Genomic DNA, 57,671 nt, shown 5'->3' on the forward strand with positions numbered 1-57,671 from the left:
CTTTTCTTTGCGGCGGCAAAGAAAAGTAGGTGCCCCCCCGCACAGGGGGAACGCTAATAAACCACTAACAATGCAAGGAAAGGCCAAAGCCCCAAGAACACGAACAACAAGCGCCGCAGGCAAAAAAACCCCAAGAGATGCTCACTTCATTCAAAACCCTAGTAAAAAAATGGCGCGCCTCCCGCGACAGCGGCCACCAGCTAGACGCGCTGCTAGCGATCGCCGACAAGACGGCACGATATCCAGACCGTAGCGAATGGCTAATCGAACTCGCCCACTGGATCCACCGCGGCCGCGCAGTCCACCCCGAACAACCAGGCACCGCCAGCCCTTCCCCAGCACACACAAGAATCCGCTACATGCTCAACGTGCTGGACCGCAATCCAGCCTGGAAGAGCAACGTCGCCGGGATCCTCCGCGCACTCCTACGCGAAAGCGACGGCCTCTCGCTCCTCTGCGATGCAGGCATGCCCGTGCACTCAGGCTTCTTCGGCGCCCTCTTCGAGCGCCTCGAAGCCTCCCTGATCCCGCCCGCACCAAACCGCCGCGATCTGCGAGCAATCGTCACCCTGATGTTCAGCCAGGAACGCGACGCCGAATGGATCGCCAATCTGCCCACCGATCTGCTCACCCGCATCCGCGCGCTCTTCGATTACGAACAGGACGACAGCGAACTACGCGACACCACCCCGTTCTCGCTCGACCTGCTGGCCGCCCTGCACAACCTCACCTGTCAGATCAGCTCGACCGGTCTGTCGCAAACCGTCCGCAGCCGTCTCGGTGAAGTCGACGCCGGCGATGCCGGCGGCGTGCGCGTCGCCATGGAAAAGCAGCCGTTCTACCGGCTCACGCGCGTCATGCTCGCCGTCGAAGCGGCCCATCAGGCCGTCAGCGATGGCGCGCCGCAGGAGAAGCTGCTGCATGAGGTCAACTATCTGCGCCTGCTGCTCGACGAATGCCGCAGCGCCACCGACAACGTCTTCGCCCATCTCTATCGCAACGGCGTCAGCGTTGATATCGTGTTCCAGGTCGAACGGATGCGCATGCGCATCGTGCGCGCGGAGCACCTCCTGAACGCCTGGATGGCGCAGGACGATCCGCATGCCGGCGCGCGTCTCACCGCCGAACTGGTGGACGCGAATCACGCGAGCCAGAGCGTGGCGCACCTCGTACGCAGCAATTTCTCGTTGCTGGCGCGCAAGGTCGTCGAATACAGCGCCGATACCGGCGAACACTACATCGCCCGCGATCGCGCGGAATACCTGAAGATGCTGCGCATGGCAGCCGGCGGTGGGCTCGTGACTGTGGTCACGGTCTGCGTGAAATTCGCCATCACCGGCGCGCATCTGCAAGCGATGTTCGAAGGCTTGCTCGCCGGCATCAACTACGCGGCCAGCTTCCTGCTGATGCACTTCCTGCACTTCTCGCTCGCCACCAAACAACCGGCGATGACCGCGCCCACCCTCGCCCGCGAATTGGACGGCGTCGGTACGCCGGCTGGCGTCGACAGTTTCGTGAGTTCAGTGACCGCGTTGATGCGCACTCAGGCAGCCGCGGTGCTCGGCAACGTGATGCTGGTGTTTCCGGTGTGCTTCGGCGTGCAATGGGTGTGGCATGCGCTCTTCAACGCCAACATCATTTCGCCTGAGAAGGCTCACGCCACACTGCACTCGTTCTCGCTCTTGGGACCGACGCCGTTCTACGCCGCGCTGACCGGCGTGCTGCTGTGGTCGTCGAGTTTGCTGTCAGGTTGGGCGGACAACTGGTTCGTCCTGCATCGCGTGGCAGATGCGCTCGCCTACAACCGGCGTCTGCGCATGACGCTCGGCGCGGCCGGCACCGCCCGGCTCGCCGCGTTCTGCCGCTCGAATGTGGCGGGCGTCGTAGGCAATATCACGCTCGGCCTGATGCTCGGACTCGTGCCGGCGATTCTCACCGCCTTCGCCTTCACTTTCGAGGTGCGCCACGTGACACTGAGCGCCGGCTCGATCGGCATCGCGCTCGGCGTGCTCGGCAAGGACGCGTTGAAGTTGCCGGAGCTGTGGTGGGCGGTCGCGGGCGTCGGCAGCATGGCGATCCTCAACGTGGCCGTGAGTTTCGCGCTCGCCTTCTACATGGCGGTGAAATCGCGCGACTTGCGGCGCAATGCGGTGCGCTCGCTGCGCGGCGCGATCTGGCAGCGGGTGTTCAGGCATCCGCTGGAGCTGGTATGGCCGGCCAAAGCGGCGCCTCAGAGCAAATAGAGGTCCGCGCAGGGTGGCCGGGAACAGCCCCGCCTGGCCCGCCACCCCGACCGCGTACAATAGCGCCTTATCTAACGCCTTCCGGCAACCTCAATGTCCTTCGATTTCTTCCTTCCCTGTCCGCGCGGCCTCGAAGCCTCGCTCGCCGCCGAGCTCGCCGAAATTGCCGCGAAGCACCTGAACGGCGCGCCGTTCACGGCCGGCGCGCAAGTGCCCGGCGGCGTGCATTTCCGCGGCGGCTGGGCAGCCGGCATGGCCGCCAACCTGCACTCGCGCCTCGCGAGCCGCGTGCTGCTGAAAATCGCGCATCGGCCGTATCGCAGCGAACAGGATATTTACGCGCTCGCGCTCGAACAACGCTGGGAACAATGGTTCTCGGCAAACGAAACGCTGCGCGTGGATGTCACCGCCATCAAGTCGCCGCTGCGCAGCCTCGAATTCACGACGCTGCGTGTCAAGGACGCGATCTGCGACCGTCTGCGTGAAGTCAGCGGCGCGCGGCCGAACATCGACACCGCCGCGCCCGACGTGCGCGTGTTCGCGTTCCTCACCGCCACCGAATGCACGCTCTACCTCGACACCTCCGGCGATCCGCTCTTCAAGCGCGGCTGGCGGCTGGACAAGGGCGCGGCGCCGCTGCGCGAGAACCTCGCGGCGGGCATCCTGCGTCTGACCGGCTGGACCGCCGGCACGCCGCTATACGACCCGATGTGCGGCAGCGGCACCTTCCTCGCGGAAGCCGCGCAAGTGGCGCTCAATATCGCGCCGGGTGCGGAACGTCGCTTCGGCTTCGAGAGGCTCAAGCAATTCGACGCCAAGACCTGGCAACCGCTGAAGGCCGCCGCGCTCGACGCCAAGCACGCCGCGCGTACCTCGCGCGCCGATCTGCAGATCTTCGGCAGCGATATTTCCGGCGACATGCTCGACAAGGCGCGTGCGAACTTCCAGCGCGCCGGTCTGCCGTCGATTCCGCTCAAACAGGTCGATGCGCGCGGTATGACGGCGCCGTCGGCTGAGCCTGGCATCCTCGTTGCGAATCCGCCGTATGGCGAGCGGATCGAAGTGCGTGGCCGCAACGCACGCGGTGAAATCCGCGAAGGCCGCGCCACGCGCGAAGGCCGTGACGACGACAGTTTCCACCGCGCCCAGGAAGAAGCACCGGACAGCGAGTTTTTCCAGTCGCTCGGCGATGCACTGAAGCAGCGCTTCACCGGCTGGCATGCGTTCATCCTGACGTCGGATCGCAAGCTGCCGGGCCAAATGCGTCTGCGTGAATCGACCAAGACGCCGCTCTTCAACGGCGCGCTCGAATGCCGGTTGTTCCGCTTCGATCTGATCGCGGGCAGCGTTCGCCAGCGGCCGCAGAACAACGACACGCCGGCAGCGTAAGCCGGAGCAGAGCAGCATTGAAAGAACCGCGGATTCTGGTCCGCGGTTTTTTTTCGCCGGTAGTTCGGCGATCGGCTGGTGTTGGGCCGCGCCTGCTGCCACCCCGACTTATACGCCCCTCTGTTCGCGCCCGTCACAGCATCCCGCCATTGACGCCGAGGCCCCCTGCGCGCTCGTCTTCCGCCACGTCCTTTTGCTACGCTCGCCACTCCCTACTGACACTACGCTGTCAGTAGCCCCCAAGCACACTCCTTCTCACGCCATCCGGCGATCTGCACGGCTTACCGCCATCCCAAGGAGAGTGTCATGTCCGCATCATCCAAAGTTGTTGCATGGTTTGAGATTCCGTCCGTCGATTTCGAGCGCGCTGTTCGCTTTTACGAAGCCGGGCTCGACGTCAAACTGAATCGTCAGGAAATCGGCGGCCAGCCGATCGCCATCTTCGGCTACGAGGAACCGGCTACCGGCGGCGCGATCATCCATAGCCCGTCGATGACACCCTCCGACGACGGCGTGCTCGTCTATCTGAACGCCCAGCCGACCGTCGACGCCACCCTCGCGCGTATCGAAAAGGCCGGCGGCAAGACCGATGGTCCGGTGATCAAGCTGCCGCAGGACATCGGCTACATCGCGTTCTTCACCGACACAGAGGGCAACCGCCTCGGCCTGCATTCGCTGACCAACGGCTAACACCCGACCCGGCGCACAAGCGCGGCGGCCAGCAGGCACCGCGCAGAACGCCGACCGGAGCGCGGCATGCGGCGCTATCATCGCGGGACTGTTCCTGTCCTTTTCTACAAGACGCCCACGATGACGCGCCGCGCCGACCGTCTGTTCCAGATCGCCGAACTGTTGCGCGGACGGCGTCTGACCACCGCACAACAACTCGCCGACTGGCTGCATATCTCGCTGCGCACGGTCTATCGCGACGTGCGCGATCTGCAACTGTCAGGCGTGCCAATCGAAGGCGAAGCGGGCATCGGCTACCGGTTGAGCCGCGCGGCGAGCCTGCCGCCACTCACCTTCACCGTCGATGAACTGGCCGCGCTAGCAGCAGGCGCACGGATGCTCGAATCGTGGGGCGGCGCCGGCTTCGCGAACGGCGCACGCGGGGCGTTGGCGAAGATTGCCTCGGCCATGCCCGCCGACAAGCGCGCAACGATCGAACGTCTGGCGATCTTCGCGCCGTCGTTTCATATCAAGGCGGAGTTTTCAGCGAAGGTGGACGTGCTGCATCGGGCGATCGATGGACGTCAGGTGGTGAGTTTTGCCTATACCGACGCGAATAGCGCAGAGACCGAGCGGCGCGTTTGGCCGCTGTCGCTAGCCTATTGGGGTGCGCGCTGGACGCTTGGCGCCTGGTGCGAATTGCGCGGTGACTTCCGCAATTTCGGGTTGGAGAGGATCCGGGATCTTGCGGTACTCGAATCGTATCCGGATCAGGAAGGACGACGCCTGGCGGATTGGCTGCGGCATGTGAATGCGAAGCCGCGGTGAAGATGTAGATGCGGTTTGCGGCCCGCCGCGAGGCAGGCCGCCTGGCACAGTAGCGTGTTATTCCACCGCCTTCACCATATCCTCAATCACCTTCTTCGCATCGCCGAACACCATCATCGTCTTGTCCATGTAGAACAGGTCGTTGTCGAGGCCGGCGTAACCCGCTGCCATCGAACGCTTGTTCACGATGACCGTGCGCGCCTTGTACGCCTCGATGATCGGCATGCCCGCGATCGGCGACTTCGGATCGTTCTTCGCGGCCGGATTCACCACGTCGTTCGCACCGAGCACCAGCACCACGTCGACCTGACCGAACTCGCCGTTGATATCGTCCATTTCGTAGACCATGTCGTACGGCACTTCGGCTTCGGCGAGCAGCACGTTCATGTGGCCCGGCATGCGCCCGGCCACCGGGTGAATCGCGTACTTCACCTCGATGCCCTTCTCGACCAGCTTGTCGGTCAGCTCCTTTAACGCATGCTGCGCACGCGCCACCGCCAGCCCATAACCCGGCACGATCACCACGGTTTCAGCGTTGCCGAGCATGAACGAAGCGTCGTCAGCCGAACCGGATTTCACCGGACGCTGCTCCGCCGACCCACCTGCCACCGCCGCTCCCGCCTCGTTACCGAAGCCGCCGAGAATCACGTTGAAGAACGAACGGTTCATCGCCCGGCACATGATGTACGACAGGATCGCACCCGACGAACCCACCAGCGAACCCGCGATGATCAGCATCGGATTGTTCAGCGAGAAGCCGATGCCCGCCGCCGCCCAGCCCGAGTACGAGTTCAGCATCGACACGACCACCGGCATATCCGCGCCGCCAATCGGAATGATGATCAGCACGCCGAGCACGAAGGCGATGATCGTCATGATGATGAACGGCAGCCAGGATTGCGTGAGGAAGAAGATCACGCCGAAGCCGAGCATTGCGATCGCGAGCAGCAGGTTGATCAGATGCTGCCCTGCATAGACGACCGGTGCGCCCTGGAACAGTCGGAACTTGTACTTGCCCGACAGCTTGCCGAACGCGATCACCGAACCGGAGAACGTAATCGCGCCGACGAACGTGCCGATGAACAGCTCGACGCGATTGCCGTACGGCAGGAAGCCAGGAATCGGATTGTCCGGATCGACCAGACCGAAGGCCGACGGCTCCGACACCACCGCATACGCAATACACACGGCCGCAAGACCGATCAGCGAGTGCATCGCCGCGACCAGTTCCGGCATCTTGGTCATCTCGACGCGCGCCGCGACGAACGCGCCGATCGCACCGCCGATCACGAGCGCGACCAGCAACAGGCCGAGCCCTAACCCGAGATTCGAGCCGAGCGCATTCGCCTGTTTGACGATCAGTGCGATGGTGGTGAGGATCGCAATCGCCATCCCGACCATGCCGAAGGTATTGCCGGTGCGCGCCGTCTTCGGATTCGACAGCCCCTTGAGCGCCTGAATGAAACAGACCGACGCAACCAGATAAAGCAGCGTGACGACGTTCAGACTCATTACGCGTTCTCCTTGGCCGTCTTGTCAGCGATCAGCTTCTTCGGCTCTTTCTTCCTGAACATCTCCAGCATTCGCCTTGTCACCAGAAATCCGCCGAACACGTTTACCGCCGCAAGCGCGACTGCGAGCGTGCCGAAGAACTTGCCGGTGTCGCCCACGGTGAGGCCTGCCGCGAGCATCGCGCCGACGATCACGATCGCCGAAATCGCGTTGGTCACGGCCATCAGCGGCGTGTGCAGCGCGGGCGTGACGTTCCAGACGACGTGGTAGCCGACGTAGATCGCCAGCACGAAGATGATCAGGTTGATGACGGTGTGGTTGATGACTTCCATCGCCGTTCTCCTATGCCTTGCGCGTGACTTCGCCGCCACGGGCCAGCAGCGTGGCCGCGACGATGTCGTCTGCGAGATCGATGTTCAGGGCGCCTTCCTTGGTGATGATCAGCTTCAGGAAGTCGAGCAGGTTGCGTGCGTATAAGGACGACGCGTCGGCGGGGACCATCGAGGCCAGATTCGTATAGCCGACGATCTGCACGCCGTTGCGGGTGACGACCTGGTCCGCTTCGGTGAGCGGGCAGTTGCCGCCACGACGGCCTTCGTACTCGGCGCCGCGTCCTGCCGCGAGGTCCACCAGCACGGAGCCGGGTTTCATCGCCTGCACGGTTTCCACCGAAATCAGCGTCGGCGCAGCGCGGCCCGGAATCAGGGCGGTTGAGATCACCACGTCCGCCTGTTTCGCGCGCTCGTGGACCAGTGCCGACTGGCGCGTGAGCCACGAAGGCGGCATCGGCCGCGCGTAGCCACCGACGCCCTGCGCGGCTTCACGCTCCTCATCGGTTTCGTACGGGACATCCAGGAATTTGGCGCCGAGCGATTCGATCTGCTCTTTCACCGCCGGACGTACGTCCGAGGCTTCGATCACGGCGCCCAGGCGCTTGGCGGTCGCAATCGCCTGCAAACCCGCCACACCCGCGCCGAGAATCAGCACGCGGGCCGCCTTCACGGTGCCGGCTGCCGTCATCAACATCGGCATAAAACGCGGATAAAGCGTGGCGGCCAGCAACACCGCCTTGTACCCCGCGATGTTCGCCTGCGACGACAGCACGTCAAGACTCTGCGCCCGCGTGGTACGCGGGGCGGCTTCGAGCGCGAACGCGGTGACGCCCGCGGCCGCCAGCTTTGATGAGTTTTCGGTATTAAACGGATCGAGCATGCCGACCAGCGTCGCGCCGCGCTTCAGAAGCGGCAACTCGGCATCGGTCGGCGACTGGACCTTGAGGACCAGATCAGCCCCAAAAGCAGTAGCCGCGTCGACGATTTCCGCGCCGGCGGCTGTAAAAGCTTCGTCAGGAAAGCTTGCGCCGGCGCCGGCGCCGCTCTGGATCGTGACCCGGTGGCCCTGGGTCACATACTTCTTGACCGTTTCGGGCGTCGCGGCGACGCGGGTTTCGTGCGCGCGCGTCTCGGCTGGCACTCCGATGTGCATCTTTTCTCCTCCTCGACTTCCTGTTTTACGACAGAGCTGCCGACGAGGCACGCCGGCTTGCAAGTGCAACGGCTAACGGCGTCACTTTAACCGAAACCTGGGGGTGCGCAGAAATCGGGGACAATCCGGGGGTGCCCGGCGACCGAGGTGGCTCACCGGCTGCGGCTGGGCGGCCCTCGCAGCCGTCCGCTCGCTTCCGGGCAGCCCAGGCCCATAAACGGTAAAATGCGCACCCATGAAACCGGAAACCTGGCTGCCGCACGTCACCGTTGCGGCCATCGTCGAGCGTGACGGGCGTTTTCTCGTGGTCGAGGAACATACCGCCGACGGCCTGCGCCTGAATCAGCCCGCCGGCCATCTGGAAGCGGGCGAAACGCTTCTGGAAGCGGTCATCCGCGAAACGCTCGAGGAAACCGCGCATCCGTTCACGCCCGAGGCGCTGGTCGGCATGTATATGACGCATTTCGAGCGGCCCGGCGGTGAGGGCGTGACGTATCTGCGCTTCACCTATTGCGGCACGAGCGGAACAGCGGATACCGGGCGCGCGCTCGATCCCGACATCGTCCGCACGCTGTGGATGAGCGCCGACGAATTGCGTGCCTGCCCCGAACGGCATCGCACGCCGCTTGTCATGCAATGTCTCGACGATTACCTCGCGGGACGGCGTTTCCCGCTCGACTTCGTGCACACGCATTCGGTCGGGCGCAAACAGGCGTAAATAGCCGTACATAACCCGTCGCAAACGGGCCTGGTCCGTCACAAGCGGCGAGGCAGACGACAGGGCAACACGGTCAACCCACGATCAACGAAGTCACGCAGTACCCAGTGAGCACCTTATGAGCAAGCAGAAAGTCGTAGTAGGCATGTCGGGCGGCGTCGATTCGTCGGTTACCGCATGGCTGCTGAAGGAACAGGGCTACGACGTAGTCGGCCTGTTCATGAAAAACTGGGAAGACGATGACGACAGCGAGTACTGCTCGACGCGGCAGGACTGGATCGACGTCGTCTCGGTGGCGGACCTGATCGGCATCGACGTCGAAGCGGTCAACTTCGCCGCCGAATACAAAGACCGCGTGTTCGCCGAATTCCTGCGCGAATATTCGGCCGGCCGCACGCCGAATCCGGACGTGCTGTGCAACGCCGAAATCAAGTTCAAGGCCTTCCTCGATCACGCCATGTCGCTCGGCGCGGAAACCATCGCGACCGGCCACTATGCTCGCGTGCGCGAGAACAACGGGCGCTTCGAACTGCTGAAGGCCTTCGATCATACGAAAGACCAGTCTTACTTCCTGCATCGGCTGAATCAGGCGCAATTGTCGAAAACACTGTTTCCGTTGGGCGAGATTCCGAAAACCAAAGTCCGCGAGATCGCCGAACAGATCGCGCTGCCGAATGCGAAGAAGAAAGATTCGACTGGCATCTGCTTCATCGGCGAACGGCCGTTCCGCGACTTCCTGAACCGCTATCTGCCGACCAAACCCGGTCCGATGAAAACTACCGACGGCAAAGTGGTCGGCGAACACATCGGCCTCGCGTTCTACACCTTCGGGCAGCGCAAGGGCATCGGCCTCGGCGGCAGCAAGGAAGGCAGCGGCGAACCGTGGTTCGTAGCCGGGAAGGATATTGCGTCGAACACGCTGTATGTCGCGCAAGGCCACGACCATCCGTGGCTGCTGAGCCATACGCTCTCCGCGGGCAATACGAGCTGGGTCGCGGGCGAGCCGCCGGCCGACGGTTTCGCTTGCGGCGCGAAAACCCGTTACCGGCAAGCGGACGCACCGTGCTCCTTCAGCGCGGCAGGTGCCGGCGAAGGCCTCTTCGAGCTGAATTTCGACGCCGCGCAATGGGCTGTCACACCGGGGCAATCTGCGGTGCTCTACGATGGCGACGTATGTCTCGGCGGCGGCATCATCGAACACGCGGTAACCGGGCAGCCAACGGCGCGCCAGCCACAACAGGCAGCATTGCTCACCGCCCGTTGAACCATGAGTTCGATCGTGCGGCAACGCTTTGGCGACGCCGCACGTGCTTTACCTGCATGCCTCATCTTCAAGCTTCAGACTTCACGCTTCACCAATACGTTTCACCTTCAAGCCGCAGCTAGCTTCACCATAACAAACAGGTGTTCGTTCCCCTCGCGGCAGACTCCGTTTGCGCCGACAGCGTTGACGATCCCTCCGCGACGATCCTCACTGCACTGGAGTCCCCATGTTTTCTCGACGTTATCTGGCGATGTGGTGCGCAGTCGTGCTGTTCGCCATCTGCGCCCTGTTTGCCGTGACGAATCACATTTCGTGGTTCTGGATCATCGTGCCGGTGGCGCTCGTCGCGCTCGGCCTGTTCGATCTGACGCAGCAGCATCACGCAATTCTGCGTAACTATCCGCTGTGGGGCCACTTCCGTTTCCTGTTTGAATTCATCCGCCCGGAAATCCGCCAGTATTTCGTCGAGGACGATACCGACGAGAAACCGTTCTCGCGCGCGCAACGCAGCATCGTCTATCAGCGCGCGAAGAACGACGTGGACAGCCGCCCGTACGGCACCGAGCTCGACGTCAAAGCCGTCGCGCACGAATGGATCAGCCACTCGCTCGCGCCGACCACGCTCGATAACCACGACTTCCGCATCGTCGTCGGACCCGACCGTGCACAGCCCTACTCGATGTCGATCTTCAACGTCTCCGCGATGAGCTTCGGCTCGCTGTCGGCGAACGCGATCATGGCGCTGAACCTCGGCGCGAAGAAAGGCAACTTCGCGCACGACACCGGCGAAGGCTCAATGTCGAAATACCACCGCGAGCATGGCGGCGACATCATCTGGGAAATCGCCTCGGGCTACTTCGGCTGCCGTAACGACGACGGTACCTTCAGCGCGGAGAAGTTCGCGAAGCAGGCCGCCGAGCCGCAAGTGAAAATGATCGAGGTGAAGCTCTCGCAAGGCGCGAAGCCCGGTCACGGCGGCGTGCTGCCGGCCGCGAAGATCACGCCCGAAATTGCCGAGACGCGCGGCGTGCCGATGGGCCGCGATTGCATCTCGCCCGCCACCCATTCCGAATTTTCGTCGCCGCGCGGCCTGCTCGAATTCGTCGACCGCTTGCGCACGCTGTCCGGTGGCAAGCCGACCGGGTTCAAGCTGTGCATCGGGCATCCGTGGGAATTTTTCGGCATTGCGAAGGCGATGCTGGAGACGGGGATTCTGCCGGACTTCATCGTGGTCGACGGTGCGGAAGGCGGCACGGGCGCAGCGCCGCTGGAGTTCACCGATCACGTCGGCGTGCCGCTGCAGGAAGGCCTGCTGCTGGTGCACAACACGCTGGTCGGCATCGGCTTGCGTCAGCGCATCCGCATCGGTGCGAGCGGCAAGATGATTACCGCATTCGATATCACGAAGACGCTGGCGATCGGCGCGGATTGGGTCAACGCGGCGCGTGGCTTCATGTTCGCGGTCGGCTGCATTCAGGCGCAGACCTGCCACACCGGCCGCTGCCCGACGGGCGTCGCGACGCAGGATCCGGTGCGTCAGCGTGCACTGGTGGTGCCGGACAAGGCTGATCGCGTGTTCAACTTCCATCACAACACGCTGCATGCGCTGAAGGAAATCATTCAGGCGGCGGGGCTCAAGCACCCGGCGGAACTGCGCGCGCATCACATCGTGCGGCGCGTGTCGTCGCATGAGGTGCGGTTGATGTCCGATCTGTTGAAGTATCTCGATCCGAACGATCTGCTGAACGGCAACTATCGCTACACGTTGTACGAGAAATATTGGCCGATGGCGCAAAGCGATTCGTTTGCGCCGAAAGTTGAACTGGCCGCGACGTAAGGCAGTTATGGCGGCGATTGGTTTGTGAACCGGTCGCCGCCTAAGTCTTAGATTTAGACGGCGAGTTTTTGCAGAAAAATAAGAATCCTTAGGAACCCGTCTTATATACAACTGCGGCGGCGGGTCGTACATTGGCAGGGTCTTCTGCACCCGCTTAATGTTCATGCTTACATCCCCATCTGCTCCGCTGCCGCTCGGCGAACACACGCAACTCGTCCAGACCCGCCACGGCTGGATGCTCGCCAATCCGAACGACTTCTATCTAGGCCGCGCGCTCATTGAATACGGTGAATGCAGCGAACTCGAATCTGCCGTGTTGCGGCAGTTGCTGGTGCAGCCGGGGATCGTCGTGGAAGTCGGCGCGAATATCGGCGTGCACACGATCATGCTGGCGCGTGAGGCGCAGGCGCGTCACCAGGTGCTCGTCGCGTTCGAGCCTCAGCCGGTGATCTTTCAGAACCTCTGTGCGAATCTCGCGGCCAATGGTGTGCGCAACGTGCTCGCGTGGCCGTATGCGTGCGGGGCGACTGCGGGGACGCTGTATTTCGCGCAGCCGGACTACGATGCGCTGGGCAACTTCGGAGGCGTGTCGATGCAGACCGAGGCTGCGGCGAATACGCTCCCGGTTCCGTGCGTGCGGCTGGACGATGCACTGCGCTCACATACCGTGGGATTGCTGAAGCTCGACGTGGAAGGGTTCGAGTTGAACGCGCTGCTAGGGGCTGAGGAAACGATTGCCCGCTCGCGACCGGTGATTTATGTGGAAAACGACCGGCTCGATCAGTCACAGGCTTTGATCGAGTGGTTGTGGTCGAAGGAATACCGGTTGTGGTGGCACTTGCCGCTTTTGTTTAATCCGGGCAATTTCTTTGGACGCTCGGAGAATATCTACGGTCGCGTGGTGTCCTGCAATATGCTGGCGCTTCCGCGGGAACTGGAGATGGAGATCGACGGGTTCGTCGAAGTGACGGATTCCGCCACCCATGCGTTGATGAGTTTGGGCAGTTAGCGGACGGCACAGGTCCCGACAAAACGAACGACCATCGGCCGCCCGAAGCGGCCTTTTTCCGTTTGGCGAACACTTCGGTCCCCGTCCGACCCCGCAAAACGGACACCCCCCTCCCTTTCCGTTAAAATCTACGGTTTAGCACTTCGCTCCACGGCCAGCTCGCGCGCTCCGGCGTTTGCGGCGCGGCCCTATGCCCGAAAGGCACTTCATGCTCACGTTTCAGCAAATCATCCTGACACTGCAGTCCTACTGGGATAAGCAGGGTTGCGCGTTGCTCCAGCCGATCGACATGGAAGTCGGCGCGGGCACGTCCCACGTCCATACTTTCCTGCGCGCAATCGGTCCGGAGCCGTGGCGAGCCGCCTATGTGCAGCCGTCGCGCCGCCCGAAAGACGGCCGCTACGGCGAGAACCCGAACCGCCTGCAGCATTACTACCAGTATCAGGTCGTGCTGAAGCCGGCGCCGGAAAACATCCTCGACCTGTACCTCGGCTCGCTCGAAGCCCTCGGTTTCGACCTGAAGCAGAACGACGTGCGCTTCGTCGAAGACGACTGGGAAAATCCCACGCTCGGCGCCTGGGGTCTCGGCTGGGAAGTGTGGCTGAACGGCATGGAAGTCACCCAGTTCACTTACTTCCAGCAGGTCGGCGGTCTGGATTGCAAGCCGGTGCTGGGCGAAATCACTTACGGTCTCGAACGTCTCGCGATGTATCTGCAGAAGGTCGAGAACGTCTACGACCTGGTCTGGACCGAGTGGGAAGAGCAAGGCCCGAACGGCCCGGAACTGCGTCGCCTGACTTACGGCGACGTGTACCACCAGAACGAAGTCGAACAGTCCACTTACAACTTCGAGCATGCGAACGTCGATCTGCTGTTCACGTTCTTCAACAGCTACGAAGCGGAAGCCAAGCGCATGATCGACGCGCAGATCGCACTGCCCGCTTATGAACTGGTGCTGAAGGCCGGCCACACGTTCAACCTGCTGGATGCTCGCGGGGCGATCTCCGTCACGGAACGTGCGGCCTACATCGGCCGGATTCGCGCGCTGTCGCGTCTGGTCGCACAGGCTTACTACGACTCGCGCGAGAAGCTCGGTTTCCCGATGCTCGGCAATCCGGTGCACGGCGTGCCCGGCCTGACCACCGACGAACAGGATGCCGCCATGCCCGCATGGGCACCGCCGCTGAAAATCGAACGCAAGATCGATCCGGACTGACGAGACGAGAACACCAAGAAATGACTCAACCCCATCAAGCTACCCTGCTCGTCGAACTGCTGACCGAAGAACTGCCGCCGAAAGCGCTCGCGCGTCTCGGCGACGCCTTCGCCGAAGGCATTGCGCAGCGCCTCGCGGCCCGCGATCTGGTCGAAGGCGAACTGTCGTTCGAACGTTACGCCACGCCGCGCCGCCTTGCCGTCACGATCAAGAACGTGCGTTCGGTCGCGCCGGAAAAACACGTGCGCGAAAAAGTGCTGCCGGTTTCCGTCGCGCTCGATAAAGACGGCCAGCCCACCGCGCCGCTCGCGAAGAAACTGGCCGCGCTCGGCTTCCCCGATTTTTCGGTGAACGACCTTGAGCGCGCGCAGGACGGTAAGGCCGAAGCCTTCTTCCTGCGCTACGCCGCGCCGGGCGCCACGCTCGCCGAAGGCCTGCAAGCCGCGCTCGACGAAACGCTCGCCAAGCTGCCGATCCCGAAGGTGATGACGTATCAGCGCCCGGACGGCACTAATGTGCAGTTCGTTCGTCCTGTCCATCGTCTGACCACGTTGCACGGCGAACAGGTCGTGCCGGTCACGGCACTGGGCGTCGATGCCGACGACACCACGCTCGGCCACCGTTTCCTGTCCGAAGGCCTCGTGCAGATCCAGCACGCGGATGCGTACGCCGACACGCTGATGCACAAGGGCCGCGTGGTCGCGAATTTCGCCGACCGCAAGGAAACCATCCGCACGCACCTGCTCGCACAAGCCGACGGCGATCAGGTCGTGATGCCGGAATCGCTGCTGGATGAAGTGAATTCGCTGGTCGAATGGCCGGTGGTCTACGCCTGCCGTTTCGAGGACGAATTCCTGCAAGTGCCGCAGGAATGCCTGATCCTGACGATGCAGACGAACCAGAAATACTTTGCGTTGACGGATGCGAACGGCAAGCTGCGCTCGCGCTTCCTGATCGTGTCGAACATCGAAACGAAGACGCCGGGCGATATCGTCGAAGGCAACGAACGTGTGGTGCGTCCGCGTCTGGCCGATGCCAAGTTCTTCTTCGAGCAGGACAAGAAGAAGCCGCTCGCCGAGCGCGTGCCGCTGCTCGCGAACGTCGTGTATCACAACAAGCTGGGTTCGGCGCTGCAACGCGTCGAGCGCGTCGAAGCGCTGGCGGGTGCAATTGCCTCGCTGATCGGCGCTGATGTCGCGCTCGCCAAGCGCGCTGCACGTCTGGCCAAGGCCGACCTGATCACCGACATGGTCGGCGAATTCCCCGAGCTGCAAGGCACGATGGGCACGTACTACGCGCGCCATGACGGCGAGCCGGAAGAAGTCGCGCTGGCCTGCTCAGAACATTATCAGCCGCGTTTCTCCGGCGATGCGTTGCCGGCCACGGCAACCGGCACCGTTGTCGCGCTCGCCGACAAGCTCGAAACGCTGGTCGGCATCTGGGGCATCGGCCTGCAACCCACCGGCGAGAAAGACCCGTTCGCGCTGCGCCGTCATGCGCTCGGCGTGCTGCGGATTCTGGTCGAGAAGCAATTGCCGGTCGATCTGATCGAACTGCTGCGCACCGCTTACGCGCAATTCGCCGCCGTGCCGGGCGTCGCCGATTCGACGCAGGCGATCTACGAATTCAGCATGGACCGACTGCGCGGTCTGCTGCGCGAACGCGGCTACGCGCCGGGTGAAATCGACGCGGTGCTGGCGCTGAACCCGACGCGCCTCGACGACATCGTCGCGCGCCTGGATGCAGTGCGCGAATTCGCAGCGCTGCCGGAAGCCGCATCGCTCGCGGCGGCCAACAAGCGCATTTCGAACATCCTGAAGAAATCGGAAGGTTCGGTGACCGGCGGCGTGCAGGTTGCACTGCTGACCGAAGCGGCCGAAAAAGCCTTGTACGCGCAACTCGAACAGGTTGCACCGCGCGTGCAGACGCAACTCGCCGCACGCGACTATACGGGCGCACTCACCGCGCTCGCCGCGTTGCGCGAACCGGTCGACACGTTCTTCAACGACGTGATGGTCAACGCCGAAGATCCGGCGTTGCGCGCCAACCGTTTGGCATTGCTCGGCGCGCTGCATCAGCAGATGAATTGCGTCGCCGACATTTCCCGACTCGCCGCCTGAGCCCCGCGCCATGCCGACCAAAAAAGTGGTGATCCTCGACCGCGACGGCGTGATCAACGTCGATTCCGACGCGTTCATCAAGTCGCCGGACGAATGGGTTGCCCTGCCCGGTTCGCTCGAAGCGATCGCGCGGCTGAACCAGGCGGGTTATCGCGTGGCGATCGCGACCAACCAGTCGGGCATCGGCCGCGGTCTCTTCGACATGAACGCGCTCAACGCCATGCATCTGAAAATGCATCGCATGGCGGCGGCGGTCGGCGGGCGCATCGACGCCGTGTTCTTCTGCCCGCACACGGCGCAAGATCACTGCGAATGCCGCAAACCGAAGCCCGGCATGCTGAAGATGATCGCCGAACGTTTCGAAGTCGATCCGCACCATACGCCGGTGGTCGGCGACGCGATGCGCGACCTGCAAGCGGGCGCCTCGCTCGGCCATCCGACGCATCTGGTGCTGACCGGCAAAGGCCGCAAGACACTCGCAGCGGGCGGCTTGCCCGAGGGCTCGCGCGTGCACGACGACCTGCGCGCGTTCGCACTCGACTTCCTTTCCGACGCTCACGAGTGACGCGCGCCACGCGCGTCCCCAACTCTCACTGACCACGCCGATGCGCTTCATCCGTTCTTTGCTGCTGCTGATCTACTTCGTGCTCTTCACGGTGCCGTACGCAACCGCGTGCTTCATCGCGTTCCCGTTCATGCGCGCCGACAATCGCTACTGGATGGCGGCCGGCTGGTGCCGCGCCACGCTTCACACGGTGCGTTGGCTGAACGGCATCCGCTACAACATCAAAGGCTTTGAGAACCTGCCCGATGGTCCGGCCGTGCTGCTGTCCAAGCATCAATCGGCATGGGAAACGCTGGCGTTTCCGGCGCTGATGCCGCGGCCGCTGTGCTACGTGTTCAAGCGCGAGCTGCTGTACGTGCCATTCTTCGGCTGGGCATTGGGCATGCTGAAGATGGTCCACATCGACCGCAAGGAAGGCAAGTACGCGTTCGAATCTGTCATCAAGCAAGGCAAGCAGCGCATGGCGGAAGGCGCCTGGGTGATTATGTTTCCGGAAGGCACGCGCACGCCGACCGGCAAGCAAGGCAAGTACAAAACCGGCGGCGCGCGTTTTGCGATTGCTACCGGCGCGCCGGTCGTGCCGATCGCGCACAACGCCGGACGTGTGTGGCCGCGCAACTCGTTTCTCAAATATGCGGGTATAGTCACAGTGTCGATCGGCAAGCCAATCGACACGACGGGGCTCACGCCCGATGAAGTGAACACGCGCGTCGAACAGTGGATCGAAGCTGAAATGCGCCGCATCGATCCTACTGCGTACCGCGCGGCGGAAAGCAGCTCCGCCGCCGCACCAATCTGACGCGCCCGCGCCCTCGAAGGCGCATTTGCGCGAAGCCGAATCCGATGCAGAAGTCTCCTACGTCGCAGCCCGCTGCGGCGCTCGATAACCGGCAGCTCGATCTCCCGCTCTTCGCCGAGCCGGGGTCGACGTCGTCGTCCCCAACACCCTCCGCACCATCAACGGGCTCGCAGAGCGGACAGCAGCCGGCCGTGCCGCTCGCACCGGACGGCACCAAGCTGCGCAGCCTCACCATTGGTTCGCGCACGCTGCACTATGCGCTCAAGCGCTCGGCACGCCGCTCGATCGGCTTTGCGATCGACAGCACCGGCCTGATGATTACCGCACCACGTTGGGTCACGCTCGCGGATATCGAAACCGCGATCACCGAAAAGCAGCGCTGGATTTTCGCGAAACTGATCGAATGGCAAACGCGTGTCGAACAGCGCGCGTTGCCCAAGGTCGACTGGAAAGATGGTGCGGAAGTGCCGTATCTCGGCCAGCCGGTGCGCGTGAAGCTCGGTTCGCCGCAAGGCACGCTCGCGTTCAACGCGGATGAAGGCGCACTGCAAGTGCCGCTGCCGTTGCAAGCGGACCCGCAGCAGATCAAGGATCGTGTGCAGGGCTGGCTGCAAGGCGAAGCGAAGCGCCTGTTCGGCGAGCGCCTTGCGATCTATGCGGAGAAGCTGGGCGTCAACTATCGCGCATATGCGCTCTCTTCGGCGGCCACGCGTTGGGGCAGCTGTTCGAGCGATGGGAAAATCCGCCTGAACTGGCGGCTGATTCACTTCCCGCTGTCGATCATCGATTACGTCGTGGCGCACGAGCTCGCGCATCTGCGCGAGATGAATCACAGTCCGCGCTTCTGGCAGACTGTCGAATCGATTTTTCCGGAATTCCGCGAAGCGCGGCAGACGTTGAAGTCGCATCCGCCGGAATTGCTGCCGACGCTTTGAGGCCTTCAGGTCCTCTTCGGCCATGAAGCCTTAAAGCCGGCGCCTCAACCCGAAGCGCCAGCCTTCTAAAACCCGCAGCTCACTCCGTGCAGAAAGTTTCCTGCAGGTGACGCCACGTCACCTTGCCGTGCGCGTCGAGATCCATCACCGCCGTCGAGCGCCGCACGTTCGCATTGCCCGCGTTGTCGCGCTGATATTCCCGATACTTCACCACCGCGCCCGACGGATACTCGGACACGATCTCCATATCGCGAATCGTGATCTGCGAGCCGGGGCGCGCGCCGTTCAGCTTCGCGAAAATCTCGCGCAGGCCGGCGTGGTCCAGTGCGAGACCGGACGGCATCACCAGCGTGAATTGCGGAGCGAAGCGCGCCATGATGCGATCCAGCGCGCCGTGATCCGCGGAGCCGTCGAACAAAGTCTGAATTTCGACGTGGATGTCGTCGAGTTCTTTGAAGTAGGGATTGCGGTTATTCATTGCATGTCCTCACCCGTCCGCTCACGTCACTTTTTCTTCTGGATGAACTCGATCTTGTAGCCGTCCGGATCTTCGACAAAAGCAATCACGGTGGTGCCGTGTTTCATCGGGCCGGCTTCGCGCACAACCTTACCGCCCTGAGCCTTGATCTTGTCGCACGCGGCGTACGCGTCTGCGACTTCGACGGCGAGGTGCCCAAAGCCGGTGCCTAGGTCGTACTTCGGCGTGTCCCAGTTGTGCGTGAGTTCGAGAACGGTGCCGTCACGTTCGTCTTCGTAGCCGACGAAAGCCAGCGTGAATTTACCGTCCGGATAGTCATCGCGGCGCAGCAATTTCATCCCGAGCAACTCGGTGTAAAAGGCAATCGAACGGTCCAGGTCGCCGACCCGGAGCATGGTGTGAAGCAGGCGCATCGTGTACTCCCTAGTGCGTGATGTCGAGAACGACAATGTACCCGGAATCACGCTGCGTTGCAGGGCGCGCCACACCTGCCGACATGCGGCAACACGCGCGGCGTGCCCGTTTCAGCCCGCGCTTTTCGCCTCGTCGCGCAATGCGCGCCGCAGAATCTTGCCGACATTGGTCTTCGGCAGTTCGCTGCGGAACTCGATGATCTTGGGCCGCTTGTAACCCGTCAGTTGCTCCTTGCAGAATGCAAGAATGTCCGCGTCGGTGAGCGCTGGGTCTTTCTTCACGACGTAAAGCTTCACCACCTCGCCCGCCTCCGCGTCCCGCACGCCCACCGCCACCACTTCGAACACGCCCGGATGCTTCGCCACCACGTCCTCGATTTCGTTTGGATAGACGTTGAAGCCCGACACCAGAATCATGTCCTTCTTACGATCGACGATCTTCACGAAACCTTCTTCCGTCATCACGCCGATGTCACCGGATTTGAAGAAGCCGTCCGGCGTCATCGCCTTCGCGGTTTCGTCGGGACGGTTCCAGTAGCCAGCCATCACCTGCGGCCCGCGAATGCAGATTTCGCCGCGCTCGCCGAGCGGCACGTCGTTGCCGGCGTCGTCGCGAATCGAAATTTCCGTGGACGGCAACGGCAAACCGACCGTCCCCGTAAACGCAGTGGACGTCGGCAGATTGGTCGTGGCGCACGGCGAGGTTTCCGATAGCCCATAACCTTCGACGATCGGCACACCGGTCAACGCTTGCCAACGTTGCGCGACGGCTTGTTGCACCGCCATGCCGCCGCCGTTCGATTGCACCAGCTTCGAGAAGTCGAGCGAATTGAAGTCCGGCTCGTTCAGCAGCGCGTTGTACATCGTGTTCACGCCGGGGAAAGAGTTGATCGCGTAGCCTCGCAAGGCTTTGATAAGCCCCGGCAAATCGCGCGGATTCGGAATCAGGATGCCCATGCCGCCGCAACGCATCGTCAGCAAACCGCAAACCGTCAGCCCGAAGATGTGATACAGCGGCAGCGCGACGACCGTGATGTACTGCTTGATGTCGGTGCGCCCGCGATACACCGGTTCGCGCCACAACTCCGATTGCAGGACGTTGGCGATCAGGTTGCCGTGCAGCAAGGTGGCGCCCTTCGAAACGCCGGTGGTGCCACCGGTGTATTGCAGCACCGCCACATCGCTTTGCGTGAGCGTGACGGGTGTGAAGCCCGAGTCCGAACCACGCGCGATCGCATCGTTCAGCGCAATACACGAAGCGGGCGGCACATTTTCCTCCACCTCAGGACTACCAGCGCCGAGCATCTCACCGATCGACGTCAGCACGACATGCTTGATCGACGTATGCGCTTGCACCGTCTCGAGCGTCTTCGCGAACGGTTCGAGCAGCACGATTGCTTCAGCACCGCTGTCGTTCAACTGATGCTCGAGTTCTCGCGGCGTGTACAACGGATTAACGTTCACCACCACGTAACCGGCACGCAGGATGGCCGCCATGACCACCGGATACTGCAACACGTTCGGCAGCATTACGGCGATGCGTGCGCCGCGTGCAAGACCTAACCATTGAAACCACGCCGCAAGATGGCGTGACTTCGCATCGAGCTCGCCGTAGGTCAACTCGTGTCCCATGCAAACGAACGCACGCTCCGCGGCATGCGCCAAGAAACTCTGCTCCAGCAAGTCACCGACAGAACTGAACTGCGTAGTGTCGATCTCCGCCGGCACGCCTGGCGGATAGGACTTCAACCAGATTTTTTCCATGTCTCCTCCTTGGGTTTCGCATCGCGATGCGCCGATGCACGATGTGCCGTTGCGCCGTCGCCCTGACTCGCCGATGCGAGCCGCTTCTATCGCGTGGTAAGTGCAGGCATACGCTGCGAGGGCCGGTCGAAGCAATCGAAGAATCTGCGCAACTGCTCGGCCGTGCCGCGCTCCAGCACTACTGTGCCGTTCTCGATGTACTTGGGCAACTGCGACGGCATGTCGCGCAACATGCCGTACAGGGTGCTGGTTTCCAGCGCGAGTTGAACATCGATCGCCGACGGGGTGCGCTCGTGAATCTGCAACACGCCACGCCGCAATTCGAGCGTATGCGTTTCATTGCGATCCGTCACGCGGAATGCGAGTGTCATCTGCACATCGGCGCTACGTTCCGGATCGACGTTCACGCTAAAGCGCTGGAACACATTGCGCAACGGTTGAGCGCGCAACACGTCCGTCGAGGCGAGGCTCGAACTGCCCGCGAACGGCAGTTCGTCGTAGGCGTGTTCGAGTTCGCGCGCCGCGCTCAGATACCAGTTGCGCCAATTGGTGTTCACCGTGCGGTAGCCCAGTTCGCGCAACGCGCTCGCCTTGATGTTGCGGGCATCGGCGTCGCTTGTATCGAGGCGCACCAGCAGCGTGGCCAGTTCCGCGGCCCAACGCCAGTCGCCGTCACCCAGGGCGATACGCGCAGCGGCACGAACCGCCTCCACGCCGCCCATCATCTTCACCATGCGCTGCGAACGTTCAGCACGCGGCAGCGGATCGAGCGACGCCGGATCGCCATCGAACCAGCCGAGCTGACCGCTATACACCTGCCGCACCGAATGCTTGACCGTGCCGTAGTACTCGCCAAGCCACGCATGCTCCGCGAGATGCGGCGGCAGCGCGGGAATGGCCTCTGCGAGTTCATCCGGGCTTAGACCGAAGTTCATGTGGCGAATGGTCTGATCATGGATGAACTGGATGGCGTCGCGATACACGCACAGCACCTCGGCGACATACTGCGCGCCCGATACCGGACGACCATGCGCCGGCACCATATGCGCCGCGTTGAAGCCACGCATCATGTCGATGGTCTGATACCAGCGCACCGGGTCGCGATAACGCGTGCCGCGCAGTGTATGCACGTTCGCGAGACACTCGCCCTGGATCACTTCCGCCGACAGCAGCACGCCAAGCTCGGGCAGCCACATGACGATTTCGTCGTCGGCTTCGGAAGGCGCATAGCGGAACTCGAAACGCACGCCCGCCAGCACGATATCGAGCGTGTCGTCGAACACGCGGGTCGGCGCGAAAAAGCTCGCCGGCTCGGCGATCAGTACGGGTCCGATGCCCGCGTTGACCTTGCCGGTCGCGCCGGCCGGCAGCAGCGTGCCGAAGCTGTAGGCCGACCGCGTGGCGAGAATCGGCGCCACGAGGTTTGCGTTGTTGATCACCGTGTCCATCAACGAGCGGTGCGCGATGATCTCGACGCTGCCCGCCTCGAGCGCGGCTTCATCGACGAAACCGCGCACGCCGCCGGTGTGGTCCGTGTGGTTGTGCGTATAGACGACGGCCTTGACCGGCAGTTCGGCATGACGCGGATCGATCGCGCAGAAATCCTCATAGATGCGTTTCGCAGCGGACACCGCCTCAGTCGCATCGATGACCACGATGCCGTCGTCGCCGACCACGAAGATGATGTTCGCGATCGCGTAGCCGACTGCGCAATACACGCGCTCGGCGACACGGTAGATACGCTGCGCCATGCGCCGCGAGTGTTCGGTCAGGCGCGGCGGCACGGTCGGCGCGGCGACGGCGTAGGCAAGGTTCACACCGGCGTCGAACGCGACATCGAGTGGTTCGCCGATATGCGGCGCGTCGAAGGCGGGATTGCGGACGCGTTCGGGGCAACATGAGTTCATGCGGTGTCTCCTTGACTATGTGTCTGCGCGTTATGGAAATCGCGCGGCATCTGTCTGTGTTTTCGATTAATGGAACCGGAATTCGGATTCCGATTTTTAGGCAAAAAAAATCAGCCGTCCGGCAAACCAAGGCAGCGCCGCACCCGGATTTGCAGCCACGACCGCAATTGCCGGCTGGAGAGCGACAACGGACCCGGGTCGTTCAGCACGCTGTTGACCAGCATGCCGAGGATCATCTGCAGGGTGGCGCGCACTTCGAATTCGAGCGCCTGGGTAGCCTCGCCGTCAGCCTTGATGCCACGCGACTGCGCCAACGCGCTAACGAGACGCGGCACGATCATCGCCAGCACTTCGTGATTGGTCGATTTCACGGCGTCCCAACTGGCTTTGCGTTGCGACGCCCGCAGCAACGACGCGTGATACAGCCCGCGATTGCGCCGGAACGTCAGCACGTAAAACGTAATGACAGCATCGGCAAGCGTGCCCGCATCGTTCGAACGCCACGCCGGGTCACGCTCGACGGTCTCGCGGATGTGCGCGAGCCCCTCCTGCATCGCCGCGTCCTGAACGACTTCGAAGAAACTGTCCTTGTTGTCGAAGCGCCGATAGAACGCGCCGATCGACGTATCCGCGCGCTCGACGATGTCGTTGATCGACAGATCGTCGAGATTACCGCTCGCCTCGATCAACTCCCGTCCGGCTTGCAGCATGCGAACGAGCCCCTGCTGACTGCGCGTCTGACGCGGCGCGGCGATAGCGCTGGGCTGCGCTTCGCGGCCGCGCGGTGAAGTCGTCGTCATGCGGTGTTCAGCCTCGGTTCGCTGCTCGGAAAAAATGAAGATTCAGGGAAAACCGGAATCTGGATTCCGGATCGTCCGCGATTGGGATCGCTGTGTCAACCGCATCCAGGGTAATCACGGGGGCCGCTCCTGCGATCACCCGAGCGGCCATTCAGCGGTCCCTTCATGTCGCCAATGAGTCGGCATGGAGCAAGCCCCGCGCGGCGCGATTGGCGTCCTCCATCACCTGTTCGGCGAGTCCCAACGCGGAATACGCGGCAGGCGAAGGCGTGCGCTCGGCCAGATACACCAGCGCGAATTCCAGCGCGAGACGCGGCGGATTGACGAGCGGAATGCGCGCCAGCCGCCGCATCTCCAGATCGCGCCGCACCGCGGATGCCGTGGAAAACAGCACGGCATCGGTTTGCGCCACGACGTCCTTCAGCACCGCCACGTCGTTACATTCGATCTGCAGCGGAATCTGCTCGTGCGCACGGTACTTAAGCAGGCGATGCAGGGCGTCCTTCATGAACGCGGGCAAGGTCACCGAGACCAGCGGGAACTCGCGCAACGCCGCGAGCGGCACCGTACCGCGCGCAAACAGCGGATGGTCCGGCCGCGCGAACCAGCCGCCCTCGTGACGCGGCAGACGCTGCAACGTGACATCGGGCGTGACGGGCGGCACACGGCGGTCGGTGACGAGAAAGTCGACCTGTTCGGCGCGCAGCTTGGCAAACAGCGCATCGCCTTCGCCGAGTTCGATCGACACCTTGATCTTCGGAAAGCGCCGCGTGAACTCCACCAGCAGGTCCGGCAGCAACACCACGGCCGCGTAAGGCCCGAGGCCGATGTGCACCTCGCCGAGCTCGTGCGCCTTCAGCAGTTCGACGTCGCGGAACAGACAGCGCGTTTCGAACAGCACGCGCCGGGCGCGCTCGACCAGCAGCCGCCCGGCCGCCGTCATCGCGACGCCGCGTGCGGCGCGGTCGAACAATTTCATGCCGACTTCCTCTTCGAGCGCCTGAATGCTGCGGCTCAATGCGGGCTGGCTCAGATGAACACGCTCTGCGGCGCGCGCAAAGCTGCCTTCCTCGGCGAGCGCGATCAGATGGGTAAGGCGGCGGGAATTGACCTCATGCATAGTTTGCAAGCTCCCGATAACGAGAATGCACTTGAACAATTCAGTTATACCACCTCAAATGGGCGAAAACCCAGCGCCTTGCGCCAGAAATGGAGACACGTTTTGCCCACTTTCCTCAGCAGCACGAAGCGCTGCACGGCGCTTGCCGCCGACACAGCGTCGGCTTATCCCACCCAAGCACGCGAGACCGCGCAAGGCCGCCGCTGGGTGATCGTCGCCTCGCTGTTCCTGTTTATGCTGATCAACTTCGCCGACAAGGCCGTGCTCGGTCTGGTCGCGATCCCGCTGATGCATGACATGCAGTTGACGCACAGTCAGTTCGGCCTCGTCGGCAGCGCGTTTTTCCTGTTGTTCTCGATCTCGGGTATCGCCGTCGGTCTGATCGTCGACCGCGTCAATATGAAATGGCTGCTCGCCGCGCTTGCGCTGATCTGGGCGGTAGCGCAGTTGCCGCTCGCATGGCCAACCGGCTTTGCCGTGCTGCTGCTGTGCCGCGTCCTGCTGGGGGCGGGCGAAGGGCCGGCCTCACCGCTCGCGCTGCATGTGGTCTACACCTGGTTCGACGACCACGAACGCAATCTCCCCACGGCCATCGTTCAACAAGGGGCGACTGCGGGCGTCATCATCGCCGGACCGTTGCTCACCTATATCTCGCAGCAGTGGCACTGGCACGCGACATTTCTCACGCTCGGCGCGGTGGGCATCGGCTGGACCGCTTTATGGCTGTGCCTGGGCAAGACGGGTAATCGTCAGCACAACCCATCACCCGCGTTTGGCGCCACAGCGACCGGCCCACGTGCTGCGTCATTACGCTTTCGGCGCATGCTCAGCGACCGCACGGTTATCGGCGTGATGCTGCAATGCTTTGTCGGCTATGCGGTGATCGCGATCGGCTTCACCTGGGTGCCGGCGTATTTCCGGCTCGGCCTCGGCTTTGGCGCGACTCAGGCGGGTTGGTTGTTCGCGCTGCAAGTCGCGGCGCAGATCCCGCTCGGCATCGCGCTCGCGATGGCTTCGCATCCCATGCTCAAACGCGGCGTGCCGTCGAAGGTAGCGCGCGGCAAACTGATCAGCGCGGCATGCGTGGTGAGCGGGTTGGCGTACTGCTCACTGCTGTTCGGTGCGCCGCCGTTCCTGAAAGTCGCGCTGATGGGACTCGCCAGCGCGTTGGCGATCCAGACGTTCACCTTCGGCCCGATGCTGGTCGCCGAAGTCGCGCCGGCGGCGCGGCGGGGTGCGCTGCTCGCGATCACCAACTCGATCGTTACCACCGCCGGACTGATCGGACCCATCGCGATGGGCAAGCTGCTCGGCGCAGCGGGCGACGTGCGTGGCTATGAGATCGGATTCGCGGTAACCGGCACGTTGTTACTGATCGTGGGTACGGCAGGTTTCGCGTTGATCGATCCGCAACGGTCGAAGCGGCGTATGGAAGGCACGCCGGGGTGAGACACGCGGCAGCATGTTCGCCACCGCGAGTTACACCGTGAACGTGAACGGCGAACATCTCAGCACGGCAGAGGGCAATCTGGGCGCGCGCCGAAGTTGGCAAGTACTCAGAACTGATGCCGCATGCCCGCCATCAAACCGATCTGGCTACCCTTCTGCGCAAGGCCGATACCGTTGACGCCCTGCAACTGCGCGCCGATCAGGTCGCCCCGGTACAGCGAGTAATCGCCTTCCAGATAGATATCGGTGCGCAGGGACAGGTTGTAGTCGGCGACCAATTGGTACTGCCATGCCGAACCGTTCTGCGCGGCGGTTTTGCCATCCTGCAGCGTGCGCCAGACATTCGCTGCGAAGTGCCACTTGTTGCTGACCTGCTGGGTGATGCCGCCCATGATCATGCGGCGCCGCGCAAAGTCCGTGTATTTGAGCGCGGCCAACGCGGGCGCGGTGAACGGCCCATTGGCGAAATTCGAAAAGCCGGCGTCATTCTGATCGACGATATAGCCGACGGAAAACCGGGTCAGGTTCCACGTGTACGACCCGCCGAAAGTCCACGCTTTCGCGGCCGCGCCGTTGACCGAATCTTTCGACTCCTGATACGCGCCGCCGAAGGTGAACGGCCCACCCGGCGCGTAAGCCAGCGCCATGCCGATCTGGCTGCCGTACGAATTGCCCGCGTTGCCGCCGAATGCGTAGCCGGCAGCCACATGGAAACCGGCATATTTCGCCTGATACTGCACCTGGTTGCTGGTCCAGATGCCGCCTGTCATCGTCACTTCCGGCTGGAAGCTGAAATCGTACGGAACCCAGATATTGCTGCCGTAGCCGCCGATGGTAATGCCCTCGATCATCACGTTGTACTGACGGCCGAAGATCACCTGGCCAAGGGAATCCGAGCGCACACCCACTTGCGCTTCATTGAAGAACGGCAAGGTGGGATCGCTTTGGCCGGTATTCATGTAGAAACGGTTTTCGAGCTTGAAGAACGTCGACCAGCCGCCGCCCAGATCCTCGACGCCCCTTATCCCCCAACGGCTTTCCGTCATGCCGCCGTTACCGAGTCCGATCGACGAATCGCCAGCCTGGTTTGCGTGGGTCAGATAGTGCACACTTTCGTCGATCACGCCGTAGAGCGTCACGCTCGATTGAGCGTGCGCCATTTGACACGCCAGCGCTGCCGGCACCACCGCCATCGCCCACCTGCTTACGCGCTTCATTTCGTCTCCTCATACAGATTCCCGCTTTTCACGGATATTTCGACACCGCCACGCCTGCTGCAAAGTACCGGCACGCTGTTCATCTGAGGCCGCGCAAATCGACAGGCAAGATGCGAAGTCCGCGTCGGAACCTCGCGCAACAGCCAATTCAGACTGTTTGAATAAGCTGACGAAATGCGTGTGGGTGAACCTTAGCGCGAAATAGGGGCTGTAAGAAAATAGACTGAAGTAAGTGTTGTTATGTCATCGAAATGCTTGCAGCCTGAAAGAAGCACGCGTAGGCGATGGGGTCATCGCATTACGGGGCAGATGGCTTTGATATCGTATGACTTATGACAGTGAACCTGCGCAACCCATGAGCACCACCGCCCTGTCCACGCGCCGTACCCTGGATAGCTTCGCCATCCTGCTGATGATCGGTTTGTGCGCGATCTGGGGACTCCAGCAAGTCGCGATCAAGAGCACCAACGCCGCCCTGCCACCGATCTTCCAGGCCGGCCTGCGCTCGGCAATAGCAGCCGTGCTGGTGTGGGGATGGGCGCGCTCGCGCGGTACGCCGCTCTTTCGCGACGACGGCACATTGGGCGCCGGCTTGCTCGCGGGCGTGCTGTTCGCGGGCGAGTTCGTGTGCATTTTTCTTGGCCTGACGCTAACCAGCGCTTCGCGCATGGCGGTCTTCCTGTACACCGCACCGTGCTTCACGGCACTCGGGCTGCACTGGTTCGTCGCCGGCGAGCGCATGCGCCGCACTCAGTGGCTCGGCATCCTGGTGGCGTTTACCGGCATCGCGCTGGCATTCGCTGACGGCTTCCTGCATGGCCATGGGGCGCAGGGCTCGACGCTGAAGGGCGTCGCCGGCGACGCGCTCGGTGTGCTGGGCGGAATCACATGGGCCGCGACCACCGTGGTGGTGCGTGCCACGCGCCTCGCTTGCACGAGCGCCAGCAAGACGCTGTTCTATCAATTGGCGGTGTCGGCGGTGGTGCTGCTCGCGCTCGCGCTGGGGCTCGGACAGGCACGCGTGGAAACCGTCACGCCGCTGGCGGTGATGAGCCTCGCGTACCAGGCGGTGATCGTGGCGTTCGTCAGCTATCTGCTGTGGTTCTGGCTGTTGACGCGTTATATCGCGTCGCGCCTGTCGGTGTTCTCGTTCTTGACGCCGTTGTTCGGCGTGGCCTTCGGCGTGCTGTTGCTTGGCGAGTCGTTCAGCGTGCGCTTTCTGATGGCTGCAGCGTTGGTGCTGGCCGGCATCGCGCTGGTCAACCTGCCGGCGAAGCGGGCCGCCGCTTAACCGCTTAAGGCGTGGGGAGTTTCACGCGCGCTGCAGGACGCAGCGCGCTTCCTTCAAGACCGTGCGCCGCCGCTCAGGCGTCGTCATTCCCAGTTTCCGAGGCCGCGGCGCCGCGCGACGGCGAAGCCGCCACGATCTGCGCGACGCGCACATATTCGGCCACCGGCACATCTTCGGCTCGGCGTTGCAGATCGAAGCCCAGCGCCTCAAAATCCACCGAGTCGCGAAACGCGGCCAGGGTATTACGCAACATCTTGCGGCGCTGCGAGAAAGCCGCCGTCACCACTTCGCCGAGAACGCGCTCGTCCACGGCCGGCAGTTCATGCAGTTCGTACGGGATCATCCGCACGATCGCCGAATCGACCTTTGGCGGCGGGTTGAACGCATCAGGCGGCACGTCGAGTTGCTTGTCGATCACGTAGCGGTACTGCAGCATCACCGAAAGGCGGCTGAACGCCTTCGTACCCGGCTCCGCCACCATCCGCTCGACGACTTCGTTCTGCAGCATGAAATGCTGATCGATCACGCGATCCGCGAACGCGGTCAGATGAAACAGCAGCGGGCTCGAAATGTTGTACGGCAGATTGCCGACAATGCGCAGCGACGCCTTCTCACCCGGCGCGGCCAGCGTGCCGAAGTCGAACGCGAGTGCATCGCCCGCATGCAACTCGAGCAGGTCGCCGAATTTTGTCTTGAGGCGGCCGATCAGATCGCGATCCAGCTCGACGGCGTGCAACGGTGCTTCGGGCGTCGCCAGACGCTCGATCAGCGGTTCGGTGAGCGCGCCAAGCCCCGGCCCGATCTCGACCATGCGCTCGCCGCGCTGCGGCCGGATCACGTCGACGATCGAATCGATCACGCCCATATCGACCAGAAAATTCTGTCCGAAACGCTTGCGCGCGATATGGCCTTGGTGCCGGCCCGGTTGCTGTCTGCTGGTGGACATCGAAGAAACGCTAAAAAGAGAACTGCTTAAGAATAGGAACAAACCAGGAATACAGGCAACGACCGCGCAAAGGTCAGGCAGCGGGCAAACCCAGAACAGCGCGGACCACAAACCGCGCCGCGATCGCTGGATCAGCCCGCGCGGCGGTGTTGCGCCATCGAAACCGCCGTATCGATCGCGGCGATCAGACTGCCCGAGTCGGCACGGCCGGTGCCGGCCAGATCGAGCGCGGTGCCATGGTCGACCGAGGTGCGGATGATCGGCAAGCCGAGCGTGATGTTGATGCCTTCGCCGAACGTTGCGTACTTCAACACCGGCAGGCCCTGGTCGTGGAACATCGCCAGCACGCAGTCGGCCTGCTCCAGATAACGCGGCTGGAACAAGGTGTCTGCCGGATAGGGACCAGGCGCGTCGATGCCCTGCTCGTTCGCGAGCTTCAGAGCGGGAGAAATCACCTCGATTTCCTCGCGGCCCAGATAACCGTTTTCGCCCGCATGCGGGTTCAACCCCGTGACGAGGATGCGCGGCGCAGGCAGACCAAAGTGGTGACGCAGATCGTGATCGACGATGCGCAGCGTCTCGACGATACCTTCGATCGTCAGCGCGGCAGAGACGTCTTTGAGCGGCAGATGCGTGGTAGCGAGGGCAACGCGCAACGGACGCTTGCCGGTGCCGGCCAGCATCATCACCACGCGCGGCGTATGCGTACGCTCGGCGAGGTATTCCGTGTGCCCGGTGAACGGTACACCGGCATCGTTGATGGTACTTTTTTGCAGCGGCGCCGTGACGATGGCGTCGAACCTGCCGGCCACGGCGCCGTCGATCGCGCTGTCGAGCAGATCGAGCACGTAGCGGCCGTTGGCGGCGTCCAGCTTGCCGGCCACCGAGGGGGCGCCGAGCGGTCGATGCTGCACCCGCACGCGCTTGCCGTCCGCCACCAGCGCGGCCCAATCGACGCCTACCGCACGTGCCCGCTCAGCCAGCAAATCTGCATCGCCCAGCACGGTGAACTCGGCACCGGGCCAATGCGCCGCCGCGCCCGCCAGTGCCTGCACGGTCAGTTCTGGACCGACGCCGGCAGGCTCGCCGGTCGTGATCGCGATCTGCAACGGAAGGCTGGTGGACTGCGCGGCGCTTGTCATGACGTTTATTGCGCGCTTGTCAGCTGCGGCTTCACTTCCACATAGGCGGTGTCGCGCAGTTCGCGCAACCAGTCGGCGTAGGCCTGTTCCGCCTTGCGCTGGCCGATTGCCTGACGCGCCAGATCCATCTGCTGCGAAACCGAGCCTTCCGATTCGCGGCGGCCTATCACCTGAATCAGGTGGTAGCCGTATTCGCTGCGCACCGGGTCGCTGATCTGACCGTCCTGCAGGTTGTTCATGGCGCGCTCGAATTCCGGCACCGTCTCGCCCGGGCTGATCCAGCCGAGGTCGCCGCCTTGCGACGACGAACCGTCTTGCGAGTAGGTGTGGGCGAACTTTGCGAAGTCGCCGCCTGCGGCGATCTGATTCTTGATTTCGAGCAGCTTCTGACGCGCTTGCGGCTCGGACATGCCGTCGCCGACGCGCAGCAGAATGTGGCGAACGTGCGTCTGTACGAGCTTCGGTGCATCGGAGCTGGCACCCTGGCCCGCGCGACGATCAACGAGGCGCACGATTTCGAAGCCGTCGTTGGTGCGGATCAGATCCGGGCTGACCTCACCCGGGCGCAGCGCCGAGGCGGCCTTGACGAACTCAGGCGGCAGCTTGGACGGCGTCACGAAACCCGTATCGCCGCCTTTCGAGGCATCCGGGGCTTGCGAATTCGACTTCGCCAGCTTTTCGAAGTTGGCGCCGCCCTTGGCTTCGGTCAGCAGCGCCTGGGCCTTTTGCTGCGCGGCTTCGATGTCGGTTTCCGAAGCGTTCAGCGGCGCCTTCAGGAAGATGTGCTGAAGGTGCAGATCGCTCGTCAGACCGGAGTTCGGTCCGCGCTGGCTGGCGATGTAGTTCGCGACCTCGGCGTCCGACACCGTGACCTTGCTGTCCACTTCCTTCTCACGCAGACGCGAGAGCGTGAGCTCGGTGCGCGCGTCGTTCGTGAAGGTGGTCCAGGGCACGCCTTGCGCTTCGATACGCGCACGGTACATGTCGAGTGTCAGGTTGTTCGCCTGCGCGAGCCGCTCGAGCGTTTTTTGCACAGCGGCGTCGTCGATGTTGATGCCGTCTTCTTTCGCCTTCTGCAACTGGATGCGTTCCAGCACCATCTGGTTGAGCACCTGCTGGCGCAACTGGTCCATCGGCGGGACCGGCGCGTTCTGCTGGTTCAGCCGGCGGGTGATCAGGCCGATGCGGTCGTCGAGCTCGCGCCGCGTGATGACACCGTTGTTGACCACTGCGGCAATGGTGTCGACCGTCTGGCCTCTATTGCTGGACAGCGCCTGCGCCTGAACGGGCGCTACCGACAGGAAAGACGCCGCGGCGACGAGACCGGCCGCAAGCGTTGCCAAGCGAAGCTTTTTCATGATTGCCACAGATACTCCAATGATGTCGGGCGCGCCTGGCCCGTCTTTTCGCATGCTATAAATGATCGCGCGAGCGTCATTCGTAATTGGTGAAACGCGCTTCCGGCGGCGGCGGCGGCGGCAACGGCGTATAGCCCGCCACACTCGAGCGGAATGCGGAAATCAGCCCATTGTCGACGCTCGACAAGCCCTTGAACGTCAACTGCGCGAGAAACCGCGTGCTCGACTGCTGCTGCGACGATGTATTCAGACCGTTCGCATAGCGCTGGATCCCGGCGCCGAGCGTCCAGCAGTCAGCGTCGTATTGCAGGCCGACCAGACCGTCGACGATCCGGTGCCCGCCCAGGTCGTAATTGAAACGGCCTACCCCGTACACACGGTGCGTCAACGGCCACTGCCCCGAAATCAGCACCTGGTTGATCGGCTGGTTATCCAGCGTGGTGTTCGCGCGGGTGTAGCGATACGCGACATTGATCACCTTACCGCTGGCCGGACTGAACCCGAAGCCGACGCTCGTCTTCGTCAATTGGTTGTTGTCGGCATTATATTGGAACGCCGTTTCCGAAGCGAAACCGGCGCCGAGCTTGAGCGACGCACCCGCGATCAGGTCCGAATGCGTGGCCTGCGTGCTGGTCTGCGTAGGCAGCAGCGTGACGCGCTGATCGTGGAAGTAATACTGCTGCGCGATCACGAAGCGTGCGCGTTCGTCGCCCGTGGCCGGGTTGATGAAGCGCGTGGTAATCGCCGCGGTCAGACGGTTCGCGTCGGCGATCCGGTCGTTACCGACGAACGTGTTCGGCGTGAAGATTTCAGCCAGCCCGAAGTCGGAGTCGGCCGTATCGAACAGCGGCGCGTTTTCCTGGTTGCGGTACGGCGTGTAGACGTAGTAGAGCCGCGGCTCCAGCGTCTGGATGTAATCCTCGCCGAAGATCCGCACCGAACGGTCGAAAATCAGCCCGGTGTCGAAGGTCAGCGTCGGGATCGACTCGGTGAAATTCTTCGGCGTACCGGCTGTAGCGATATTGTTCAGGTTGTACGACGCAAAGTGCCACTGCACCTTCGGCGTAACGAAGTAACCCGGCCCGACCACCGAATACGACAGGTACGGGTTGAACATCACCCGCTGACCCTGGGTCGTGTCCGCCGTGGTGATGCGGAAATTCGTGTAGTCGGCTTCCGCGCCGTAGTCGAAACCGCCGACGTTGTACTTCGCGTACTTCACGTTCAACTGCGGCTCGCGGCCGTACGGCGCAATCGAAGGCGTCAGCGTCTGCCAGTGCTGTTCACGGGCCAGCACGGACCACGGGCCGTTGTTGTAGGTCAACCCGGCTTCCTGTTGATACAGGAGCTGGGTGCCGTTCTGGAACTGACTGACCGACGACGACAGGTCTTCCGGATACGTGTTGTCCGAGACCTTGTTGTAGTAGATGTAACCGCCGAACCCGTCGCCGAAGTTCTGGTTGTGCTGGATGTACAGCGCGTAGCGGTTGGTCTTCGTCAGGCGGTCGTCCGGCAGGTATTCACCGGTGATCGAGCCCGAATAGTTGGGCGACAGATAACGGAAGGTCGACTGCAACTGCACGCCGCGCTTCGAGATCAGCCGCGGCGTCACGGTCAGGTCGCGATTCGGCGCGATGTTGAAGTAGTACGGCACCGACAGTTCGAAGCCGTTCGACGAACTGAGCGAGAACGTGGGCGGCAGAATGCCGCTGCGCCGCTCGCCCGATAGCGGGAACGACAGCCACGGCGAAGCGAATACCGGCACGCCCTGGAAGAACAGCACGCTGTTGTACGCAACGCCTTCGTCCGCGCCGGTGTCGAAATCGAACTCGCTGCCCTTGATATACCAGCCCGGACTGTCCGTGCACGAGCAAGCCGTGTATGTGCCCTTCGTGAACACCGAGCGCTCGCTGTCGAGCATGTCGACGCGCTCCGCGCTGCCCGAGCCGCCGGTCACGTTGAAGTGATACTTCGGCGCGGACATGAAGCCTTCACTCGAGTCCACCCGCATATGCGCTTCCGGGCCGGCGAACGTGGCGCCGTTGTTGTTCAGGAAAACCTGGCCGTATGCGTCGGCCATGTCCGTGTCCTGATCGTAGTGCAGCGCGTCGGCCTTGATCACGAAGGTATTGCGCCGCACCTCGGCCGCGCCTTTCGCGGCCATGTCCTGGTCGGTGGTGCCGCTCGTCGTGTCGCCGAGCACGAAGGTCGCCGCCTTCTGGCCTGCCTGCAATGGATGTTCTTCGAGCTGCGGGGCGAGCTGCATGCCCCATGGCGCGTCGATAGGCTGCGGCTGCGCGGCTTCCCCCACCAACTGGGCGTGCGCAAGCGCGGGCATCAGGCCCGGAACGGCGATCAACGCCGCGACGAGCCGCCTTTTGCGCGGCACTACAGCACAAGAGGGAGTCGTTTGGGAAAGCTGTCTAGGCGGCATGTATCGTTTGGCGAATCGGCCCGTCCGTCAGCTTTTGTAGTCACGATCCACCGCCTGCACATCCCGACCGTGACAGTCGGCTGCACATCAATATTTACAATCTGTCGAACAATGAGGCGGGCGGTAGAGCGGACACGCGAAAGCTGGCGTGAGTCGCGTCAAAAAAGTCGTGGGGTATTATATGGCAAGACGTTGCCCCTCTGAATTTGCTGCCGGTTTTCATGACGCTCCCCCCTGCCAAAAACGCTACCCAAGATTCCTCCGACAGCCGCCTCGAACTGCTCAAGGTCTGGCTGAACGCCCACGCAGCGCGCTATGCGCTTGATCTCGGCACGCTTCTCCCGGCTTCGTCCGACGCCAGTTTCCGGCGCTATTTCCGGCTCGCCGGTAAGGTGGCGGAAGGTGAAAGCGTCGGCACCCTGATCGCCGTCGATGCCCCGCCGCCCGAAAAGTGCCGCGAATTTGTGCAAATCGCACATTTGCTCGAGGCCGCCAACGTGCATGTGCCGCGCGTGCTGGAGGTCGATTTCGACGCTGGCTTCATGCTCGTCACCGATCTGGGCACCGATTCATACCTCGGCGCGCTCACTGAGGCGCAAAACGGCGAAGACCCGCGTCGCGCCCGCTCGCTGATGCACGACGCGCTCGATGCGCTGATCCGCTGGCAGCTCACCTCGCGCGAAGGCGTGCTGCCGCCGTTCGACGAAGCCTTCCTGCGCCGCGAGATGGAGTTGCTGCCCGAGTGGTTCATCGGCCGCCATCTGGGCCGCGAGGTCGACGACAAGACCCGGGCGCTGCTCGATCGCACCTTTGCGCTGCTGATCGCGAGCGCCCGGGCGCAACCGCAGGTGTTCATGCTGCGCGATTTCATGCCGCGCAATCTGATGGTCGCGGCCTTGCCGAACCCGGTGAATCCCGGCGTGCTGGACTTCCAGGACGCGGTATACGGCCCGATCACTTACGACGTCGCCTCGCTGCTGCGCGATGCATTCCTCAGCTGGGACGAAGAGTTCGAGCTGGATTGCTTCGTGTACTACTGGGAGCGCGCGAAAAAAGCTGGCCTGCCGGTCGATCCGGATTTCGGCGAGTTCTACCGCCAGCTCGAATGGATGGGTCTGCAACGGCATATCAAGGTGCTGGGGCTGTTCTGCCGGATCAACTACCGCGACAGCAAACCGCATTACATGAAGGATCTGCCGCGCTTCATCGGCTATGCCCGCAAGGTCGCGGAACGCTATGCACCGCTGCGTCCGTTCGCGAAGCTGCTCGACGAACTCGAAGGCCGTGCGAATGAAGTCGGCTACACGTTCTGACCGATGACGATGTCTCTGAAGAAAGCGATGATCTTCGCCGCCGGGCGCGGCGAGCGCATGCGTCCGTTGACCGACACGTGCCCGAAGCCTTTGCTCGAAGTGGGCGGCAAGCCATTGATCGTGTGGCAGATCGAACGCCTCGCGCGTGCCGGTTTTCAAACCATTGTGATCAACCACGCGTGGCTCGGCGAGCAGATCGAAGCCGCGCTCGGCGACGGTTCGCGCTGGGGCGTGCAGTTGCGCTATTCCGCCGAGCATGAGGCATTGGAAACTGCCGGCGGGATCGTGCAGGCGTTGCCGCTGCTCGAAGACGCGGGAGCTAGCGAAGTATTCGTCGCGGTAAGCGGTGACGTGTACGCGGATTTCGATTACGCCGCGCTGGATGCTCGCGCCGAGATGCTTGCGACATTGCGCGAACCCGGCATGCATCTGGTGATGGTGCCGAACCCACCGTTTCATCCGAACGGCGACTTTGGCTTGGTCGGCGGAACGCTGTCGCTCGAGGCGCAACCGCGCTTCACGTTCGGCAATATCGGTCTGTACGACACGCGTATGTTTCGCGATCTGCCGCGCGGCACGCGGCGGGCGCTCACGCCTTACTATCGCGCGACGATTGCAAGCGGTCTCGCGAGCGGCGAGTTGTATGAAGGATTGTGGGAGAACGTCGGTACGCCGGCGCAACTACAGGATTTGGATCAGCGTGTGAGCGCGCGCTGAGTACGGCAGGGTGTTGAGCGGCGCCGAGCGGTATCGTGCGATAGCGCGCCGCCCAACGCCGCTGCAAAACTCACCGGCCGCCATCCCCCGCACCCACCGTTTCAGCCGACTCCGGCGCCTGTGCGGCACGTTGCTGCTGCAAGGCCCACATCTGCGCGAACAAGCCGTTCGCTTGCAGCAACTCGGCGTACGTCCCACGTTCGACGATCCGCCCTTTGTCCATCACGATGATCTGCTGCGCGTGCACGACCGTCGAAAGCCGGTGCGCGATGATTAGCGTCGTACGCTCGCGGGCGATCTGATCGAGCTCGTACTGGATCGCGCGCTCCGAACGCGAATCGAGCGCCGACGTCGCCTCGTCGAACAGCAGGATCGGTGGATTCTTGAGGATGGTCCGCGCAATCGCCACGCGCTGCTTTTCTCCACCGGACAACTTCAGGCCACGCTCGCCGACCGGCGTCTCGTACCCCTTCGGCAGCCCTTCGATAAAGTCGTGAATATGCGCCGCGCGCGCCGCCGCGATCACTTCCTCGCGCGTGGCCGACGGGCGGCCGTAAGCAATGTTGTAGTAGATCGAATCGTTGAACAGCACCGTATCCTGCGGCACGATGCCGATCGAAGCACGCAGCGAATCCTGCGTGACGTCACGAATATCCTGACCGTCGATGGTGATCGCGCCGCCTGTTGCGCGGTCCAGATCGTAGAAGCGGAACATCAGCCGCGCGAGTGTCGATTTGCCCGAACCGCTATGGCCGACCACCGCCGTGGTGGCGCCGGCCGGAATCGTGAAGCTGACGTCGTGCAGAATCTGCCGCGCCGGCTCATACGAGAAGTTCACATGCTCGAAGAGCACCTGCGCACCGCTCACCCGCAACTCGGGCGCGTCTGGCACATCGGGCACTTCCTGGGCCGCGCCAAGCAACGTGAACATGCGGTCCATGTCGGTGAGGCTTTGCTTCAGCTCCCGATACACGACGCCGAGAAAATTCAGCGGAATATAGAGCTGCAACATGAAGGTGTTGATCAGCACCAGATCGCCGAGCGTGAGGCGTCCGGCCATCACGCCTTCGGTCGCGCGCCACAGAATGAACACGAGCCCCGTGCCGATGATCGCCTGCTGCCCGAAGTTCAGCGCCGACAAGGAGCGCTGCGATTTGATCGCGGCCGTGCGATAGCGTTTGAGGTTTTCGTCGTAACGGTGCGCTTCCCACTCTTCATTGCCGAAGTACTTCACTGTCTCGTAGTTGAGCAGCGAATCGATCGCGCGCGAATTCGCCTTTGAATCGAGGTCGTTCATCGTGCGGCGAAAATGCGTGCGCCACTCGGTAACTTTCACGGTGAACGTGATGTACACAGCGAGCGCAATGAACGTGACGATCGCGTAATACGCCTCGTATTTGACGACGAAAAAACCCAGCACGAGGCCGACTTCGACCAGGGTCGGCAAGATGCTGTACAGCGAATACGAAATCAGTTGCGTGATGCCGCGTGTGCCGCGTTCGATATCGCGCGACATGCCGCCCGTCTGCCGATCGAGGTGGAACCGCAACGACAGTGCATGCAGATGGCGGAACACTTTCAGCGCGAGTTGCCGCACCGCGCTTTCGGTCACCTTCGAAAACAGGATTTCACGCAGTTCGGTGAAGAGCGATGTGGACAAGCGCACCACCGCATAGGCGACCACCAGCAAACCGACGCCGCCCAGCAGCACGATGGCGGGCGAATCGTGTGCGCGGCCGAGCGCGGTGAGATGCTGCACCGACGCGAGGCTGTCGACGATCCGTTTCATCACGATCGGCACGCCCAAATTGGCGACCTTCGCGCCGATCAGGCAGCTCAGCGCGAAGCCGACGCGCCACTTATAGGTGGCGAGGTAGGGCAGCAGCGACAGGATCGTTTGCCAGTCGTTGCGCGGCTGGGTCGAGATCGGGGAAGGTTCGGACGAGGGCGTACGGCGCATGGGATCGGCTGGGGAGAGTGTGAAAGCGACGGAGTTCGCAGCGGCGCGCCGACCGGCAGCGTGCCAGGCTGGCATCCTGCTTTTTGTCGCGCGACCCGGCTGGGCGCTTTCCCGTACAATTCCTGATCTTTCTATTGTCGCAGAAGCTGGCTGGCGCCGCTTTTCATCCCCATGACCGATCTCCTTCAACTTCCGCAAAAGCCTTGCGCGCTGCGCGTCATGCCGCAACCGTCGGACGCGAATGTCCACGGCGACGTGTTCGGCGGCTGGATCATGGCGCAAGTGGACATCGCCGGTTCGATTCCGGCAAGCCGCCGCGCCAACGGGCGGGTGGCGACCATCGCGGTCAATTCGTTCGTCTTCAAGCAGCCGGTGTTCGTCGGCGATCTACTGAGCTTCTACGCGGATATCGTGAAGACAGGCACCACGTCGGTGACGGTGGCGGTCGAGGTTTACGCGCAGCGCATGAGCCTGACCGAAGACCTCGTGAAGGTCACCGAGGCAACCCTGACCTACGTCGCAACAGACAGCGACCGGCGCCCGCGTGCTTTGCCGGTGCTGGATTGAGCGGCGGACTTTGAACGAAAAACGAGGCGCCTAGGCGCCTCGTTTGGTTTCATACGTCGTACTTTGCGGGCTGCGTTTGCCAGGATCCCCAGCAAAAGCACGTCCGGGCCGGCAACCTCCATCCGGCCCGCAGCCGCTTACTGGCTCGCCGCCGCGGCCGCTGCTGCCTTCTTCTGCGCGTTCTGGAGATCCGTCGGGTAGTTCGGATCGTTGCGCGCCGGGTTGTACCCGTTGCTTTCCAGTTGCTTCAACTCGGCGTTCTTCTTCGCCCGCGCCTGCTTGCGGGCAGCCTTACGTTGCGCCTTGGCGGCTGCCTTGGATGCGGCGGCCGGCGTGGCGGCCGTGGCCTGATCGGCCGCCGGAGCACTACCAGCGCTTTGCGCTAGCGCCGGTGCAACTGAAGCCACGCTAAATACAACCGATGCGAACAGCACAGCCCATTTCTTTGCAGGTGAAGACGTCATTTCTCTCTCCAGTCGGATTGGCAAATATTCGACGGCGAAACGCCCGTGACCAAGTGCGAGCAGCGAAAAGCGGGCGCAACGCCACGTGAATCGATGCTTCGTGGTTCCCAGCGAAGTCAGAGATGGGAATCCCGAATATATACGACTGACCGTCGCCCGCAAACCGGTAATCCCCCCGTAAGCGAAAGTCTGCGCGCGCCAATCGACCTGGAATCTCAACCGCCGCTACGCAAATAGACGTCGACCTGCGCTTCGATCCACTGCGCAAAATGCGCCTGTTTCGCGTTCAGAATCTCGCGTTGCTGCCACACCAGCCAATACGGGTATCGGTACGGCACGCGGATATCGGTGATCTGCACCAGATCGCCGCGCGCCAGCGCATGCGCGACCAGGCTGCGCCGTTCGAGCGCGATGCCCTGCCCCAGCAAGACCGCGCCCAGCACGATGTTCGAATCGTTTGCGGACAGCACGACCGCCTCGGCGGCCGGCTCCGCCACCCGCGCCTCCTGGCACCATTCGGCCCACGGCGTGTTGGGGCTGGAGATCAACGGACACGCGATCACGTCCTCGGCGGTGACGGGAAGGCGGCCCCCCGGCGCGAGCGTGAAGTGTGGCGCCGCGACTGCCAGTACTTCGTCGTCGAACAGTTTCTGCTGCGCGACATCGGGCCAATGCCCTTGCCCCATGCGAATGCCGATGTCGCTCACACCCTGGCGCAAATCCTCGACCTGCAGACTCGTCAGCAGACGGACCCGGTAGTACGGGTGCATCTCGCGGAAACTCGCGAGACGTGGCACGAGCCAATGCTGCGCAAACGACGGCACGGTCGCGATGACCAGCTCGCTTTCGTGTGGGCGAGCCTGAGCTCGGCGCGTCGCCCGCGTAATGTCGCGCAGCGCCGACCGTATTTCTAGCGCGTAGAGACGGCCTTCCTCGGTGGGCCGCAGGCCGCGCGCTTCGCGCACGAACAGCGCGACGCCCATCGAATCTTCCAGCACCTTGATCTGCTGGCTCACCGCGGAGTGCGTGACATGTAATTCGCGCGCGGCCTGGGTCACACCGCCCAGGCGGGCGACGGCTTCGAAGCAGCGCAGAGCAGTGAGGGGTGGGATCGGCTTCATGTAAGAAATTCTGACGTAAACCGTCGATTAATGTCGCTTTTTTTGACTCGCCGAGCGCTTTAATCTATTGGTCTGATGCATCACAAGCACCGCCTGGCAAGCGAACAGCCGCCACTTCGCCCGCTCAGGCTAGCCTTATAGATCTTCTAACGGAAATGAGATGAAACTGATCGGAATGCTGGATTCGCCCTACGTGCGCCGCGTCGCTATCTGCATGAAGTTGCTGAAGCTCGACTTCGAGCACCAGTCGATTTCCGTGTTCAGCACGTATGAAGCGTTCGCGAAGATCAACCCGGTGGTGAAAGCGCCGACGCTGATCCTCGACAACGGCCAGAGCGTGATGGACTCGACGGTGATCCTGCAGTATCTCGCCACGCTCGCCGCGCCGGATCAGCGGATCTTCCCGTCACGGCCGGAGCACTGCCTGCGCGCCGCGCGCCTTACCGGTCTTGCGCTGGCTGCTAGTGAAAAGACTGTGCAGATCGTCTACGAACGCAATCTGCGTCCCGCGGACAAACAGCACGAGCCGTGGGTCGATCGCGTGACCGAGCAATTGCACGCCGCATATCGCGAACTCGAAGAGGAACTCGCGTCGGCCCCGTTGCCGGTCGAACCGAACCATTTTGGTGCGGCGGACGTTGCGGTGGCCGTCGCGTGGAATTTCACGCAAATGTACATTTCGGAGATCGTCACCAAGGCGGCGTATCCCCGCTTGCAGGCATTTTCCGAGGTAGCCGAACAACTGCCCGTGTTCCTCGATACGCCGGCCGCCTGAGGCACGCGCGGCGGGGAGCGGGACGCCGATCTACACTGTCTCCGCTTCCCGCCCCACTCCCCCTTGAAACAAGGCTGAAATCGCGTCCGTCGACAGCGGCTTCGCGAAGTAGAAGCCCTGCATCTCGTCGCACGCACGCTCCTTCAGAAAGTCGAGTTGCGCGGACGTCTCCACGCCTTCAGCGATCACCTGCAATTTCAGCGAATGCGCGAGCGCGATGATCGCGGAGGTAATCGTTTCATCGTCGCCCGACACGCCGATATCCGCCACGAACGAGCGGTCGATCTTCAGGCGGTCCACCGGGAAGCGCTTCAGATAGCTGAGACTCGAATAGCCGGTGCCGAAGTCGTCGATGGCAAGGCCAATGCCGAGCGCGTGCAGCTCGTTGAGCATCAAGACCGCCTCCTCGGCATTGCGCATGATGGTGCTTTCGGTGAGCTCGAGTTCGAGATACTGCGGTTCGAGCCCCGTCTCGGCGAGCACCTGCATGACGAGCTTCGCGATATCGCGCTGCTGAAAAACGCGCGCCGACAGATTCACCGACACCCGCGCCGGCGGCAATCCTTCGTCCTGCCAGGCCTTGTTCTGGCGGCACGCCTCACGCAAGACCCATTCCGACAGCGGCCCGATCAAGCCGCTCTCTTCGGCCACCGGAATGAACAGCGACGGCAGCACCAAGCCGACTTCCGGATCACGCCAGCGCACCAGCGCCTCGGTGCCGACGATCTGCCCGCTCACGATATCCACCTGCGGCTGGTAGTGCAGCAGGAATTCGTTGTCACGCAAGGCCCGGCGCAAACGCCGTTCGAGATTCATGCGCGCACCCGCGCTCGCATTCATCTCCGGCTGGTAGAACTGGAACGTATTGCGGCCCATGTCCTTCGCGCGATACATCGCGAGGTCGGCCTTTTTCATCAGCGTTTCCGCGTCTTCGCCGTCCTGCGGGAAAAGACTCGCACCCATGCTGCAGCCGACATACAACTCGGTGCCGTCAAGCCAGACCGGCTCGGAAATTGACGCGCGCACCCGCTCCATCCACGCGATCAGCGACTGCTCGTCGACGGTATCGGTCATCACGATCACGAACTCGTCGCCGCCATGCCGCGCCACCGTGTCGCTGGTCCGCGTACAACGGGCGAGCCGTTCGGCCACCACGCTCAGCAAGCGGTCGCCGACGCTATGGCCGAGGCTGTCGTTGACGTTCTTGAAGCCGTCCAGATCGATGAACACGACCGCGACGCCCTTGTGATGCCGCTGCGCGACGATCAACGCATGCTGCAGGCGATCGCGCAGCAGGTTGCGGTTCGGCAGGCGCGTGAGACTGTCGTAGTTGGCCTGATATTCGAGCTGTTCCTGATAGCGGATCAGATCCGTCACATCATTGATCACGCCGATGTGGTGCGTGATCACGCCCTCCGCGTTCGGCACGGGCGCAATGAACAGCTGATTCCAGAACAGCGCGCCGTCCTTGCGATAGTTGCGCACCACGGCGCTCACTTCGCGGTTCGCGGCGAGCGCCTCGCGGATCAACGCGACGCCTTCCTGGTCGCGGTCGTCGCGCTGCAGCACACGGCAATCGTGACCGATCACTTCGGCGGGATCGTAGCCGGTGATCCGCATGAACGCGGGGTTCACGTATTCGATCAGATTGCCCGTCGGCGACGGCGCGGTAATCAGAATCGCGTTAACGCTCGCATCGAGCGCGCGGCTTTGCAGACGCAAAGCCAGATCGGCGCGCTTGCGCTCGGTGATGTCCGTGTACGAACCGAGCACGCCGATCACGCGGCCGTCGCCGTCGGTGAACGGCAGCTTGCTCGTGACCGTGGTGCGGTGCACGCCGTCGATCACCAGGTCGACCTCGAAACTCATCTTCGGCACGCCGGTGGTCACCACCTCCTTGTCGTGCTCGTTCAGCAGGTCGGCGAAGGCGCGCCACGGCATGTCGCTATCGCTCTTACCCACCACCTGCTCGGGGTAAGAAAGCCCCGCATCGCGCGCGAACGCCATATTGCAACCGAGATAGCGCGACTCGTGATCCTTCCAGAAAATGCGCTGCGGGATGTTGTCCATCACCGTTTCGAGCATCTGGTTCGAACGCTGCGCTTCGGCTTCGGTATTGATCTGTTCGGTGACGTCGTCGGCCAGCACGAAGAAAGCGGCGCGGCCCATGAAGTTGAGTGCGTGATACGAAATGTCGGCGCTTATCGTCGAACCGTCCTTGCGCCGGTGATGCCAGACACCCGCCATCGTGCGGCCGTGTTGCGCGGCGTCGCTGCGCTGCATGTGCGATTCGAGGCGCGAGATTTCGCCATTCGGCCGGATCGCGCGAATCGTCATGCCGAGAAATTCGCTTTCCGAGTAACCGTATTGCTGAATCGCTGCCGCGTTGACGGCGAGAAAGCGCAGGGTCTCGCGATCGAAAATGTACATCGGCACCGGATGGTCATCGAACAGGCCGCGGAAGCGCTCGTCGTTGCGGCCGAGCGCGCGCACCGTGCGCAGTTTCTCGCGCGCGCTGCTTTCGCGGGCGCCGAACGTGAAGATCAGAAGCGCACTGCCGGCCAGCATCGTCACGATCAGCAAAAACATGGCGCGCTGGGTTTCGTTCGCGGAACTCGCGAGCGACGCCTGCAACGCCTCGTTCTCCTGCTTGCGCAACGCCGCCAGACCGTCTTCCACGCGGCCGAGACCCAGCCCGAGATGCGTATAGGTCGAGGCCGCCCACGCGCGCGACTCATCCGGCGTGGCGTTGGCGCTTTTCAGGAGCGCATCGTCGATATCGTGTTGCAGCGCGCGGCTGTCCACGCTCAGCCTTGCGAGCGTGTTGAGCATGGCCGGTTCGCCGGCTAGCTCGTTGCGCAACTCGCGCTCCAGCGCTGCCAGCGAGGCGGCCATGGCGGCGGCCTCGTTGACAGGCGCCGCCTCACCCGAAGCTTCGAAACGGCCGAGCGCGGCCAGGCCGCCGTCGAGCGCCGTATGGTAAGCGTCGAGGTTCTCTCGCACGTTCGTCGAACGCAGCATGCGCGCGTCGGCGTCGCGCTGGCCGCAAATCTGCGTATAGGCGACGAACGCGTTCGCGCCGACCGCCGCGGCGACGACCGCCAGATTGATCAGCAGCCGCTTCGATAAAAAAGGAGTCATGGGTTCCGAACGTCAATCGTTCTGAGGGCGGGAGCGCGGGGTCGCTTTCGGTGCGTCGGGTCGCACCGGGTCGAGTCTTTTTACGCGCCAACCCATGGATAACGGCAGGGTTCGGAACAGATTGAGGGGGCGAGGCGAAATATTTCGCGGATTTAGCTGGGGGCGTCTGGCTGGAGGTGCCTGGGCGGCAGCAGCTGGCCGGACGTCCCGGGATAGTCTGTAGTAGTCAGCGGCACCTAGCCGGCCGCACCAAACTCCCTCATCGCGGGGACGAAGTCGTGGTTGCCTTCCGGCTTGCGCGACAATTTGGCAAGCACGTAGCGCTTGAACGGCTCGAGTTCGGCCCACTGCGCGACACGCGGCGTGGGCAGGCCGGCCAGCCCCGCCTGATGCACTACACCGTCCGGCACGGCATCCGTGCGGCGCCAGGCAGGCGCCTCCTCGGGCGTGAACCACTCCGGCTCGACATTCGCGTGCGTGCGCAGCATCTCGAACAGTGCGTGGTCGAAATTCGGCTCGATTTCCGCGTCTTCTTCGACCGGAAATCGCGCCAGCAGCTTGCGGTCTTCGAGCGGCAGCATTTGCCACTGCTCAAGGGTGATGCGCAGCCCGAAACGATCGAGATTGAAGCGCACCGACATCGGGATGTAGGTGAAATTCTCCGAGGACGCGACTTCGAAGTTGAACAGAAGCGGTGCTTCGTTGAGTCCCATGACAGTATTCCTCTTTGGTGGCGGGCAACGCGCAAGCCCAGCTTGAGGTATTTTAGAACCTTATTCGCGCGATAGCGGCGTGGTCTGGCGCTGCTTCGCGCCGCCGGGCAACGCTGCAAGCCACAGAAACGCGCGCAGCATGAAAGGAGTGAAGTCGCTTGAACGAACTGGACACAGACGGGCAAACGGGCGCCGTGGAGCGCCAGGTGCACCGGCATCGCGGCGCAGCGGTCGAAACCGTCACCGATCACGTCGGTCAGGAATGGCCGGTGGCGCTCGTTTTCAATGGCATCTCGCACGCGGTGATGATGTGCACGCCGCGCGATCTGGAAGCGTTCGCGGTCGGTTTTGCGATTTCGGAAGGCATCGTGGAACGCGGCAGCGACATTCAGGACATCGAGGTCGAGCTGCACGACGATGACGAATTGCCGCACGCCGAAGTGCAATTGAAGGTGGTGCAGCAGGCCTTCGTCGCGCTGAAGGAAAAGCGTCGCGCGCTCGCCGGGCGCACCGGCTGCGGCGTATGCGGGATCGAAAGCATCGATCTGCTGGATCTGAAACCGGAACGCGTGCCGGACACCGGCTTTCTGCAACGGCTGGCGCCGGATGCGATCGCGCGTGCCGCGCGCGAGTTGCCTGAACATCAGGCGCTGACGCGTCTGACCGGCGGCCTGCACGCCGCCGCATGGTGCGATGCGGCAGGCGCGATCCGTTACGCGTTCGAAGACGTCGGCCGTCACAACGCGCTCGACAAGCTGATCGGCCAGTTGGTGCTCGACCGCGCGGATACCCGGGAAGGTTTTGTGTTTCTGTCGAGCCGCGCGAGCTACGAGCTGGTGCGCAAGGCGGCGCGCGTCGACGTGCCGATGCTCGCGACGATTTCGGCGCCGTCGTCGCTGGCAATTGCGATTGCCCGCAAAGCGGGCGTACGGCTTGTCAGCTTCTGCCGGGAAACCAGCTACGTCGACTACGACACCTTGCAGCCGACGCAAGCTTGAGCGTTCAAGGCGCCTGAGAATGTTTCAGGCGCCCGAATCTACCCGTTGCGCAGCCGCTTCAGTCGAACTGACGGAAGTCCGGCTTGCGCTTCTCGAAGAACGCCTTGAACGCCTCGCGCGCTTCCGGCGCGATCAGCATCTTGGCGAAGTGCACCGCTTCCTCGCTCATCTGCGTTTGCAGTTCATGCTGGCTGGCGCGCTTCATCAGACTCTTCGTCACCCGCAGCGACGAAGCCGGCAGCGCAGCCAGCTTCGCCGCTTGCGCGGCTGCAAACGCATCGACCTCAGCTGCGGGCAGCACGCGATTCACGAAACCCATACGGTGCGCTTCGGCAGCGTCGAACGCTTCGCCGAGCAGCAACTTTTCCGCGGCGGCCTGATAGCCGGCCACGCGCTGCAACAGCAAACTCGACGCCGCTTCCGGACACAGCCCGAGTTGCGTGAACGGCAGCGAAAAGCTCGCCGTATTGGCCGCGTAGACCAGATCGCAGTGCAGCAGAAGCGTTGTGCCGATGCCGACTGCCGGCCCCGCCACCGAAGCCACCACCGGCTTTTCCGCCGAACTGAGCGCACGCAGGAACTGGAATACCGGTGCGTCTTCGCCGCCCGGCGGCTTCTTCATGAAGTCTTCGAGGTCGTTGCCGGCGCTGAAAATGCCGGCGCTGCCGCGAATCAGAATCGCCCGGATCGATGTATCGCCATGCGCTTCGACCAAGGCGTCGGCCATCGTCTGATACATCGCGGCCGTGATCGCGTTTTTTCTTTCGGGCCGGTTGAAGGCAATCGTCAGCACGCCGTCGGCGCGCTCGACCAGAATATCCATTGTCATCTCCTCGTACTCCTCGCTACTGCTGAATGAAAAAACGGTTCGCAAGCCAGGCGGCCTGCGAACCGTTTACGCGATCCCTAGGGGACCACTGCGGGAGTCCCCGCAGCGATCGCGACAAGGATCACCGCTTGAACCTGAGCGAACATGATTACAGACGTTCGATGATGCCCGCTGCGCCCATGCCGGTGCCGACGCACATCGTCACCATGCCGTACTTGAAGTTGCGGCGGCGCAGGCCATGCACCACCGTCGACGCACGAATCGCGCCGGTCGCACCCAGCGGGTGGCCGAGTGCAATCGCGCCGCCGAGCGGGTTGATCTTCGACGGATCGAGGCCGAGGTCCTGAATCACCGCCAGCGATTGCGCGGCAAACGCTTCATTCAGCTCGATCCAGTCCATGTCTTCGATCTTCAGGCCGGCGGCCTTCAGGGCGGCCGGAATCGCTTCCTTCGGACCGATACCCATGATTTCCGGCGGCACGCCGCGCACGGCGAAGCTGACGAAACGGGCGAGCGGCGTCAGGTTGAACTCCTTCAGCATCTTTTCCGACACGACGATCAGCGCGCCCGCGCCGTCCGACGTCTGCGAGCTGTTGCCCGCCGTCACCGAACCCTTGTTAGCGAACACAGTGCGCAGCTTGGCGAGGCCTTCCATTGACGTGTCGCCACGCGGACCTTCGTCGAGCGCGACTTCACGCGTCTTGATACGCACTTCGCCGGTGGCGAGATCGGGGAAACGTTCGGTGATCGTGTACGCGGCGATTTCGTCGTTGAACTCACCAGCTTGCTGCGCGGCGATGGCGCGGCGATGCGATTCGACCGAGAACGCGTCTTGCGCTTCGCGGCTGATCTTCCAGCGCTCGGCGACCTTCTCCGCGGTCAGGCCCATGCCGTAGGCGATGCCGATGTCTTCGTTACGATCGAAGATATGCGGCGACATCGACGGCTTGTTGCCCATCATCGGCACCATGCTCATCGATTCGCAGCCGCCCGCGATCATCGCGTCCGATTCGCCGACGCGGATACGATCAGCCGCCATAGCCAGCGCAGTGAGGCCCGAAGCGCAGAAGCGGTTCACCGTGACGCCGCCCACCGTATTCGGCAGGCCGGCCAACAGCGCGCCCATGCGTGCGACGTTCAGGCCTTGCTCGGCCTCCGGAATCGCACAGCCGATGATGGCGTCTTCGATCACCTTGGTGTCGAGACCGGGCACTTGCGCCACAGCCGATTTGATCGCGTGCACCAGCAGTTCGTCCGGGCGCGTGTTCTTGAACATCCCGCGCGGCGCCTTGCCGATCGGCGTGCGGCTCGCGGCGACGATGTATGCGTCTTGCAATTGCTTTGCCATTTGAAGCTCCTCTATCGTCGCTTAGTTGCGCACCGGCTTGCCGGTTTGCAGCATGCCCATGATCCGTTCCTGCGTCTTTTGCGTGCCGAGCAGATCGACGAACGCTTGACGCTCGAGTTTGAGCAGCCATTCTTCGTCGACGAGGCTGCCGGCTTCCACGTCACCGCCGCACACCGCTTCCGCGATACGGCTGGCGATCAGGTAATCGTGCTCGCTGATGAAACGGCCGTCGCGCATGTTGACGAGCGATGCCTTGATGGTCGAGATCGCCGAGCGGCCCGCCACCGGCACCTGCGTGACACGCAGCGGCGGACGGTAACCCGCGGCGGACAGCGCACGCGCTTCCTTCTTCGCGATGTCGAGCAGTTCGAACACGTTGAAGACGATCGTGTCGGACGGCTTCAGGTAGCCCATCGCGCGGGCGTCGAGCGCCGAGGCCGAGACCTTCGCCATTGCCGCGTTTTCGAACGACTTCTGCACGAACTTCAGCAGGTCATTGGTCGCGCCGGCTGCGGTTGCGGCTTCCGCCGCACGCAGTGCCGCTTCCTTCAGACCGCCGCCCGCCGGCACGAGACCCACGCCGACTTCGACCAGACCGATGTAGCTTTCGATGTGCGCGACACGCTTCGCGCTATGCAGCGCCAGCTCGCAGCCGCCGCCGAGCGCGATGCCCGACACAGCCGAGATGACCGGCACGCTCGCGTACTTCACGCGCAGCATGCCTTGCTGGAATTTCTTCACGAACGGCTCGATACCCTTCGCGCCACCCATCATGAACGCGGGCATGGCTTCTTCGAGGTTCGCACCTGCGGAGAACGGGCCGCCTGGCGTGCCGAGTTTCAGCGACGTCGGCTGCCACACGACCAGACCCTTGTAGTCTTTCTCGGCCAGTTCGATGGCTTGCGTCAGACCGTCGATCACCGACGGTCCGATCGTGTTCATCTTGCTCTTGAACGACACGATCAGGACGTCGTTCTCGCCGGCACGGTCGTCGACCCAGGCACGCACGGCGTCGGTTTCGAACAGCGTCTTGCCGTAGGTTTTCGGATCAGCCGACGTTTCGCCGACCAGCGGGGCACGGAACACCTGCTTGTCGTAGACCGACAGCGACGAGCGCGGCACAAACGTCTTCGAAGCCGGCGACCACGAACCTTCGTTCGTATGCACGCCGCCCTTTTCAGCAACCGGACCTTCCAGCACCCATGACGGCAGCGGCACGTTCGACAGCGCCTTGCCTGCGGCGATGTCTTCCTGCACCCATTCGGCGACCTGCTTCCAGCCGGCCGTCTGCCAGCCTTCGAACGGACCTTCGTTCCAGCCGAAGCCCCAGCGAATCGCGAGATCGACGTCACGCGCGTTGTCAGCGATCGATTCCAGATGCACGCCGATGTAGTGATACACGTCGCGGAAAATCGACCACAGGAATTGCGCTTGCGGATGCTCCGATTCGCGCAGGAGCTTCAGACGCTCTGCCGGCGGGCGCTTCAGAATGCGGCCGACCAGTTCGTCGGCTTTCGCGCCGCCATCAACGTACGCGCCCGTCTTCGGGTCGAGCACCTTGATGGCTTTGCCTTCCTTCTTATAGAAGCCGCCGCCGGTCTTCTGACCCAGCGCGCCCTTCTTCACCAGTTCAGCCAGCACGGGCGGCGTTTCGTAGACCGGGAAGAACGGGTCGTCCTTCAACGTGTCCTGCATCGTCTTGATGACGTGCGCCATGGTGTCGAGACCGACCACGTCCGCCGTGCGGAACGTTGCCGATTTCGCGCGACCCAGACGCGAGCCGGTCAGATCGTCCACTTCGTCGAAACGCAGACCGAACTTTGCGGCTTCGGTGATCACAGCGAGGATCGAGAAAATACCGACACGGTTGGCGATAAAGTTCGGCGTGTCTTTCGCGCGCACGACACCCTTGCCGACCACGCTCGTCAGGAACGATTCGAGTTGGTCGAGGATTTCCGGACGCGTCGTTGCGGTCGGGATCAGTTCGACCAGGTGCATGTAGCGCGGCGGATTGAAGAAGTGCACGCCGCAGAAGCGCGCCTTCAGTTCATCCGAGAAACCGTTCGACAGTTCGGTGATCGACAGACCCGACGTGTTGGTCGCGAAAATCGCATTCGGCGCGATATGCGGTGACACCTTCTTGTACAGATCGTGCTTCCAGTCCATGCGTTCGGCGATCGCTTCGATCACGAGGTCGCACTCGGCGAGCTTCTCGATGTCGTCGTCGTAATTCGCGGGCTGGATGTATTGCGCGTCGTCCTTCACGCCGAACGGCGCGGGAGACAGCTTCTTCAGATTCTCGATCGCCTTCAGGGCAATCGCGTTCTTCGGGCCTTCTTTGGCAGGCAGGTCGAACAGCAGCACGGGCACCTTGGCGTTGATCAGGTGCGCTGCGATCTGCGCGCCCATCACGCCGGCGCCGAGCACGGCGACCTTGCGAATGATCAGATTGCTCACGTCGTTCCTCCGGGGAGTTATGCGGTGTCGCGAAGGTGTCTCTTATGTTTCGCGATGTGTGACTTGTGGCGGTGGAAGGCGCCACGCCGCTTGAAGGCGTGGCGCTTGCCGCGAAGTGTGTGCCTTAGAACAGCGACTCTTCGACGTCCATCATCGATTTCGAACCGGCGCGTGCCTGACGGATCGTCATGGCCGTTTCCGGCAGCAGCTTCGCGAAGTAGAAGCGTGCGGTTGCGAGCTTCGCCTTGTAGAACGGATCGCCCGATGCTTCGTTGTCCAGCGCGATACGTGCCATGCGCGCCCAGAAGTACGAGAACACCAGGTGGCCGACGGTGCGCAGATACGGCACAGCGGCAGCGCCGACTTCGTCCGGGTTCTGCATCGCCTTCATGCCGATTTCCATCGTCAGCTTCTGCACCTTGTCGCCGATGTCGGCGAGCGGGTTGATGAACTCCTGCATTTCCGGCTTCACGCCTTCGGCTTCGACGAAATCCGACACCAGCTTGCCGAACTTCTTCATCTTCGCGCCCATGTCGCCGAGAATCTTGCGGCCCAGCAGGTCGAGCGCCTGAATCGCGTTGGTGCCTTCGTAGATCATGTTGATACGCGCGTCGCGCACGTATTGCTCCATGCCCCACTCGGTAATGAAACCATGGCCGCCGTAGATCTGCATGGCGTGGTTGGTGCTCTCGAACGCATTGTCCGAGAGGAATGCTTTCAGGATCGGCGTGAGCAGCGCGACGAGATCCGCCGCTTCTTTACGCACCGATTCGTCTGCGTGCGACAGTTCCTTGTCGATGTGCAGCGCGGACCAGTACGAGAACGCGCGCGCACCTTCAGCGTAGGCCTTCTGCGTGAGCAGCATGCGGCGCACGTCCGGATGCACGATGATCGGGTCAGCGGCTTTTTCCGGCGCCTTCGGGCCGGTCAGCGAGCGCATTTGCAGGCGCTCTTTCGCGTACGTCAACGAATTCTGATAACCGATTTCGGTCAGGCCCAGGCTCTGCATGCCGACGCCCAGACGCGCGGCATTCATCATCACGAACATCGCGTTCAAGCCCTTGTTCGGCTCACCGACCAGCCAGCCCTTCGCGTTGTCCAGATTGATCACCGCGGTCGCGTTGCCGTGAATGCCCATCTTGTGTTCGATGGAACCGCACTTCACGCCGTTGCGCTCGCCCGGCTCGCCCGCTTCGTTCGGGATGAACTTCGGCACGATGAAGAGCGAAATACCCTTGGTGCCCTTCGGTGCATCCGGCAGACGCGCGAGCACCAGGTGAACGATGTTCTCAGAGAGATCGTGTTCGCCGCTGGAGATAAAAATCTTCGTGCCGCTGATCGCGTACGAGCCGTCGCTGTTCGGTTCGGCCTTGGTGCGCAGGATGCCGAGGTCGGTGCCGCAGTGCGGCTCGGTCAGACACATCGTGCCGGTCCAGACGCCCGCAACCAGCTTCGGCAGATAGCGTTGCTGCAACTCCGGCGTGCCGTGCGCATGCAGACATTCGTACGCACCGTGCGACAGGCCCGGGTACATCGTCCACGCCTGGTTCGCCGAGTTCAGCATTTCATACAGCGCGTTGTTCACGAACGCGGGCAGGCCCTGGCCGCCGTAGTCCGGATCGCAGCCGAGCGCTGGCCAGCCGGCTTCCACGTATTGCTTGTAGGCTTCCTTGAAGCCCTTCGGCGTGGTCACGACGCCGTCGCCGACGTACGTGCAGCCCTCCTGATCGCCGCTGTGATTGAGCGGAAACAGCACTTCGGAGCAGAACTTGCCGGCCTCTTCGAGCACGGCGTTGATCGTGTCCGCGTCGAGATCCGCGTGCTTCGGCATCTGCTTGATCTCGGCTTCGACGTTAAGCAGCTCGTGCAACACGAATTGCATGTCGCGCAGCGGCGCGGCGTACTGTCCCATGACTCTCTCCCAAGTTTGACAAGGAGCCAGGCCGTTAGCTGAGTCCGTGGATCGGATCTTTCAGCGCCGCTGAATCTGCTTGATTTCGGCGGTTCTGCTAACGGCTTTCGCTCTGATACGAAACAATCAATTTTTCCAGCGCGGCCCACGTGAGACGCACTGCATCCGGCAAGTGCAGGAAGCGCGCGTCGTGATGCAAGCCGAGCGTGAAGCTGTACAGTTCGAACAGCATCAGCTGCGGATCGGTATCGGCACGCAGATGCCCTTCTTCCATCGCCTGCGAAATTGCCCGCGTGAGCGCCGCACGCCAGATCGTCACGCTCGACACCAGTTGTTCACGCACCGGGTTGTCTCCGCGGTCGTCGTACTCGACGGCACCGCTGATGTAGATGCACCCCGTGGTGACTTCCTGAATGCGTTTCTCGATCCAGCGGGAAATCATCGCGCGCAAGCGCGGCAATCCACGAGGCTCACGCAAGCTCGGGAAAAACACCTCGTCTTCGAAACGACGGTGGTATTCGCGCACGACTTCGACCTGCAAGTCCTCGCGCGACCCGAAATGCGCGAACACACCGCTTTTGCTCATCTGCATGCGCTCGGCCAGCAATCCAATCGTCAGACCTTCCAGTCCGTCGCGGCTTGCCAGATCAAGTGCTGCTTCGAGAATCGCGACTCGTGTTTGTTCGCCTTTTCGCATAGCTTTTTACCGTTCTAATGTGACCGAAAGAAAATCGAACGGCCGTACTATTATTGTGTGCGACCGTCCGCGAAACAAGGACTTTATTAGAAACCGGTTTCTAACCCGGTTTCAATTCTGCGGCATCCGTCAATCAGAGGAAGGAGATTTTTTAGAGGCGTTTGCCTTCTTTTTGTCCCTTTCATTGACGCTGCCCCCTTGCGGTTATGTGCGAGGTGCTGATGAGCTAGTCATAGCCACCCACCGTTAGTAGCTTCATCACGGCCCGATAGGTCGTGTAGGCAAGCCAGTTGAGCAAGCGCTCACCCGCCGGACGGGCATCATAGCGCGCCTCGTCGATCCGGCGAGATTCCCTGAACGCGGCGATGATCGCTTCGCGCAGTGCGTCGATCGACGGGTCGTTCACCAGCACCACGTTGGCCTCGTTGTTGAGCATCAGGCTCAACGCGTCGAGATTCGACGAGCCGACCGTCCCCCAGTTCGAATCCACCACCGCGACCTTGCCGTGCAGCATGGTTTTCTCGTACTCGGCGATCTGCACGCCGGCTTTGAGCAGCGCACGATACAGGAACGGCACGGCGTAATCGAGCGCCTTGAACTCCTTGCGCCCGATGATGAGCTTCACGTCGACGCCGCGCCGCGCCGCGAAAACGAGCGCGCGCCGCAGCTTGCGGCCCGGCATGAAGTACGGATTAGCCAGCAGCACTTCGCTGCGCGCCTGGCCGATCGCGGTCAGATACGCCTTTTCGATGGCGCGGCGGTTGATCAGGTTGTCGCGTGCAACGAAGGCCACGCAGGGCAGCCCGCCGGCCCAGAGCGCCTCGTTGCGATTGCGGCGCCGGCGGCGCAGCGTGCCGAGCGACGCCATGGTCTTCGGCGCGAGATCCGGCTCGAGCGATTCCAGCGGTCGATGCCCGAGACGGATCCGCTGCCATTGCACCTCGAACGCCTGGCGGATATCGGCGACCACCGGCCCGCGCAATTCCACCGCGAAGTCCCAGCGCCGGTAAGGCAGCTTCGCGCCGTTGTTCTCGTAATCGTCGACGATATTGATGCCGCCGCAGTAGCCGAACTGATCGTCCACCACCGCGATCTTGCGGTGCGTGCGCGAGAAGCCGAAGCGGCCGAACAGATGCGGGTTGTAGATACGATGGTCGACGCCGGCGAGCGGCCATTCGTTGAACATCGGCAAGCGTTCGGTGCCGATGCCATCGGTGATCACGCGCACCTTCACGCCGCGCGAGGCCGCGCGCAGCAAAGCCGCGCTAACGGCCTGACCGGCGCTGTCGCCACAGAAAATATAAGTTTCGAGAACCACGTCGCTCTGCGCCGCATCGATACGTTCGATCAGCGCGGCGAAGAACTCGTCACCGGAGCGCAGCAGCTTGACCTCGTTGCCGCTGGTAAAGCGGTAGCGCTGCCAATAGCGGCGGCCGAGCAGCGATTGACGGATTCGCGCGAAACGGCGCGCGCCGCCGACGCTCACCGGGCACGCTCCTCGGGCTGGCCATTCAGGCGCCCAGCGAGCCGTTTCGGCAATTGCAGGATCGCGTCGGCATTCGACGACGAAAAGCAGCGCGAGGCCGCCTCTTCATAGGGCAGCCACAGGAACGCGGTGTGCTCGCGCGGCGCGAGCGTCACTTCGAGCTGCTCGGGCACTTCCAGACTGAACCAGTGCTCGGTGTTTTGGATCACGCCCTCGGCATAGCGATGCCGGAACTGAGGGTAGATCTCGTATTCGATCGAATACTGCCAGTCGAACAGCGCGCTATGCGGCACGAGCGTACTGCCGACCACGATGCCAGTTTCCTCCGCCACTTCGCGCGCAGCTGTCTCGACGAAGGGCTCGTCGATCTGGTCTTTCGAGCCGGTCACCGATTGCCAGAAATCTGCGTGATCGGCACGCCGGATCAACAGCACGTCGAGCGCGGGCGTATGGATGACGACGAGTACGGATTGCGGGATCTTCGGCGGTTTCGGCATGGCGTAAAGACTGGGCGCAACGCTTGCGCGGTACATGTCGGCGAATGGTCCAATAAGCGGTCGAGACCGGTTGCTGCGACTGTAACGCAAAAAACGAAAAAGGCGCATCACGCGCCTTTTTCGTTTCGCTTTTTCGTCACCTCACGCCGTCGTTTTCAGACAGCGTGAGTTTGATCCCGCTTAGACCTTCGGTTCCGGCTGACGCAGACGGATGTGCAACTCGCGCAACTGGCGCTCGTCCACTTCGCTCGGCGCCTGCGTGAGCAGACACTGTGCACGTTGCGTCTTCGGGAACGCGATCACGTCGCGAATCGAATCGGCGCCGGCCATCATCGTGATGATGCGGTCCAGACCGAATGCGATACCGCCGTGCGGCGGCGCGCCGTATTGCAGCGCGTCGAGCAGGAAGCCGAACTTGGCTTGCGCTTCTTCCGCGCCGATCTTCAGCGCACGGAACACCTTGCTCTGCACTTCTTCACGGTGGATACGCACCGAACCGCCGCCGATTTCCCAGCCGTTCAGCACCATGTCGTAGGCCTTGGCGAGGCAGCGCGCCGGATCCGTTTCCAGATACTCGAGGTGCTCGTCCTTCGGGCTCGTGAACGGGTGATGCGCGGCGACGTAGCGGTTGTCTTCCTCGTCGTATTCGAACATCGGGAAGTCGATCACCCACAGCGGCTTCCAGCCGGATTCGACGAGGCCATTGGCCTTGCCGAATTCCGAATGACCGATCTTCAGACGCAGCGCGCCCAGGCTGTCGTTCACCACCTTCGCGCGATCCGCCGCGAAGAAAATGATGTCGCCGTCTTGCGCGCCGGTACGCTCGATGATCGCCTTGACCGCTTCGTCGTGCAGGTTCTTGACGATCGGGCTTTGCAGACCGTCACGGCCCTTCGCTACTTCGTTGACCTTGATCCACGCGAGGCCCTTCGCGCCGTAGATGCGCACGAATTCCGTGTAGCTGTCGATGTCGCCACGCGAAAGCTCGCCGCCCTTCGGCACACGGATCGCCGCGACGCGGCCGTCTTTCGTGTTGGCCGGCGTGCTGAACACCTTGAAGTCGACGTCTCTAACCGCGTCGGTCAGGTCGGTGAATTCGAGCTTCACGCGCAGGTCCGGCTTGTCCGAACCGAAACGGCGCATGGCTTCCGAGTACTCCATGACCGGGAATTTTTCGGCCAGTTCGACGCCGATCGTTTCCTTGAACACGTGACGGATCATCGCTTCGAACAGATCGCGGATTTCCTGTTCCGACAGGAACGAGGTTTCGCAGTCGATCTGCGTGAATTCCGGCTGACGGTCAGCGCGCAGGTCTTCGTCGCGGAAGCACTTGACGATCTGGTAGTAGCGATCGAAGTTGGCGACCATCAGCAGCTGCTTGAACAGTTGCGGCGATTGCGGCAGCGCGAAGAACTGGCCCGGGTTGGTACGCGACGGCACGAGGTAATCGCGCGCGCCTTCCGGCGTGCTCTTGGTGAGCATCGGCGTTTCGATGTCGATGAAGCCCAGCGAGTCCAGATACTTGCGCACTTCGATCGCGACGCGGTAACGCAAACGCAGGTTGTGCTGCATCTGCGGACGGCGCAGGTCGAGCACGCGATGCGTGAGGCGCGTGGTTTCCGACAGGTTGTCGTCGTCGAGCTGGAACGGCGGCGTGATCGACGGGTTCAGCACGATCAGCTCGTGGCACAGCACTTCGATCTTGCCGCTCTTCAGCGAGGCGTTCGTCGTGCCTTCCGGGCGGGCGCGAACCACGCCCTTGATCTGC

General features: G+C 62.8%; 47 protein-coding genes (1 of these 47 running past the window's edge). 20 read left to right on the top strand and 27 right to left on the bottom strand.

The features are described from left to right. The first annotated feature begins 137 nt into the window (after positions 1–137). The 4 genes from KHO33_RS23915 to KHO33_RS23930 all read left to right on the top strand — a co-directional run bounded on the left by KHO33_RS23915 (position 138) and on the right by KHO33_RS23930 (position 5,129). The gene (locus tag KHO33_RS23915) at positions 138–2,243 is read left to right on the top strand and encodes a site-specific recombinase (RefSeq protein WP_200563830.1); all 2,106 of its coding nucleotides are present in this window, start codon (positions 138–140) and stop codon (positions 2,241–2,243) included. Between the two features lie 93 nt (positions 2,244–2,336). Continuing rightward, positions 2,337–3,632, top strand: coding sequence for a THUMP domain-containing class I SAM-dependent RNA methyltransferase (locus tag KHO33_RS23920; RefSeq protein ID WP_200563832.1), 1,296 nt, complete (start codon positions 2,337–2,339; stop codon positions 3,630–3,632). A 306-nt stretch (positions 3,633–3,938) separates the two neighbouring features. Beyond that, entirely contained in the window at positions 3,939–4,322 is a 384-nt protein-coding gene (locus KHO33_RS23925; RefSeq protein WP_054037738.1) for a VOC family protein, read from the top strand. A gap of 66 nt (positions 4,323–4,388) precedes the next feature. Beyond that, positions 4,389–5,129, top strand: coding sequence for a helix-turn-helix transcriptional regulator (locus KHO33_RS23930; protein ID WP_200563833.1), 741 nt, complete (start codon positions 4,389–4,391; stop codon positions 5,127–5,129). A 57-nt stretch (positions 5,130–5,186) separates the two neighbouring features. On the opposite strand, the gene KHO33_RS23935 is transcribed toward KHO33_RS23930, so the two are convergent. From KHO33_RS23935 to KHO33_RS23945, 3 genes are read right to left on the bottom strand one after another with little or no spacing between them, the layout of a single operon-like run. After that, positions 5,187–6,641 carry an NAD(P)(+) transhydrogenase (Re/Si-specific) subunit beta gene (locus KHO33_RS23935; RefSeq protein ID WP_200563836.1) on the bottom strand — a complete coding sequence of 485 codons (1,455 nt, stop codon included), beginning with the start codon at positions 6,639–6,641 and terminating at the stop codon, positions 5,187–5,189. Then, entirely contained in the window at positions 6,641–6,973 is a 333-nt protein-coding gene (locus tag KHO33_RS23940; protein WP_028198874.1) for an NAD(P) transhydrogenase subunit alpha, read from the bottom strand. The genes KHO33_RS23935 and KHO33_RS23940 overlap by 1 nt, the downstream gene beginning before the upstream one ends. Before the next feature lie 10 nt (positions 6,974–6,983). After that, on the bottom strand, positions 6,984–8,126 hold the full coding sequence (locus KHO33_RS23945; protein ID WP_200563838.1) for a Re/Si-specific NAD(P)(+) transhydrogenase subunit alpha: 1,143 nt from the start codon (positions 8,124–8,126) through the stop codon (positions 6,984–6,986). 235 nt (positions 8,127–8,361) lie between these two features. On the opposite strand from KHO33_RS23945, the gene KHO33_RS23950 reads away from it, so the two are divergent. The 9 genes from KHO33_RS23950 to KHO33_RS23990 all read left to right on the top strand — a co-directional run bounded on the left by KHO33_RS23950 (position 8,362) and on the right by KHO33_RS23990 (position 18,589). After that, positions 8,362–8,844 (top strand): NUDIX hydrolase, encoded by a 483-nt coding sequence (locus tag KHO33_RS23950; RefSeq protein ID WP_200563840.1) that lies wholly within the window; start codon positions 8,362–8,364, stop codon positions 8,842–8,844. Positions 8,845–8,962: 118 nt separating this feature from the next. Next, complete coding sequence (mnmA, locus tag KHO33_RS23955; protein ID WP_054037731.1) at positions 8,963–10,108, top strand: tRNA 2-thiouridine(34) synthase MnmA; 1,146 nt, start codon at positions 8,963–8,965, stop codon at positions 10,106–10,108. Between the two features lie 226 nt (positions 10,109–10,334). Beyond that, entirely contained in the window at positions 10,335–11,945 is a 1,611-nt protein-coding gene (locus KHO33_RS23960) for an FMN-binding glutamate synthase family protein (RefSeq protein ID WP_054037729.1), read from the top strand. A 163-nt stretch (positions 11,946–12,108) separates the two neighbouring features. Beyond that, positions 12,109–12,954: an FkbM family methyltransferase gene (locus KHO33_RS23965; protein ID WP_234475190.1), complete on the top strand. Its 846-nt coding sequence runs from the start codon at positions 12,109–12,111 to the stop codon at positions 12,952–12,954. A 208-nt stretch (positions 12,955–13,162) separates the two neighbouring features. After that, the gene (gene glyQ / locus KHO33_RS23970; protein ID WP_200563843.1) at positions 13,163–14,170 is read left to right on the top strand and encodes a glycine--tRNA ligase subunit alpha; all 1,008 of its coding nucleotides are present in this window, start codon (positions 13,163–13,165) and stop codon (positions 14,168–14,170) included. A 20-nt stretch (positions 14,171–14,190) separates the two neighbouring features. After that, on the top strand, positions 14,191–16,290 hold the full coding sequence (gene glyS, locus KHO33_RS23975; protein WP_200563845.1) for a glycine--tRNA ligase subunit beta: 2,100 nt from the start codon (positions 14,191–14,193) through the stop codon (positions 16,288–16,290). 10 nt (positions 16,291–16,300) lie between these two features. Then, on the top strand, positions 16,301–16,855 hold the full coding sequence (gene gmhB, locus KHO33_RS23980; protein WP_200563847.1) for a D-glycero-beta-D-manno-heptose 1,7-bisphosphate 7-phosphatase: 555 nt from the start codon (positions 16,301–16,303) through the stop codon (positions 16,853–16,855). A gap of 40 nt (positions 16,856–16,895) precedes the next feature. Then, a complete protein-coding gene (locus KHO33_RS23985; protein ID WP_200563849.1) occupies positions 16,896–17,654 on the top strand; it encodes a lysophospholipid acyltransferase family protein in 759 nt (252 codons plus the stop codon). Between the two features lie 44 nt (positions 17,655–17,698). Beyond that, complete coding sequence (locus KHO33_RS23990; protein ID WP_200563851.1) at positions 17,699–18,589, top strand: M48 family metallopeptidase; 891 nt, start codon at positions 17,699–17,701, stop codon at positions 18,587–18,589. A gap of 79 nt (positions 18,590–18,668) precedes the next feature. Here the strand turns inward: KHO33_RS23990 and KHO33_RS23995 are convergent, their stop codons facing one another. The 6 genes from KHO33_RS23995 to KHO33_RS24020 form a co-directional block, all read right to left on the bottom strand. After that, complete coding sequence (locus tag KHO33_RS23995; protein ID WP_054037724.1) at positions 18,669–19,067, bottom strand: hypothetical protein; 399 nt, start codon at positions 19,065–19,067, stop codon at positions 18,669–18,671. Positions 19,068–19,093: 26 nt separating this feature from the next. Continuing rightward, the gene (gene gloA / locus KHO33_RS24000) at positions 19,094–19,480 is read right to left on the bottom strand and encodes a lactoylglutathione lyase (protein WP_054037722.1); all 387 of its coding nucleotides are present in this window, start codon (positions 19,478–19,480) and stop codon (positions 19,094–19,096) included. A gap of 111 nt (positions 19,481–19,591) precedes the next feature. Next, positions 19,592–21,244 (bottom strand): long-chain-fatty-acid--CoA ligase, encoded by a 1,653-nt coding sequence (locus tag KHO33_RS24005; protein WP_054037721.1) that lies wholly within the window; start codon positions 21,242–21,244, stop codon positions 19,592–19,594. 86 nt (positions 21,245–21,330) lie between these two features. Further along, the gene (locus tag KHO33_RS24010; RefSeq protein ID WP_200563853.1) at positions 21,331–23,151 is read right to left on the bottom strand and encodes an alkyl sulfatase dimerization domain-containing protein; all 1,821 of its coding nucleotides are present in this window, start codon (positions 23,149–23,151) and stop codon (positions 21,331–21,333) included. A gap of 110 nt (positions 23,152–23,261) precedes the next feature. Continuing rightward, the gene (locus tag KHO33_RS24015) at positions 23,262–23,951 is read right to left on the bottom strand and encodes a TetR/AcrR family transcriptional regulator (RefSeq protein ID WP_200563855.1); all 690 of its coding nucleotides are present in this window, start codon (positions 23,949–23,951) and stop codon (positions 23,262–23,264) included. A gap of 163 nt (positions 23,952–24,114) precedes the next feature. Further along, entirely contained in the window at positions 24,115–25,071 is a 957-nt protein-coding gene (locus tag KHO33_RS24020) for a LysR family transcriptional regulator (protein WP_200563857.1), read from the bottom strand. Positions 25,072–25,173: 102 nt separating this feature from the next. On the opposite strand from KHO33_RS24020, the gene KHO33_RS24025 reads away from it, so the two are divergent. Next, positions 25,174–26,520 carry an MFS transporter gene (locus tag KHO33_RS24025; protein ID WP_200563859.1) on the top strand — a complete coding sequence of 449 codons (1,347 nt, stop codon included), beginning with the start codon at positions 25,174–25,176 and terminating at the stop codon, positions 26,518–26,520. 107 nt (positions 26,521–26,627) lie between these two features. Here KHO33_RS24025 and KHO33_RS24030 read toward each other — a convergent pair whose 3' ends face one another. Further along, positions 26,628–27,737 carry a porin gene (locus KHO33_RS24030; protein ID WP_054037711.1) on the bottom strand — a complete coding sequence of 370 codons (1,110 nt, stop codon included), beginning with the start codon at positions 27,735–27,737 and terminating at the stop codon, positions 26,628–26,630. Positions 27,738–28,092: 355 nt separating this feature from the next. Between KHO33_RS24030 and KHO33_RS24035 the strand changes: the two genes are divergently transcribed. Further along, on the top strand, positions 28,093–29,028 hold the full coding sequence (locus tag KHO33_RS24035; protein WP_200563861.1) for a DMT family transporter: 936 nt from the start codon (positions 28,093–28,095) through the stop codon (positions 29,026–29,028). 73 nt (positions 29,029–29,101) lie between these two features. Here the strand turns inward: KHO33_RS24035 and rsmA are convergent, their stop codons facing one another. From rsmA to KHO33_RS24055, 4 genes are all read right to left on the bottom strand, one after another. After that, a complete protein-coding gene (rsmA, locus tag KHO33_RS24040; protein ID WP_200563863.1) occupies positions 29,102–29,974 on the bottom strand; it encodes a 16S rRNA (adenine(1518)-N(6)/adenine(1519)-N(6))-dimethyltransferase RsmA in 873 nt (290 codons plus the stop codon). Between the two features lie 131 nt (positions 29,975–30,105). After that, complete coding sequence (gene pdxA, locus KHO33_RS24045) at positions 30,106–31,116, bottom strand: 4-hydroxythreonine-4-phosphate dehydrogenase PdxA (RefSeq protein ID WP_200563865.1); 1,011 nt, start codon at positions 31,114–31,116, stop codon at positions 30,106–30,108. 5 nt (positions 31,117–31,121) lie between these two features. Further along, the gene (locus KHO33_RS24050; RefSeq protein ID WP_200563867.1) at positions 31,122–32,483 is read right to left on the bottom strand and encodes a peptidylprolyl isomerase; all 1,362 of its coding nucleotides are present in this window, start codon (positions 32,481–32,483) and stop codon (positions 31,122–31,124) included. A 67-nt stretch (positions 32,484–32,550) separates the two neighbouring features. Beyond that, positions 32,551–34,908, bottom strand: coding sequence for an LPS-assembly protein LptD (locus KHO33_RS24055; RefSeq protein WP_054037707.1), 2,358 nt, complete (start codon positions 34,906–34,908; stop codon positions 32,551–32,553). A 221-nt stretch (positions 34,909–35,129) separates the two neighbouring features. On the opposite strand from KHO33_RS24055, the gene KHO33_RS24060 reads away from it, so the two are divergent. Beyond that, positions 35,130–36,221 (top strand): aminoglycoside phosphotransferase family protein, encoded by a 1,092-nt coding sequence (locus KHO33_RS24060; protein WP_054037705.1) that lies wholly within the window; start codon positions 35,130–35,132, stop codon positions 36,219–36,221. Between the two features lie 3 nt (positions 36,222–36,224). After that, on the top strand, positions 36,225–36,938 hold the full coding sequence (gene murU / locus KHO33_RS24065; protein WP_054037703.1) for an N-acetylmuramate alpha-1-phosphate uridylyltransferase MurU: 714 nt from the start codon (positions 36,225–36,227) through the stop codon (positions 36,936–36,938). Positions 36,939–37,008: 70 nt separating this feature from the next. Here the strand turns inward: murU and KHO33_RS24070 are convergent, their stop codons facing one another. Beyond that, positions 37,009–38,898: an ABCB family ABC transporter ATP-binding protein/permease gene (locus tag KHO33_RS24070; RefSeq protein WP_200563869.1), complete on the bottom strand. Its 1,890-nt coding sequence runs from the start codon at positions 38,896–38,898 to the stop codon at positions 37,009–37,011. 171 nt (positions 38,899–39,069) lie between these two features. On the opposite strand from KHO33_RS24070, the gene KHO33_RS24075 reads away from it, so the two are divergent. Beyond that, complete coding sequence (locus tag KHO33_RS24075; protein ID WP_054037701.1) at positions 39,070–39,465, top strand: acyl-CoA thioesterase; 396 nt, start codon at positions 39,070–39,072, stop codon at positions 39,463–39,465. Positions 39,466–39,602: 137 nt separating this feature from the next. On the opposite strand, the gene KHO33_RS24080 is transcribed toward KHO33_RS24075, so the two are convergent. Both KHO33_RS24080 and KHO33_RS24085 read right to left on the bottom strand, forming a co-directional pair. After that, a complete protein-coding gene (locus KHO33_RS24080; RefSeq protein ID WP_054037699.1) occupies positions 39,603–39,929 on the bottom strand; it encodes a hypothetical protein in 327 nt (108 codons plus the stop codon). A 215-nt stretch (positions 39,930–40,144) separates the two neighbouring features. Beyond that, complete coding sequence (locus KHO33_RS24085; RefSeq protein WP_054037696.1) at positions 40,145–41,050, bottom strand: LysR substrate-binding domain-containing protein; 906 nt, start codon at positions 41,048–41,050, stop codon at positions 40,145–40,147. Between the two features lie 160 nt (positions 41,051–41,210). On the opposite strand from KHO33_RS24085, the gene KHO33_RS24090 reads away from it, so the two are divergent. Then, complete coding sequence (locus tag KHO33_RS24090) at positions 41,211–41,825, top strand: glutathione S-transferase family protein (RefSeq protein WP_200563871.1); 615 nt, start codon at positions 41,211–41,213, stop codon at positions 41,823–41,825. A gap of 30 nt (positions 41,826–41,855) precedes the next feature. On the opposite strand, the gene KHO33_RS24095 is transcribed toward KHO33_RS24090, so the two are convergent. Together KHO33_RS24095 and KHO33_RS24100 are read right to left on the bottom strand one after the other, a co-directional pair. Beyond that, positions 41,856–44,966: a sensor domain-containing protein gene (locus tag KHO33_RS24095; RefSeq protein WP_200563873.1), complete on the bottom strand. Its 3,111-nt coding sequence runs from the start codon at positions 44,964–44,966 to the stop codon at positions 41,856–41,858. A gap of 236 nt (positions 44,967–45,202) precedes the next feature. Beyond that, positions 45,203–45,679, bottom strand: a complete 477-nt coding sequence (locus tag KHO33_RS24100) for a nitrate reductase associated protein (protein ID WP_054037692.1) — start codon at positions 45,677–45,679, stop codon at positions 45,203–45,205. Between the two features lie 158 nt (positions 45,680–45,837). Here KHO33_RS24100 and fdhD point away from each other — a divergent pair, with 158 nt between their 5' ends. Then, entirely contained in the window at positions 45,838–46,677 is an 840-nt protein-coding gene (gene fdhD / locus KHO33_RS24105; RefSeq protein ID WP_200563875.1) for a formate dehydrogenase accessory sulfurtransferase FdhD, read from the top strand. A gap of 58 nt (positions 46,678–46,735) precedes the next feature. Here fdhD and KHO33_RS24110 read toward each other — a convergent pair whose 3' ends face one another. From KHO33_RS24110 to aspS, 8 genes are all read right to left on the bottom strand, one after another. Continuing rightward, entirely contained in the window at positions 46,736–47,506 is a 771-nt protein-coding gene (locus KHO33_RS24110; RefSeq protein WP_200563877.1) for an enoyl-CoA hydratase, read from the bottom strand. Positions 47,507–47,654: 148 nt separating this feature from the next. Further along, a complete protein-coding gene (locus KHO33_RS24115; RefSeq protein WP_093646490.1) occupies positions 47,655–48,854 on the bottom strand; it encodes an acetyl-CoA C-acyltransferase in 1,200 nt (399 codons plus the stop codon). A 21-nt stretch (positions 48,855–48,875) separates the two neighbouring features. Further along, positions 48,876–51,311 (bottom strand): 3-hydroxyacyl-CoA dehydrogenase/enoyl-CoA hydratase family protein, encoded by a 2,436-nt coding sequence (locus KHO33_RS24120; protein WP_093646487.1) that lies wholly within the window; start codon positions 51,309–51,311, stop codon positions 48,876–48,878. 124 nt (positions 51,312–51,435) lie between these two features. Next, positions 51,436–53,223 carry an acyl-CoA dehydrogenase C-terminal domain-containing protein gene (locus KHO33_RS24125; RefSeq protein ID WP_200563879.1) on the bottom strand — a complete coding sequence of 596 codons (1,788 nt, stop codon included), beginning with the start codon at positions 53,221–53,223 and terminating at the stop codon, positions 51,436–51,438. 97 nt (positions 53,224–53,320) lie between these two features. Then, positions 53,321–53,920 carry a TetR/AcrR family transcriptional regulator gene (locus KHO33_RS24130; RefSeq protein WP_046566835.1) on the bottom strand — a complete coding sequence of 200 codons (600 nt, stop codon included), beginning with the start codon at positions 53,918–53,920 and terminating at the stop codon, positions 53,321–53,323. 226 nt (positions 53,921–54,146) lie between these two features. Continuing rightward, positions 54,147–55,406 (bottom strand): cardiolipin synthase ClsB, encoded by a 1,260-nt coding sequence (clsB, locus tag KHO33_RS24135; RefSeq protein ID WP_200563881.1) that lies wholly within the window; start codon positions 55,404–55,406, stop codon positions 54,147–54,149. Beyond that, on the bottom strand, positions 55,403–55,903 hold the full coding sequence (gene nudB, locus KHO33_RS24140; RefSeq protein WP_200564236.1) for a dihydroneopterin triphosphate diphosphatase: 501 nt from the start codon (positions 55,901–55,903) through the stop codon (positions 55,403–55,405). Before nudB ends, clsB begins: the two co-directional genes overlap by 4 nt. Before the next feature lie 180 nt (positions 55,904–56,083). After that, positions 56,084–57,671 carry the 3' portion of an aspartate--tRNA ligase gene (gene aspS, locus KHO33_RS24145; protein WP_093646480.1) on the bottom strand. The gene runs 212 nt beyond the window's last position, so only the last 1,588 of its 1,800 coding nucleotides appear in the window; the start codon falls outside the window, past its right edge — the gene reads right to left on this strand; the stop codon is at positions 56,084–56,086.

Origin of the sequence: Paraburkholderia nemoris (genome assembly GCF_905221015.1) — a bacterium.
Taxonomy (GTDB): Bacteria; Pseudomonadota; Gammaproteobacteria; order Burkholderiales; family Burkholderiaceae; genus Paraburkholderia; species Paraburkholderia nemoris.

Bases quoted from the DNA above. Each gene is read 5' to 3' on its own strand.
- KHO33_RS23925 (WP_054037738.1), top strand. From the start codon at position 3,939: ATGTCCGCATCATCCAAAGTTGTTGCATGGTTTGAGATTCCGTCCGTC.
- KHO33_RS23965 (WP_234475190.1), top strand. From the start codon at position 12,109: ATGCTTACATCCCCATCTGCTCCGCTGCCGCTCGGCGAACACACGCAA.
- KHO33_RS24010 (WP_200563853.1), bottom strand. From the start codon at position 23,151: ATGAACTCATGTTGCCCCGAACGCGTCCGCAATCCCGCCTTCGACGCG.
- KHO33_RS23930 (WP_200563833.1), top strand. From the start codon at position 4,389: ATGCGGCGCTATCATCGCGGGACTGTTCCTGTCCTTTTCTACAAGACG.
- KHO33_RS24015 (WP_200563855.1), bottom strand. From the start codon at position 23,951: ATGACGACGACTTCACCGCGCGGCCGCGAAGCGCAGCCCAGCGCTATC.
- KHO33_RS23990 (WP_200563851.1), top strand. From the start codon at position 17,699: ATGCAGAAGTCTCCTACGTCGCAGCCCGCTGCGGCGCTCGATAACCGG.
- KHO33_RS24030 (WP_054037711.1), bottom strand. From the start codon at position 27,737: ATGAAGCGCGTAAGCAGGTGGGCGATGGCGGTGGTGCCGGCAGCGCTG.
- KHO33_RS24055 (WP_054037707.1), bottom strand. From the start codon at position 34,908: ATGCCGCCTAGACAGCTTTCCCAAACGACTCCCTCTTGTGCTGTAGTG.
- KHO33_RS23920 (WP_200563832.1), top strand. From the start codon at position 2,337: ATGTCCTTCGATTTCTTCCTTCCCTGTCCGCGCGGCCTCGAAGCCTCG.
- KHO33_RS23995 (WP_054037724.1), bottom strand. From the start codon at position 19,067: ATGAATAACCGCAATCCCTACTTCAAAGAACTCGACGACATCCACGTC.
- KHO33_RS24005 (WP_054037721.1), bottom strand. From the start codon at position 21,244: ATGGAAAAAATCTGGTTGAAGTCCTATCCGCCAGGCGTGCCGGCGGAG.
- glyQ (WP_200563843.1), top strand. From the start codon at position 13,163: ATGCTCACGTTTCAGCAAATCATCCTGACACTGCAGTCCTACTGGGAT.
- rsmA (WP_200563863.1), bottom strand. From the start codon at position 29,974: ATGTCCACCAGCAGACAGCAACCGGGCCGGCACCAAGGCCATATCGCG.
- KHO33_RS24085 (WP_054037696.1), bottom strand. From the start codon at position 41,050: ATGAAGCCGATCCCACCCCTCACTGCTCTGCGCTGCTTCGAAGCCGTC.
- KHO33_RS24035 (WP_200563861.1), top strand. From the start codon at position 28,093: ATGAGCACCACCGCCCTGTCCACGCGCCGTACCCTGGATAGCTTCGCC.
- pdxA (WP_200563865.1), bottom strand. From the start codon at position 31,116: ATGACAAGCGCCGCGCAGTCCACCAGCCTTCCGTTGCAGATCGCGATC.
- mnmA (WP_054037731.1), top strand. From the start codon at position 8,963: ATGAGCAAGCAGAAAGTCGTAGTAGGCATGTCGGGCGGCGTCGATTCG.
- KHO33_RS24080 (WP_054037699.1), bottom strand. From the start codon at position 39,929: ATGACGTCTTCACCTGCAAAGAAATGGGCTGTGCTGTTCGCATCGGTT.
- KHO33_RS24075 (WP_054037701.1), top strand. From the start codon at position 39,070: ATGACCGATCTCCTTCAACTTCCGCAAAAGCCTTGCGCGCTGCGCGTC.
- nudB (WP_200564236.1), bottom strand. From the start codon at position 55,903: ATGCCGAAACCGCCGAAGATCCCGCAATCCGTACTCGTCGTCATCCAT.
- KHO33_RS24130 (WP_046566835.1), bottom strand. From the start codon at position 53,920: ATGCGAAAAGGCGAACAAACACGAGTCGCGATTCTCGAAGCAGCACTT.
- KHO33_RS24110 (WP_200563877.1), bottom strand. From the start codon at position 47,506: ATGACAATGGATATTCTGGTCGAGCGCGCCGACGGCGTGCTGACGATT.
- KHO33_RS24060 (WP_054037705.1), top strand. From the start codon at position 35,130: ATGACGCTCCCCCCTGCCAAAAACGCTACCCAAGATTCCTCCGACAGC.
- glyS (WP_200563845.1), top strand. From the start codon at position 14,191: ATGACTCAACCCCATCAAGCTACCCTGCTCGTCGAACTGCTGACCGAA.
- KHO33_RS23950 (WP_200563840.1), top strand. From the start codon at position 8,362: ATGAAACCGGAAACCTGGCTGCCGCACGTCACCGTTGCGGCCATCGTC.
- KHO33_RS24095 (WP_200563873.1), bottom strand. From the start codon at position 44,966: ATGACTCCTTTTTTATCGAAGCGGCTGCTGATCAATCTGGCGGTCGTC.
- KHO33_RS24020 (WP_200563857.1), bottom strand. From the start codon at position 25,071: ATGCATGAGGTCAATTCCCGCCGCCTTACCCATCTGATCGCGCTCGCC.
- KHO33_RS23960 (WP_054037729.1), top strand. From the start codon at position 10,335: ATGTTTTCTCGACGTTATCTGGCGATGTGGTGCGCAGTCGTGCTGTTC.
- KHO33_RS24125 (WP_200563879.1), bottom strand. From the start codon at position 53,223: ATGGGACAGTACGCCGCGCCGCTGCGCGACATGCAATTCGTGTTGCAC.
- KHO33_RS24115 (WP_093646490.1), bottom strand. From the start codon at position 48,854: ATGGCAAAGCAATTGCAAGACGCATACATCGTCGCCGCGAGCCGCACG.
- KHO33_RS23940 (WP_028198874.1), bottom strand. From the start codon at position 6,973: ATGGAAGTCATCAACCACACCGTCATCAACCTGATCATCTTCGTGCTG.
- KHO33_RS23985 (WP_200563849.1), top strand. From the start codon at position 16,896: ATGCGCTTCATCCGTTCTTTGCTGCTGCTGATCTACTTCGTGCTCTTC.
- gmhB (WP_200563847.1), top strand. From the start codon at position 16,301: ATGCCGACCAAAAAAGTGGTGATCCTCGACCGCGACGGCGTGATCAAC.
- KHO33_RS23945 (WP_200563838.1), bottom strand. From the start codon at position 8,126: ATGCACATCGGAGTGCCAGCCGAGACGCGCGCGCACGAAACCCGCGTC.
- gloA (WP_054037722.1), bottom strand. From the start codon at position 19,480: ATGCGCCTGCTTCACACCATGCTCCGGGTCGGCGACCTGGACCGTTCG.
- KHO33_RS24090 (WP_200563871.1), top strand. From the start codon at position 41,211: ATGAAACTGATCGGAATGCTGGATTCGCCCTACGTGCGCCGCGTCGCT.
- KHO33_RS23935 (WP_200563836.1), bottom strand. From the start codon at position 6,641: ATGAGTCTGAACGTCGTCACGCTGCTTTATCTGGTTGCGTCGGTCTGT.
- KHO33_RS24070 (WP_200563869.1), bottom strand. From the start codon at position 38,898: ATGCGCCGTACGCCCTCGTCCGAACCTTCCCCGATCTCGACCCAGCCG.
- KHO33_RS24100 (WP_054037692.1), bottom strand. From the start codon at position 45,679: ATGGGACTCAACGAAGCACCGCTTCTGTTCAACTTCGAAGTCGCGTCC.
- murU (WP_054037703.1), top strand. From the start codon at position 36,225: ATGACGATGTCTCTGAAGAAAGCGATGATCTTCGCCGCCGGGCGCGGC.
- KHO33_RS23915 (WP_200563830.1), top strand. From the start codon at position 138: ATGCTCACTTCATTCAAAACCCTAGTAAAAAAATGGCGCGCCTCCCGC.